We start from the raw sequence: 56992 nt of genomic DNA, 5'->3' as shown, positions 1-56992 counted from the left end.
CGGCGTCACCTCAGGAGTCGGAGCCCACCGCGGCGAGTCGGGCCTCTTCGTCGGCCTGGATCGCACTCTCGATGATCGGCTCGAGAGCGCCGTCCATCACCTGATCGAGGTTGTAGGCCTTGAATCCCGTGCGATGGTCGGCGATGCGATTCTCGGGGAAGTTGTAGGTGCGGATGCGCTCGGACCGATCCATGCCGCGGATCTGCGACTTGCGTGCATCGGATGCCGCGGCATCCAGCTCCTCCTGCTGCTTCGCCAGCAGTCGCGCCCGGAGCACGCGCATCGCGGCCTCACGGTTCTGCAGCTGCGACTTCTCGTTCTGCATCGACACGACGATTCCACTGGGCACGTGTGTGATGCGCACGGCCGAGTCGGTCGTGTTGACGGACTGTCCGCCCGGGCCCGAGGACCGGAAGACATCGATCTTCAGGTCGTTCTGATTGATCGCGATCTCGTCGGGCTCGTCGACCTCGGGGAACACCAGCACTCCGGTGGTCGAGGTGTGGATCCGCCCCTGCGACTCGGTCGCGGGCACGCGCTGCACGCGGTGCACGCCGCCTTCGTATTTCAGGTGCGCCCAGACGCCCTGGGCGGGGTCCGTGGACGATCCCTTGATCGCGACCTGGACGTCCTTGTAGCCGCCGAGATCGGATTCGTTGCGCTCGAGGAGCTCGGTCTTCCAGCCCTTGGAGGCTGCGTACTGGATGTACATGCGCAGCAGATCCGCGGCGAACAGCGCCGACTCGGCGCCGCCCTCCCCCGCCTTGATCTCCATGATGACGTCGCGCGCGTCATCGGGATCGCGTGGGATGAGCAGTCGGCGCAGCTTCTCCTGCGATGACTGCAGCCCCTCTTCGAGGGTCGGGATCTCAGCGGCGAACGCCTCGTCCTCGCGGGCGAGCTCCCTCGCGGCGTCGAGGTCATCGGATGCCGCCGCCCACGCCTCATAGGCGGCGACGATCCTCGACAGCTCGGCGTAGCGACGGTTGACGCGCTTCGCCCGAGCAGCATCGGCGTGCACCGCCGGGTCGGAGAGTTCCTCCTGCACCCGGCGATGCTCGTCGATCAGAGTCTGGACGGACTCGAACACCCCGGCTCCGCTCAGCGGATGTTGTTGTCGTGTCCGTGCGCACCCGAGGGGAGCGTCGGAATCGACTTCTGCATCTGCACGAGGAACTCGACGTTCGAGTGGGTCTCCCTGAGCTTGCCCAGGACGACCTCGAGCGCCTGCTGCTGGTCGAGGCCTGCAAGGGCGCGACGCAGCTTCCAGGTGATCTTGACCTCGTCGGTCGACAGCAGCATCTCTTCGCGGCGGGTGCTCGACGCGTTGACGTCGACGGCCGGGAAGATGCGCTTGTCGGCGAGCTGGCGCGACAGGCGCAGTTCGCTGTTGCCGGTGCCCTTGAACTCCTCGAAGATCACCTCGTCCATCTTGGAGCCGGTCTCGACCAGCGCCGTGGCGAGGATCGTCAGGGATCCGCCGTTCTCGATGTTGCGCGCAGCACCGAAGAAGCGCTTGGGCGGGTACAGCGCCGAGGCGTCGACGCCACCCGAGAGCACCCGTCCGGATGCCGGAGCAGCGAGGTTGTACGCACGGCCGAGGCGGGTGATCGAGTCGAGCAGCACGACGACGTCGCGGCCCAGCTCGACGAGACGCTTGGCGCGCTCGATGGCGAGCTCGGCGACCGTGGTGTGGTCTTCTGCCGGACGGTCGAAGGTCGAGGCGATGACCTCGCCCTTCACCGTGCGCTCCATGTCGGTGACCTCTTCGGGGCGCTCGTCGACGAGCACGACCATGAGGTGGACCTCGGGGTTGTTCTGCGCGATCGCGTTGGCGATCTGCTGCAGGACGATCGTCTTGCCGGCCTTGGGCGGCGCGACGATGAGGCCGCGCTGTCCCTTGCCGATCGGGGCCACGAGATCGATGATGCGCTGCGTGAGCTTCTCGGGCGCCGTCTCGAGACGCAGACGCTCCTGCGGGTAGAGCGGCGTGAGCTTGCCGAACTCCACACGGGTCGCGGCGTCGTCGATCGACAGGCCGTTGATCGAGTCGACCTTCACCAGCGCGTTGTACTTCTGGCGGCCCTGCTGCTCGCCCTCGCGGGGCTGCTTGATCGAGCCGACGATCGCGTCGCCCTTGCGGAGGTTGTACTTCTTGACCTGTCCGAGCGACACGTAGACGTCGCTGGGGCCGGCGAGGTATCCGGTCGTGCGGACGAAGGCGTAGTTGTCGAGCACGTCGAGGATTCCGGCGATCGGGACGAGGACGTCGTCCTCGCCGATCTCGGTGTCGAACTCGTCCGTCGGCGCGCCGCCGCGGCGCTTGTTGCGCTGACGGTTGCGGCCGTTGCCGCCCTCGTCTTCGGCGGGTGCCGTCTGCGGCTGCTGCTGCTGGGGCTGCTGCTCGCCGCCCTGGCCGTTGCCGTTCTGGCCGCGTCCGCGGTTACGGCTGCGGTTGCGGTTGCGGTTGCGACCGCCCTGCTCTTCGCCGTCGCCGGAATCAGAGGAGGAGTCCGCCGCAGGTGCTGCCTCGGCCGGTGCGGCGTCAGCGGGCTTCTCGGCTGCGGGAGTCTCGGCCTCGGCAGCAGGCTTCTTCGCCGTGCGGCGTCCGCGACCGGTGGTCTTCTTCGGCTCGTCGGCAGAACCCGCCTCTGCGGAACCGGCGTCCGCGGAGCCGTTGGACTCTGCGGTCTTCGCTGCGGGAGCCTCGGTGGATTCGGCGGGTGCCGGCGCGGAGGCTGCAGGAGCCTCGGCGGTCGTCGCAGGAGACTCAGCGTTCTCCGCGTCAGCCTTCTTCGCACGGCTGCGGCGAGGGGCCTTCGCCTTGGGTGCCGCGTCGGCGGCGGGTGCCTCGGCTGCGGGAGCCTCGGTGGCCGGTGCGCTGTCGGTGGATGCTGCGGCCTTCTCGGCCTTCTCAGCCTTCGCGGCGGCGGTCGCGGTGCTCGCACGGCGCGGAGCGCGCTTGCGGGCCGGTGCGACCTCGGTCGCGGCGGTCGTCGCGGCGTCGGAACTCGCGGCCTTCGCCGCAGGCTCCGCGGCGGGTGCCGCCTGGTCGTTCTGGGTCTCGGAGAAATTCTCCACGAGTACTCCCTCTTTGGTCTCGGGGACATGAGCGGCACGCGCACAACGGGTGCTGCGCGCGATCGCACGGGCTGACGCTCGGCGTCAGCCAGCCTCTGCACTGGGTTCTCGGAAAGAACGAGGTTCTCGGTGAGAGCAGTGCGACAGGGGTTTTGCGTGCGGGTCTTGCAGAGTTGCAATGGGGCCAGATTCACGCAGTTACGTGGAGCCCTCCGCTCGATTCCCCACTGTACCACCACGCACGTCGACCGCGAGCAGCAGCGCATCCCACGGGGTGTCGGTCGTCGATTCCGCCAGTTCCACGGCGTCCTGACGACTTCCGGGGCCGTCTGCGAGAACCAGCACGCTGGGTCCGGCGCCGGACACCACGGCGGCGAAACCTGCCGCACGGAGCGTCTGGACGAGCCGCTGCGTCTCGGGCATCGCCTCGGCGCGGTAGTCCTGATGCAGTCGGTCGGCGGTCGCGTCGAGCAGCAGCTCCGGGCTCTGCATCAGCGCGGCGATGAGCAGCGCCGAGCGCGAGACGTTGAAGACCGCATCGGCCGTCGACACCTGGGGCGGCTGCAGCGATCGCGCCTTCGACGTCGACATCGTGTACGACGGAACGAGCACGAGCGGCGAGACGCCGCGGTGCACGAGGAGCTTCTTGTGCTGGGGACCTCGTTCGCCGACCCAGGCGATCGTCAGACCGCCGAACAGCGCGGGAGCCACGTTGTCGGGGTGCCCTTCGATCTCGGTGGCGAGGCGCAGCATGTCGGCGTCGTCGATCTCGACGTCGCCCTCGAGCAGGCCCTTCGCCGCGAGGATCCCCGCCGCGACCGCCGCGCCGGAGGACCCGAGTCCGCGCCCGTGGGGCACCCCGTTCTCCGCGACGATGCGCAGGCCCGGGACGGCGCGATCGACGTCGGCGTACACGTGAGCGATCGTGCGGACGATCAGGTTCGAGTCGTCACGAGGGATCTCGCTCGCGCCGGAACCCGAGACCTCGATCTCGAGCTCGCCGGCGGCGAGCTCGGTCACGAGAAGCGTGTCGTAGACGCTGAGCGCGAGTCCGAGCGTGTCGAATCCGGGACCGAGGTTGGCGCTGGTCGCCGGCACGGTCACCTCGACCGTGCGCCCTGCCGCCATCGTCACTCGCCTTCCACGCGGAGCACCGAGACGACCCGCTCGACGACAGAGCTGGCGGCGAGTGCGTCGACCGTGGCGCTGAGCGCGGCGTCCGTGGCCCGGTGCGTGCCGATGACGAGACGAGCGGTGGGCTCGTCCTCTCCTTCGACCGTCTGCACCACGGTCGCGACGGAGACCGATCCGTCGCTGAGGATGCCGGCGACGGTCGCGAGCACACCGGGAGCGTCCGAGACCTCGAGGGTGATCTGGTAGCGGGTGGTGACATGACCGATCGGCACCACCGGGAGGTTGGCCCTGGTGGACTCCCCCACGCCGACGCCGCCGGCGATATGGCGTCGAGCCGCCGACACGACGTCTCCGAGCACGGCGGATGCGGTCTGCACGCCACCGGCGCCTGCGCCGTAGAACATGAGCGAGCCCGCAGCCTCGGCCTCGACGAACACGGCGTTGTTGGCGCCGTGCACCGACGCGAGAGGGTGCGACGTCGGCACGAGGGCCGGGTAGACGCGCACCGAGATCGACTCGGTGCCGTTGGCCTCGATGCGCTCGCACACGGCGAGCAGCTTGATGACGAAGCCGGCTGCGCGCGCCTCATCGATCATCGACGCGGTGATGGTCGTGATGCCCTCGCGGTACACGGCGTCGAGCGGAACAGCCGTGTGGAAGGCGAGGCTCGCGAGGATCGCGGCCTTCTGCGCGGCGTCGTATCCCTCGACGTCGGCGGTCGGGTCGGCCTCGGCGTATCCGAGACGCTGCGCGTCGGCGAGCACATCGGCGAAGTCGGCGCCCTCGGTGTCCATGCGGTCGAGGATGTAGTTGGTCGTGCCGTTCACGATCCCCATGATGCGCACCACGCGGTCACCGGCGAGAGAGTCGCGCAGCGGGCGGATGATCGGGATGGCACCGGCGGCGGCGGCCTCATAGTAGACGGATGCGCCCACGCGGTCGGCCGCTTCGAAGAGCTCGGGGCCGTGAGTGGCCAGCAGCGCCTTGTTGGCGGTCACGACGTCGGCACCGGAGCCGATCGCCTGCAGAATGCTCGTGCGGGCGGGCTCGATGCCGCCGATCAGCTCGATCACGATGTCGGAGCCGAGGATCAGCGATTCGGCATCGGTCGTGAACAGCTCTTTCGGCAGATCGGTCTCGCGCGGCGCATCGAGGTTGCGCACCGCGATGCCGGCCAGCTCCAGCGTGGCACCCGCCCGGTCGGCGAGCTCATCGCCGTGGCGCAGCAGCAGGGCGGCCACCTGGGAGCCGACCGCTCCGGCGCCGAGGAGCGCCACCCGAAGTCGTCGATACTCAGTCGTCATTGCATCTCTCCTTAGGAGGGTGGTTCAGTCGTGCTTCGTCGGGGACCGCGTCGTTCGTCGCGCGGATCACCCGTGGCTCTCGGGGGCCGCGACACCGACGTCGCGAGACAGCACGTCGGCGATCGTCTCACCGCGGACGATGACCGCCGATCGGCCGTCGCTCACAGCGACGATCGGAGGGCGAGGGACATGGTTGTAGTTGCTCGCGAGCGGCGCACAGTACGCACCGGTCGAGGGGACCGCGAGCAGATCGCCGGGAGAGACGTCGGCCGGAAGGTATTCATGGTCGACGACGATGTCGCCGGACTCGCAGTGCTTGCCCACGACCCTGCTGAGCTGCGGCGAGCCGATGCCGATCCGGGAGGCGAGTCGAGCCGAGAACTGCGCGTCGTACAGCGCCGTCCTGGCGTTGTCGCTCATTCCGCCGTCGACGCTGATGTAGCGCCGGGTCGCGCCCGAATCGAGCGCGACGTCCTTGGTCGTCCCGACCTCGTAGAGCGTCACTCCGGCGGTGCCGACGATGGCCCTGCCCGGCTCGAACGACAGCGCGGGCACGGCGATGCCTCGCGCGGCGCAGCCTTCGGCGACGGCGGCGACGATCTCGCCCGCGAGGGTCTCGATCGGCGTCGGGTCGTCGACACTCGTGTAGGCGATTCCGAACCCTCCGCCGAGGTTGAGCTGCGGAACCGGTCCGCCCTCGAGGAGAGTCGCATGGAGCTCGAGCACGCGCGACGCCGACTCGCGGAAGCCCGCGACGCCGAAGATCTGCGATCCGATGTGGCAGTGAAGGCCGGCGAACTCGATTCCCGGGATCTCCCTGATGCGGGCGACGGCCTGCTCGGCCTCGGGCAGCGGGAAGCCGAACTTCTGGTCTTCGTGGGCCGTCGCGAGGAAGTCGTGCGTCTCGGCGTGCACGCCGCTGATGACCCGCACCAGCACCCGCTGCACAGCGCCGGTCCTGGCGGTGATGGCCGCGAGACGCTCGATCTCGATCGCGCTGTCGACGATGATCGTGCCGATGCCTACCTCGACCGCACGCTCGAGCTCGGCGACCGACTTGTTGTTCCCGTGGAACCCCAGCGACGACGGAGAGACGCCGGCCGCGAGTGCGACCTCGAGTTCACCACCGGTGCACACGTCTACGTTGAGCCCCTCTTCGGTCACCCAGCGCGCGATCGTCGTGGTCAGCAGCGCCTTGCCTGCGTAATACACCCGCGCAGTCGTGCCGTGGGCGGCGGCGGCCGCGTCGAAGGACGAGCGGAAGGCGCGGGCCCGAGATCGCACCTCGTCCTCGTCGATCACGAGCAGCGGCGTGCCGTACGACTCCGCGAGATCGGTGGCGGAGATCCCCGCGAGCCGCAGCGCTCCGTCGTCACCGCGGACGGCGGACGCCGGCCACACGGCGGTGGGAAGATCATTCGCGTCGTCGGGCACGACGAGCCATTCCGGGGCGAGCGAGTCGGCAGGGGAAAGCAAGGAACACCAATCGTGGGACGGGTCTCGGGCGGATGCGCGCACTGCGAGGTTGCCCCCGATTCTAGGGCACCGTGCATGCCGCATCAGTCATGGTGACGCCCGGCGTCAACCCCCTGCGGACACATCCCACCGACTCCTAAGGTGGTGGAGATGAGCACCGAATCCGCAGCACCCGATGCCCGACGCCCCGGCTTGATCGCGCGCGTCAGCGCGTCGGCGATCCGCTGGGCTCTGACACGGCGCCCGGTCCGCGCGTTCCTGCTCTACTCCGAGCGGCGGGGCCCGATGCTCGCCGACAGCGTGACATACCGCGCTCTGTTCAGCGTCTTCGCCGCCGTGCTCCTGGGGTTCTCGATCGCCGCTCTCTGGCTCGCAGGCAATCCCGACGTCTGGAACGCGATCGTCTCCGCCGTGCAGTCCGTGGTGCCCGGTCTCATCGGCGAAGACGGCGTCGTCAATCCCGACGATCTCAAGGAGCCGATCTCGCTCTCCGTCGCGGGCGCCATCTCTACGGTCGCGCTGATCGGCTCGGCGCTCGGCGCCGTCGGATCGCTGCGCACCGCGGTGCGCGTCCTCGCCGGAACCGCGCATGCCGACGTGCTGTTCATCTGGGTCATGCTCCGCAACCTGCTGCTCGCGGCCGGCGTCGCCGTGCTGTTCGTCGCCGCAGCGGCCGTCACATTCGCCGGTCGGCTCGGGATCACGTGGATCAGCGGTCTGCTCGGCATTCCCGAGGATTCGCCCGCGGCATCCTGGAGCATCCGGATCGTCTCCCTGGTCGTCGTGCTGGCACTCGACACGGTGCTCATCGCCGGGGTGTTCCGTCTGCTCTCCGGGCTGCGCCCCGCAGCCCGCTCGCTCTGGATCGGGTCCCTCATCGGCGGAGTCGGGCTGCTCGTGCTGCAGGAGCTGTCCGGCCTGTTCATCGGCGGCGCGACGAGCAACCCTCTCCTCGCCTCCTTCGCCACCCTGCTGGCGCTGCTCATCTGGCTCAATCTGTCGACCCAGGTCATCCTGATCGCGTGCGCCTACATCGTCACGTCGGAGGAGGAACGCAAGGACCGGGTGCACGCGCGGTTCGGCGCGACGACCTTCCCCCAGCGACGTGTGCAGCGCGCCGAAGCGGAGGTCGCGCTGGCGACGTCCGAGCTTCGGGAGGCGCAGAAGGCCGAGCGCGAGGCCCGTCTCGGAACCGACCAGGACTGAGCCCGTCTCAGGGGCAGGTGCCCTTCCCGAGCAGGGTCTGATCGGTCGCGATCGCACCGTCGACGTCGACGTCGATCACAGCCTCCGATCCGTCGATCTGGAGGCCCGTGAGGGTGATGCCGGCGGGAAGCTGGTCCGCGATGCAGATGCGCTGCGTCTGAGTGAGCTGCTCCCCCAGAGCACCGAGACTCGAGCCGACCTGATCCGCGTCGACCTCGAGTCCGCCGACGGTGAGGCCGACAGGAGTGAGCTCGAGATCTCCCTCGGCCACCCCCGGGGTCACCGTGAGCGATACCGGGATGGCGAGGCCGAGAACGCTCACCGAACCCGCGACCGTCGCGTTCGGCGATTCGAGCGTGACCGTGTCGATCGGCAGCTCGGTGTTCGAGAGCAGGGACGTGAACTGGGACTCGTCGATGCGGATCGTGCCGGATGCGGATGCGAGGTCGCCGCCGCGCAGCGGCACGCCCGTGGCGGTGACGTCGACGGCGCCCGTGATCCCCTCCAGCGTGACCGAGTCGGTCGAGAGATGCAGGGTGTCCAGCGTTCCGCCGATCAGCTGCGGGATCAGGATGCCTTCGGCTTCGACGGCGAGCTTCTGGTCGGCCGGCAGGTCGAGCTGCTCGATCACCATGCCCCGCACGATGCCGGGCAGGACAGCGCGCGCGATGAGCTCCGCAGCGACGGCGAGAACAGCGAGAACGACCACGACGATCAGCAGCACCCAGGGCCAGCGCTTGCGCGCGCGCTTCGGCGGTGTGGCACCGGCATCCCCGCCATCCTTCCCACCCGGGATCACGAGCGTCGGATGCTCGGAATCCGCGGACGGGTAAGGAAGGGTGTGATTGTCGTCGCTCATGCTGCCATCCTGCCCTACGGCACGGACGACGGCAGAGGTCACATGCGCTCGGGAGCGGACACGCCGAGCAGGTCGAGGCCGTTGCGGAAGACCTGCCCTGCGGCGTCATTGAGCCACAGACGCGTGCGGTGCACGGTCTCGATGGGGTCGTCGCCCTGCGGGATCACGCGGCAGTTGTCGTACCAGCGGTGGTACAGGCCGGCGAGCTCCTCGAGGTAGCGCGCGACGCGGTGCGGCTCGCGCACCTCGGCCGCGAACGCCACGATGCGAGGGAACTCCTGCAGAGCGCCGAGCAGAGCGCTCTCGGTCTCATGCGTGAGCGTCTCGGGCGCGAACTCCGAGCGATCCACACCCGAATCGGCGGCATTGCGGGCCACGTTGTGCGTGCGGGCATGCGCGTACTGCACGTAGAACACCGGGTTGTCGTTCGTGCGCTTCTGCAGCAGCTCAGGATCGAGAGCGAGCGGCGAGTCAGCAGGCGAGCGCTCGAGCGAGTAGCGCAGCGCATCGGTGCCGAGCCATTCGCGCAGATCGTCCATCTCGATGATGTTGCCCGCACGCTTGCTCAGCCGCGCTCCCCCGACCGAGACCAGCTGACCGATCAGCACCTCGACGTTCTTCTCGGGGTCTTCCCCGGCGGCGCCGGCGATCGCCTTGAGGCGGTGGACGTAGCCGTGGTGGTCGGCTCCGAGAAGGTACAGCTTGTACTCGAAGCCGCGGTCACCCTTGTTCAGGTAGTACGCGGCGTCGGCGGCGAAGTACGTGTACTCGCCGTTGGAGCGACGGATCACGCGATCCTTGTCGTCACCGAAGTCGGTGGTGCGCACCCAGACTGCACCCTCGTCGTCGAACACGTGTCCCTGCTCGCGCAGGCGGTCGACGGCGCGATCGACGAAGCTGACGCCGTCCGCGTCCTTGGCGTGCAGCGTGCGCTCCGAGAACCACACGTCGAAGTCGACGTTGAACTTCGAGAGCGACTGCTTCTGCTCCTCCAGCTGGAAACCGTAGGCGAGCTCCCGCGTGACGACCACCTGCTCGTCACCGGAGAGCTCGAGCAGGTCCGGACGCGCCGCGAGAACACGAGCGGCCAGATCGCCGATGTAGCTGCCGGCGTACCCGCCCTCGGGAGTTGGTTCGCCCTTGACGGCGGCCAGCACCGAATTCGCGAAGCGCTCCATCTGCACTCCGGCATCGTTGATGTAGTACTCCCTCGCGACCTTCGCGCCGGAGGCCGCGAGCACCCGGGCGATCGCGTCGCCGAGCGCCGCCCAGCGAGTGTGGCCGATGTGCAGCGGCCCGGTCGGGTTCGCGCTCACGAACTCGATGTTGATGCTGTGACCGGCCTGCGTGTCGTTGTGCCCGTACTCGGCGCCGGCTTCGACGATGAGCTTCGCCAGCGCGCCGGCGGCAGCCGCGTCGAGGCGGATGTTGATGAAGCCCGGCCCTGCGACCTCGGCGGTCTGCACGCCATCCACCTGCGCGAGGCCGTCGGCGATCTGCTGCGCCAGCTCGCGCGGGTTCGTGCCGAACGGCTTCGCCAGGCGCATCGCGATGTTCGAGGCCCAGTCGCCGTGGTCGCGGTTGCGCGGACGCTCGAAGACGATGTCCGACGCGGACAGCGAGAACGGCTCGCCAGGACGTCGTTCCTCGGCGATCGGTGCGAGGACGGCGAGGAGGGCTGTGGCGAGCGATTCAGGGTTCATAGGCCTCCCAGTTTACGGCGCGTCACGCGCCCGAATTTGCGAGGGCGGATTCGTGATCTACAGTCATGCCATGAAGGCCGCATCCGCCCGCTATCGTCTGCCCGTCGCGGGCCTCGCCGTCGCAGTGATCCTGGCGGTCGCGGCAGTCATCCTCGGCGTGTGGCGGCCCTGGGTTCCGATGCCGTCTTCGGCACCCGTCGGTGCTGCGGCGGCCGCGGACGAATCAGTGGCGATCGCGCCGGTTCCCCTTCTTCTTCCGGAGCATCCGACCGTTCTCGTGTTCGGCGACTCCTGGACCCACGGCTCGGCCGCGACCGAGCCGACCCTCGGATACGCCTATCAGCTCGCAGACCTGATCGGCGGACGGACGATCGTCGACGGAGTCCGCGGCAGCGGTTACCTCAAGCCCGGACTCGATGGCCCGGCCTTCGGTGTGCGCATCGCCGCTCTGGACCCGACACTCACCCCCGACCTGATCATCCTCCAGGGGTCGATCAACGACCGGGCGCAGGGCGAGGCCGGATACCGCGAGGCGGTCACCGCCGCGTGGGATGCCATGGCGGCGAAGTATCCGGAGGCGTCGATCGTCATTCTGGGGCCGGCGCCGCACGAACTTCCCGTGGGCGCTGAGACCGCGCGCATCGACGCCGATCTCGGTGAACTCGCCGCCGCTCGCGGATGGTGGTACATCTCCCCCGTCGCACAGAACTGGATCACCGACCAGAACTACCTGTCGGTCATCGACGTCGAGATCGGCCGCAAGCATCCGTCGACCGATGGTCACCGCTACCTCGCCGAGAAGCTGGCCGCAGCGCTCGGCGAACTGGGCGACGCGCCGGTGACCGAGGCCGGTGGGTCGGAGACCACTCCCGAGCAGTGATATTGTCGATCGGTACGCCTCCGTAGCTCAGTGGATAGAGCGCCGGTTTCCGGTACCGTAGGTCGCAGGTTCGACTCCTGTCGGGGGCACACACGGGTCACGCGCCGCATGAATGGAATTCGCACGCGGAGTCCGAGATATCGAGAAAGGCCGCCTGGTTCCAGGCGGCCTTTCTCGTCGCGGTCACGGCCCACTTACTCCGGCGACTCGCTGCCGAGTTCACGACGGGCCAGTTCGAGCGAGCTCATCGCGGCAGCCTCGCTGGAGTGCCCCTCGCTGACGGCCAGGTAGTGGCCTCCCGTGCTCTTGAGGCGCCATCGGTAGTCTCCCGACACGTCGCGGTAGACCTCGAACCGACCCTTCGGCCCTGGCTCCACTCTGCCGAGCGCAGCGGCGACCGCCGGGTTCCTGACCTCCGCGAGGATCGTCGCGCGCAGCTGCGCCGCCGGCGCCTCAGCCACCCTCGTGAGAGACGAGAGGATGCTCACCGCGGTCGCCCGATCCTCGTCCGTGACCCACCGCTCGCGCGCGAGCGCCTCGATGAGCGTGAGGCCGCTCGCTGCCTCCTTGAGATCGGAGCTGAACGCGAGCGCGTGTGCGTGCTCGAATCGGCGCGACCACTCCTGACGAGCATCCGTGGCTCGCTGGGTCCGCCTCGTCAGCATGAAGCTGACGACAGACCAGATCAGTCCGACTCCTGCCACGCCGGCCGCGATGATCGCGGCGAGGAGTGTCGCGCCGGAGTCCGTCATGCCCACACGATAGCGCGCACCGACCGAGCCGGGACAAGGATTCCGTCCGCCTGACTCCTAGTCGTAGCTGTGGTGCACATGCCACCCGTCCTCACTCTGGAAGACGTCGAACACCAGGGAGTGGCCCTCGTCATCCGTGCCCTGGAACCGCCATCCGTACAACCCTCGCTCCGACTCCGGCGCCGCTGACCAGATCGAGTCCCGGAGTCGCGTGGGCGTGTCGGAGACCTTCCACCGACGCCCGGCGAAGACCATTCGCGACGGGATGTCGTCGACCATCCATATAGTCGCAGGCAGATGAGCAGGAGCTGGTCGCATGAGTCGAGAATAGAACAAATCTTCGAATCTTGCTACCGTTGTCACTGGGCCGGAGAAGGGAGCCGGCATGGGCACGAGCAAGCGCCTGGCAGCCCACTACGACATGCGCTCTCAGCATCAGACCATCCTCACCGCAGCGCGCGCCGGCGCGCTTCAATCCCTGACGGAGCGCGAGCTGGCGCTCCGGGAACAGCCCGTCACGATCTATCCGCAGCCGTATCGTGCGGTCCGCGCGTGGGTGCGCTTCGGGCCCGAAGCGGTGCGGGTCGATGCGAAGCTCGCGCGGTCGACACCGTTGGCCGCAGGCATCGAATTCCGGGCAGGCGACCGGACGTTCCGGTGCTGGGTGTGGGGCAATGCGGTGACCGTCGATGAGGGCTAGCGAGACCGACTTCGGAGCACAGGCTCTCGATGCCGGAACAGAAGTTCGTCGGGAGACCTCCTGCGCGCCATCGGCCAGCTATCGAGCCACTGGACTCTGACGGACGAGCAGCACGCCACTCTGATCGACATGCTCGTCGATGCGCGCGGGCTCACGGTGCTGGGTGAGTCGCACGACCGGCTCGGCCGAGACGTGGTCGGGCTCCGGGTGAGCGATGAGGGGACGTCCTACGAGAACACCCTCCTCATCTCCGAGGACACCGGCCGGATCACAGGCATCGAGAACGAGCTGACGAAGCCGATGGAGCTCATCCCGGCCGGCGTCGTCGGCTACACGATGTGGGACATCGAGTAGCCCCGGTACTTGACGGAATCAGGCGGCCGACGTCGCGTCGGGCTGGTCTTCACGTCGGGTCTTGGCGGTCGCTCCGAGGGAGATCGTCGACAGGAGACCGAGGGACAGGAACCCTGCCGCCGTCCACGCCGCGAAACGCGTGCCGTCGGAGAACGCGGCCTTGGCGTCGTCGGCGATGTCAGCCGTCTCGGGCTGCGCCTCCAGTCCGCTGATCGCTCCGCCCGCACTGTCGACGACGGCCGACACGATCTGATCACGCTGCTCGGCCGGGAGTCCCCGAGCGTCGAGTGATGACGCGAGTATCCCCGCCGTGCTCGTGAACAGCACGGTGCCGAGCACTGCGACCCCGAGCGCTGCACCGAGCTGTCGTGACGTCGACTGCGTGCCCGAAGCCGCGCCGCTGTCGTCGACCGGCACATCGGCGAGCACGACGCCGGTCAGCTGAGCGGTGGCGAGGCCGACACCGAGGCCGTAGACGAAGAGGAACGGGATCAGCGGCACCCACGACGCATCGGGGGCGATGACGAAGCCGACTCCGGCGACGCCGATGATCTCGGCGATGAGGCCCGCACGGACGACCCACACCGGAGCGATCTTTCCGCTGGCCGCCCCCGCGGCACCGCTCGCGACGAAGGATCCGAGGGCGAGCGCGAGCAGCAGGAGTCCGGTCTGCAGCGCATCGAAGCCGAGGACGAACTGCAGCCACAGGGGCAGAGCGAGGATGATGCCGAACTCTCCCAGCGACACGACTGTCGCCGCGATGTTGCCGTTGCGGAACGAGGGGATGGAGAACAGACGCAGAGCAAGCAGCGTGGACCTGCCCTGCCGCTCGCGATGCACACCCCATGCGATGAACGCGACGAGTGCCACGATCGCCAGCGCGAAGGCGAAGGGGATCGGAGAGACATCGAGCGGCCAGGCCCAGTCGCCGATCTGCGGACGTTGGTCGACGAGCCACCAGCCGTACGTGCGCCCCTCGATGAGGCCGAACACGAGGCTGGCCATGGTGATGACCGAGAGGATCGCCCCGACCACATCGATCTTCGACCTCCGGTCGCTGCGCGACTCCGCCACCGTGAGCAGCACGCCGATGACGATGATGATGCCCAGCGGGATGTTGATCCCGAACGCCCACCGCCAGGAGAAGGCAGTCGTCAGCCATCCGCCGAGCAGCGGTCCCACAGCGGCCATTCCGCCGATCGTCGACCCCCACACCGCGAAGGCGATCCCCCGCTCGCGCCCGCGGAAGGTGGCGTTGATGATCGACAGCGTGGTCGGCAGGATCATCGATCCGCCCACTCCCTGGGCAAGACGGGCGAGGATCAGCATCCCGCCGTCCGGAGCGAATGCAGCGAGCACCGAGGATGCTGCGAAGACCACGACTCCGATGATCATCACGCGCCGACGCCCGAACCGATCTGCGAGGCTGCCGAACACGAGCAGCAGCGCGGCGAACACCAGCGTGTACGCCTCCTGCACCCACTGCACTTCGGTGGAGGTGATGCCGAGATCGTCGACGATCGCCGGAATCGCCACATTCACGATCGTCGAGTCGACGATGATCAGCGAGACCGCGATGCTGATGAAGACCAAGCCCACCCAGCGCAGGCGAATGTAGCGTTCCATGACTACTAGCTTAGCTAGCAATAAGCGCGGCGTGCGGTTTTTTCAATCTCGAGGTGCACCCGGCTACAGCATCGCGGTGAGCACTCCCCCCTCCGCCCGCAGCGCCGCGCCGTTGGTAGCCGATGAGCGAGGACTGGCGATGTAGGTCACCAGACTCGCGATCTCATCGGGCTCGATGAACCGCTCGAGCAGCGTTGTGCGGTTCTGACCGATGATGGAGCCTTTCATCACCTCGGGCGGAAGGGACTGCGCCTCTGCCACGGCCGCAACGCTCGCCGCCACCCCGTCCGAATACGTCGGCCCTCCGAGGATCGTGTTCACGGTCACCGCGGTGCCTCTGGTGCGCTTGGCCAGCCCGCTGCCGAGAGCGGCCATCGCGGCCTTCGTCGTGCCGTAGTGCACCATGTCGGCGGGGATGTTCACCCCGGACTCGCTGCTGATGAAGACGACACGGCCCCACCCCCGCGCGAGCATGCCTGCGAGAAGGTGGCGGGACAGCCGGACTCCGCTCATGACGTTCACCTCGAAGTAGCGAGTCCAGTCGTCGTCCGTGATCGTCTCGAACTCGGCAAGGCCGAAGATTCCCACATTGTTGACGAGAATGTCGACGTCGCTCAGGGCCTTCGTCAGGCGCTCCACCTCTTCTCTCCTCGCGAAGTCCGCCGCCAGTCCCGAGACCGTCGAGCCGGGGTGCTCCGCACGCAGTCGCCGGACCGCCGCATCCACACGCTGCTCATCACGTCCGTTCACCGTCACGTCCACGCCTTCGCGGGCGAGCGCGGAGGCGATCGCGAACCCGATGCCCTGCGTCGAGCCGCTGATGAACGCCGTCTTCCCGTGCAGCTGCAGATCCATGGCGCTTCCTCTCCTCGACGCACACGCGTCTGTTTACTTGCTTGGGTAAGTTAACCGTAGATCCTGGGGCTTGCTCAGGCAAGTTCACCGATAACCATCTCCAAGGCACGATGACCTAGTCTGAGGTCATGTCAGAGCAGCCGGACGCCTCCCCCCTGACCACGGAACAGCTCGAGATCTGGGCATCCGTCGCCACGCTCATCGAACGACTGCCGACGGCACTCGACGCGCAGCTGCAACGCGACAGCGGTCTGACGCACTTCGAGCACGGCATACTGTTCGCTCTCGACTCGGCGCCCGAACGATCGCTGCGCCTGAGTGTGCTCGCCGGGTACGCGAGCTGCACCCTCTCGCGCCTCTCGCGGGCGATCACCCGTCTCGAATCGAGAGACTGGGTGCGTCGCGTCGCGGACCCCGATGACGGGCGCTTCACGCTCGGAGTGCTGACGGCGGCGGGACACGAGAAGGTCACACGGTCGACGCCCGGCCACCACGCTCTCGTGCAGCAGCTCGTCTTCGATGCGATCACCGCCGCGCAAGCTCGACAGCTCGCGACGATCAGTCGACGGATCTCGTCGGCTGTCGGGCCGGACTCCGGCTGGAGCCCCACGGCAGCAGCCGGCTGAGGCCCGAGCACGGCTGCGCTCCCTCGCCCGAAGCGGGTGACGGGGTCTCCACCGCGCGCTCGGCCGGTGTCAGGATGGGCCGACGAACGGCCTGCACGACGCACCAGTATCGAGAGAATCGAGAGCGCGATGGACGACCCGGCACAGCTGCGATCCTGGAACCAGGGCGCGACGCGCGACGCGATCGAGCGCTTCGTCCTGTCGGTCACGGAAGGTGCGGACGCGGTTCCCGTCGAAGACCGCATCGCCGTGTTCGACAACGACGGCACCCTCTGGTCGGAGAAGCCCATGCCGACGCAGCTCCACTACGTCGTCGAGCAGTGGCGTGTGGCCGCCGAGCTCGACCCGGAGCTCGCGCAGAAGCAGCCGTACCGCGCCGCCGTGAGCGGTGATCTCGCGTGGCTGGGCGCGGCCATCGACAAGCACTATTCGGGTGACGACTCGGATCTGGGCGTGATCCTCCAAGCCCTCGGCGGACTCACCGATGGCGTCAGCGTGGAGAAGTACGCCGAGTCGGTGGCGGAGTTCTTCGCGACCGCGACACATCCCGTGCTGCAGCGACGCTACGCCGACGCGGTCTATCAGCCGATGGTGGAGCTGCTCCGGTATCTCGAGCAGCACGGCTTCACCTGCTACATCGTGTCAGGCGGCGAGCGCGATTTCATGCGACCCATGACGCAGAGCAACTACGGCATACCGCCGGAACGCGTCATCGGCTCGGCGTTCGGGCTCGGCTACGACGCGGAGAAGGCGGTGGTGCGCTACGCGCCGTCCTTGGCGTTCTTCGATGACGGGCCGGAGAAGCCCGTGCGGATCTGGAGCAGGATCGGACGCCGACCGCTCTTCGCGGCCGGGAACTCCAACGGCGACATGCCGATGCTCGATTTCGCTCGCCGTGGCCCCCGTCCGGGCCTGGCCCTGCTGATCCACCATGACGACGACTCCCGCGAGGACACTCCGTACGATGCGGGTGCCGAGACGGCTCTCGCGAGCGCCGTCGACGCCGGTTACATCGTCGTGAGCGTGCGAGACGACTGGGAGACGGTGTTCCCGGGCGTTTCCGGATCACCCGCAGACGTGCCGTGAGCACCCCCCGCGGCGCCGGCACCCACGTCCTCGTGGTACTGGCGTGCGCGACGATCGCACTGGCGGGAGCATGGCTCCTCCGCGACGTGATCGCGCCGCTCGCGGTCGCTCTGGTGGTCGTCGTGATCTGCAGCCCGGCGAGCAGCGCTCTCGTCCGGCGCGGGTGGCCGCGGGGACTCGGCGTGACGGCGATCATCATCCTCGCCTACTCTGTGCTGCTCACGATGGGCGCACTGGTGTGGATCGCCGGAGTGCAGTTCGTCGATCTCCTCGGCGACCTCTCCCCCGGCGGCGATCTCACGCATGTCGCATCGCAGCTCGACAGCTGGGCCGCTCTGGGCACCGGAGCCCCGAGCTCGGACTCCGGTGACGCCGCGCGCATCGTCGTGCCCGCTCTCGTCGCCGTCGCCCAGGGCGTGAGCAGCGCCGTCCTCGGCATCGCCGTCGCTCTCTTCCTGGTCTGCGCCTACGTGGTGGTGATGGCGGTGGATGCCGGACGCTACCAGCATGCGTCGACCGTGTTCGGCGCTCACAAGGCAGAGACGATCGCGCGCATATCGAGGCTGAACACGAACATCCGGCGCTACTACGTGGTGAACACCGTGTTCGGCGCCATCGTCGCGACGCTGGACGGCCTCGCGCTCTGGTGGCTGGGAGTGCCGGCCCCCGTCCTCTGGGCCGTCCTGGCCTTCGTGACGAACTTCATCCCCAACATCGGATTCGTCATCGGACTCGTGCCCCCGGCGATCCTGGCCCTCGCGGTGGGTGGGTGGCCGCTGCTTCTCGGCGTGGTGATCGTGTACTGCGTCGTCAACGTCGTTCTGCAGGTGTTCGTTCAGCCGGCTTTCGTCAGTGATGCCGTCGGGCTCAGCGTCACGCTGAGCTTCTTCGCCGTCGTTTTCTGGACCGTGATCATCGGACCGGTCGGTGCTCTGCTGGCTGTGCCGCTGACTCTCCTGGCGCGCACTCTGCTTCTCGAAGGCAGTGACGACACCCTCTGGCTGCGCTGGGTATCGGGAGACCGCGGCGCTCGCCCGTCACCGGCGACCAGGGATGGGCGCGTCGTTCGTCGCATCCCCTGGGATTCACGCCGAGTCCGACGGTGGTCGCGGTGACCGACGACATGACCGGCACCGCCCGAGACGAGCCGCAGGGTGCGCGGGAGACGCTGCAGCGCTGGGAGTCCGCTGCGACCGTTCCCCTCACGGTGCTCGGCCTCGGCTTCATCGTCGCGTACTCGGTGATCGTGCTCGTGCCTGGCCTTCCAGACTGGGTACGCCTCGTGCTCGTGGTCGAGATCGCGATCACCTGGCTCGCATTGGTCATCGACCTCATCGTGCGAGTGGCGCTCACCTCGGCCGGGAGCCGCGTCGCATTCCTGGTGCACCATCCCGTCGAAGTCCTGTCCGTTGTCGTCCCCCTGTTCCGAGCGTTCCGCGTCGTCGAGCTCGCACGCGGCCTCCCCTATTTCCATCGCCGCACCGGCGACGCGGTCCGGGCGCAGATCATCACCTTCGCCCTCGCGTACACGGTGCTCTTCGTCTACTTCATCTCGCTCGCCACCCTGCAGGTGGAGCGCGGCGCCCCTGAGGCGACGATCATCGACTTCGGCACGGCGATCTGGTGGGCGTGCGTCACCATCGCGACAGTCGGCTACGGCGACACCTACCCGGTGACGACTCTCGGACGGGTGTACGCGGTGTGTCTGATGATCGGCGGCATCGCGATTGTGGGCACCACCTCGGCGCTCGTCATCTCGTACATCGGAGACCGGGTGCGACGGATAACCCACCGCGACGAGACCCGTGAGCAGCTGTGACCGACACGACGCTCCTCGCCCTCGACGGGTGACATGCCGGCGACCGGTCTCCGTCTCGATGCCAGCATGAGCACATGAGCGACCACGCCACGCGACGCGCCCCGCGAGTCCTCCTGCCGAGCATGGCGGGGTACCGTCGCGAATGGCTGATGCGCGATGTCGTCGCCGGCCTCGCAGCCGGTGCCGTCGTGGTGCCGCAGGCGATGGCATACGCCACCATCGCGAACCTGCCCGTGCAGGTGGGGCTCTACACGTGCATCATCCCGATGCTGGTGTACGCGCTGCTCGGCGGGTCCCGCGCGATGAGCGTGTCGACGACGTCGACCATCGCCACTCTCACGGCCACGACGCTGGTGACGGCATCCGTCGCGTCGAGCGTCGAGGACCCGGCCGGAAGCCTGATGACCCTGGCGATGCTGGTCGGTCTGCTGCTCATCGGTGCGCGCCTGCTGCGGTGGGGATCGCTGGTCGAGAACATCAGTGCGGCGACGATCCTGGGGGTCAAGATCGGTGTCGGCGGCACAGTCGCCGTGGGGCAGCTCCCGAAGCTCCTGGGCGAGACATCGGAAGTCTCGGGAGAGGGGTTCTTCCGAACCATCGAGGCCGCGATCGCGGCCGCTGCGAGCATCAACCTGCCCACGGTCGCGCTCTCGGTCGGGAGCCTGATCGTCCTCCTCGTGCTGAAGCGGTTCGCCCCTCGGATCCCCGGAACCCTCGTCGTCGTGGTCGGCGGAATCGTCCTCGTCGCACTCGCGAACCTCGACGAGAGAGGTGTGGCGCTCATCGATCCCGTGCCCTCGGGACTCCCGACCCCCGGCATTCCCGACCTCACGCAGATCGGAGCGTTGCTTCCCGGCGCCCTCGCGATCGCGGTGATGGTCTTCCTCGAGACCGCGGCAGTCGCGCGCAGCATGCGCCGCATGACCGAGCCCGCCATCGACGCCGACCAGGAGCTCGTCGCCGTGGGAGCCGCCAACCTCGCCGGCACCTTCTTCACCGTGCTCCCCGCCGCCGGCGGGTTCTCGCAGAGCGCGGTCAATCGGGACGCCGGTGCCAGGACCCAGCTCGCGACGCTCGTCACCGTCGCGCTCGCGATCGTGGTCGCCGTCTTCCTCGGCCCGGTGGTCTCGCTGCTTCCCCAGGCGACTCTCGCGGCGATGGTCTTCCTCGCCGTGGCCGGGCTCATCGACATCCCCCTGCTGGTCCGGTGGGCGCGGATCAGTCCGACGGACTTCTGGATCGCGCTCATCGTCGCCGTGCTCGGCTTGACCGTCGGGCTGCTGGCCGCGGTCGCCGCCGGAGTGGCGTTGACGCTGATCCTGGTACTGCGAGAGCTCAACATCCCGCGGCTCGAGATCATCGGAGAGCGCGACGGACGCCTCGCGATCCACACTGTCCGCGGGCTCTACACGGCCAACGCTCTCGCATGCGAGAGGGCGATCATCGACATCGTCGCCGAACGGCCCGAACCGGTGCGCATCGTGATCCTCGACGCCCTGCGGCTCGACATCGTCACGATCACGGTCCTGGACATGCTGGAGGACCTCGACCGTGAGCTGACCGCGATGGGCAGCACGCTGCACATCGCCGCGCTGCCGGAACGTGCCACGGCGATCGCGGTGAAGACGGAGTGGTATCAGCGCATGATCGCCGAGGGCCGGGTGCACGCGAACGTCGACGAGGCGTTCATCGCGACCGACTAGAGGCCGGGCCCGCGGTCTACTCCCGGGAGAGCATCGCGGCGGCCTCCAGTTCGAGATCGAGGTACTGCTCGCCGCTGACGTCGACACCGACCCCGAGCAGCTTGCCCCCGGTGAACGGGAACGGCACCCCGTACTGGCTGCTCACCGGATCCGCGCTGTCCCATCCGATGCAAAGCCCATCTCCGCACAGCGTGAACTTGCCGATCTGGGCACGCATCGGTCCAGAGGCGACCGGCTGGTCGTCGACGTAGAGCGTGGCTGTGCCGAGCGACTCTCCGTGCTCCCCCGCCCCCTCCCGCACGAACTCCACGCCGAGGGTGTGCGGACCGGGAGTCAGCTCCTCGGAAGTGAAGGTCTGCTCCGGCGGGATGCCGAGGAAGTTGTACACGTAGGTGAGGCGGTTGTCCTTGATGAACAGCGAGTGCCCGCCGAACCTCGATCCGTGGGCGAACAGCACCCCCTGTGCGCCCTCGTCGAGCACGACGTCGGCGATGATCTTGTACGAGCGCCCTCGCACGTTGACCGCGACGCTCTCGGGCACCGCTGCGGTGTCGGGATAGTAGACGTAGCGCTCCCGGGGCTTCTCGGCCTGGGGCCTATCGATGGTGAGCTGCTCTCTCGCGGAGCGGTCGTCCAGAGGAAGGACGAAGTTGGCATCGGCCTCCTCGAACCACGCGGCGATGAGCTCCTTCAGCTTCTCGGGCTCGCTGGCCGCGAGGTCGTTCGACTCCGAACGGTCGACCTCGACGTTGTAGAGCTCCCACACGTCGTCCTCGAAGTGTCCTTTGCCGGTCAGCGGCGCGTGCACGGCAGCCGCCTTCCAGCCGTCCTTCCAGATCCCTCTCGTGCCGAGCATCGCGTAGTACTGCGTCTTCTTCTCGGTCGCCGCATCCGGCGCCGCGTCGAAGCTGTACTTCATCGAGACCCCGTCGAGCGGATGCTGCTCCACGCCACGGAAGACCTCAGGCATGTCGATGCCGACCACGTCGAGCACCGTGGCGACCACGTCGACCGAGTGGTGGTACTGGTGACGCAGCTCTCCCTGCGCGCGGATGCCCTTCGGCCAGTGGATGACCATCGGGTCGCACGTGCCGCCGGCGAACTGCGAGTAGCGCTTGAACATCTGGAACGGTGTCGAGAACGCCACCGCCCAACCCGTCGGATAGTGGTTGTAGGTGTCAGCAGACCCCAGGCGATCGAGCATCGCCAGGTTCTCGGCGAGGTCGTCCGGGTATCCGTTGAAGAACTTGTTCTCGTTGACGGAGCCGTTGGGGCTGCCCTCGCCCGACGCACCGTTGTCGGCGCAGTAGAAGACCAGCGTGTTGTCCAGCTGGCCGCTCTCCTCGAGATAGTCGATGATGCGCCCGACCTGCGCGTCGGTGTACTCGGAGAATCCGGCGAACACCTCCGCGAACCTCGCGAACAGACGCTTCTCGTCGTCGTTCAGCTCGTCCCAGGGGCGCACCTCGTCAGCGGGGTTCGCGACGTCGTCCGGCAGCGGGTTGATCGGCGTCATCGCAGTCCCCTCCGGGACGATGCCCTTCTCGACCATGCGGGCGAGCACCCACTCGCGATAGGCGTCATAGCCATCGTCGAACGCGCCCCTGTACTTGTCGATGTACTCCTGCGGCGCGTGGTGGGGCGCGTGGTTGGCACCCGGGCAGAACCACATGTACCAGGGCTTCGACGGGTTCGAGGACTGCTGGTTGCGGATCATCCGCAGAGCCTGATCCGCGAGGTCCTTCGAGAGGTGGTATCCCTCCTCCGGCGTCGCGGGGGCGTCGATGAAGTGGTTGTCCTCGACGAGATCGGGATACCAGTTGTTCGTCTCGCCGCCGAGGAAGCCGTAGAAGCGGTCGAAGCCGAGCTGAAGCGGCCACATCGAGCGGTTGCCGCCCGGGGCGACGTCCTCCTCGGGGACGTTGTGGTTCTTGCCGACCCAGAACGTCGAGTATCCGTTCTGCTGCAGGATCTGACCGACCGTGGCGCATTCGGCAGGGAGCCGCCCCGCGAACCCCGGGAAGCCGTTCGTACCCTCCATGATCACGCCCGCACGGTTGACGTGATGGTTGCGGCCGGTGAGCATGGTCGACCGGGTCGGCGAGCACAGCGACGTGGTGTGCCACTGCGTGTACGTGAGACCCGCTTGCGCGAGGCGATCCATGGTCGGCATGTTGATGCGTCCACCGTACGGGGACCAGGAGGCGAGGCCGGTGTCGTCGTAGAGGACCACCAGCACGTTCGGCGCCCCCTCGGGTGCCACCGACAGCTCGTACGGCGACCAGTCGGGCACCGAGTCTCGGACGTCCAGCTCGATCCTGCCCGAGAAGTCCGCGTTGAATTCCGACATCGTCTCTCCTTCGCCGTATGAGAAATGGTCCGTCCCGAGGAGGCTAGTCATGCCGCGATCCACCCACCCTCACGCGTCACCCGTGAAGGGTGAGGGACATCGATCACCCGGCGTCGAGTCGGCGACGCGACACCTCGGCGAGCGCGTCCTGCAGCGCGTCTCCGAGTCGGGGCTGCTCGACGAAGATGTTCTCCTCGCCGACGACGGCGCGCACGCCCGTCGAGGCCAGCTGCGCCTGCACCCGGGGGCCGACGCCCGCGACCATCAGAGTGGCCCCCACCGCCGCAAGCTCCTGGGCGTAGGTGCGGATCATCGTGAGGAAGGTCACTCCCAGCTCGTCCGTGCCGCGGAGGCGGATGATCACGAATGCTCCGGGGCTGCTGTGCTCGGCGTCGGGCAGCTGCTGACGGAACGAGGGCGCGGAGGCGAAGAACAGACTGCCGTAGGGGGTCAGCACGACCGTCTCCCCCGGTTCGAGGGTCGGGGGCGGATCCTGCTCGATCGGGCGCCCGTTCGGCTCGTCGAACACCCACCGACGCACCCGCACCCGATTCGACTGGCGTGCGATCTGCAGCACCACGGCGAGACCGACACCGGCGAGCACCGCGTACTGCAGCGGGATGAGGAGCGTGAGCGCGAAGGTGACGAGGAACACGGCGATCTGCACGGCGCCCGTCTTGAACACCATGACGATCTGCCGCGGCTTGACCGTGCGGACTCCGACCAGGATCAGGAGGCCGGCGAGCGCGGGCATGGCGATGTATCCGATGAGCGGCCCGAACACGAGCACGCTGAGCACCATCACGACGGCGGCGATGAGATTGCCGGCCGCACTGCGGGCCCCTGCTGCCCGGGACAGCGCCGTCGCCGACATGGATCCTCCGACGGGGATGCCCTGCAGCATCCCGGTGGCGATGTTGGCGATGCCCTGCCCGCGGAAGTCGGCGGAGGCATCGGGGTAGCGACCGTCGGGGTTCGGGATGGACCCGGAGATCGCGGCTCCCTGCACGAGACCGACCAGTGCGAGCGACAGCGCGGGGACGATGAGCACGAAGATCATCGACAGGTCGGGCAAGGAGATCGAGGGAAGACTCCGACCCGCCTCTGCCACGTCGGAGATCGTCGCGACCGCGCCGTCGGGCAGCACCACGGCGAGCGCGGATCCGACGATGATCGCGACGACCATCGAGAGCGCGCCGAGCGGGGTGCGCTCGAGCAGAAGAATCAGTCCGATCGTGACGGTGCCCACGATCACGGACCACCAGCTGATCTGCAGCAGGTTCGCGGCGATGTCGACGACCCTCAGCAGACGAGCGTCGGCATCGCTGTCGAACCCCGTGAAGTTCTCGAGCTGACTGAGCACGATGTTGACGGCGACGGCGTTGACGAATCCGATCAGCACCGCCGTCGGGATGAAGCGCACGAGGCTGCCCAGCCGTGCGACGCCGAGCACCAGCATCACGATGCCTGCCATCACGGTCAGCATCGCCATCGCGCCCATGCCGTCGTCTCCGTGGACCTCGGGCACATCGGCGATGATCACCGCCATCGCGCCTGTCGCCTGCACGGACATGAAGACCGATCCGGTGGCCAGCGCGCCGGCGAACGTCCCGACGATGTAGGCGTTCAACCCCATCACGGGGTTCACCCCGGCGAGCAGACCCGACGCGAGCCCGTCGGGGACGCTCTCGACCCCCAGCACGATTCCGGCCTTCAGATCGCTGAGGATGGTGCGGCGCGAGCCGAACCGACGCCGATAGCGCAACCAGCGCCGCCGCACCTCGTCCCCGGTCATCTGCATCGGAGCGGAGTCAGATCTTGATCGGGAACGTCAGCAGGATCACGAGCCCCACGAGGGCGATCACACCGCTGAGTGCGAGGAATGTCCTGCGCCGCCAGACCGCGCTCTGGTGCTGCGACAGTGCGGCGAAGAACAGCACCAGGGCGAACAGCACCGTCAGCAGCGAATAGTCGTCGCCACGCTGGTTGTTGGCGAGGGCCTCGTCGAATTTCGCATCGGCTCGCGCGTTGAGCTCCTCGGCCTCCCTCGTGCCCGGGGGCACGTACTCCTCCATCACGAACGGTCCCTGCGATTCGCGGTCTTCAGCGATCCAGGCGTCGAACGCGACCGTGAACTCGGGGGTGAACCGCTGCTCGATGAACTGCACCAGCTCCTGCCTGCCGTCCGCCTCCGCCAGCACCCACTCGGTGTAGATGGTGAGGTCGTACTGACGCGCGGCCTGGGCTGTCGACTGGGCCGACGCCGCCTGCACTCGGGCACTGGATGCCTGGCTGAAGGCGATCGACATCTCGCCGCCCCACTTCGACGCCTCGAATCCGCACCAGGCCGTGACGACCGCGGTGATCGAGAGCAGGACGACCGTGACGATGTCGAGGATCCGCGTGGCTCTCGTGCGTTCGGGTGTCGAGTCGTCCGTCATGCGCCCATCTTCTGCGTTGATCCGTGTCGAATGCAGCGGCGCTCACCCGTCGAGGGTGAGCGCCGCCGGGGCCGGGCTAGCTCACGGCATCCGGAGCACGCTCCGTCAGAGTCTCCGACACCGGTTCGGCTCGCGGATCACGTGCCACTGGCGCGATGTCCGCGTCCCCCTCCGGCCGACGCAGCAGCTCGATGAGGATCGCGAGGACCAGCAGGCCCGCTCCGACTCCGATGACCACCCCGAACGACACCGGTCGCGTGACGATCAGCAGCGTCATCGCCGCGAGCGCACCGACGAGGAAGATCGGACCTCGGAAGCGGTCCACCCCTCGACCGAAGGCACCGGTCGTGAGGCCTCGCTTCTCGGCCGCACCGCGTACGGCCGAGAACCCGCTCTCGAGGAGTCCCCTGAACGCGACCGCCGTTCGACCCGAGCCTGCGAGCCACGCCCAGATCGCGATCAGCACACCGACGAGTGCGAGCGCGGCGATCGTTCCCGCAAGGAGCGACGTGAGCTGTTCGAACAGCGCCGTCGCCGCCGCGGCCGACATGATCGACGGGCTCACCGCGCGGATGAACACACCTCGCCCGATGCCCATGCCCGCCGTGAGCAGCAGGAACACGAGAGCGAAACCTGCGCTCGACCAGAAGAGCGCTCGAGGTCGATCGCGCATCAGCAGCACGCCGGCGACGAAGAGGCCGAGCACGAGCCACGGCAGCCAGAAGCCGCCGATGTCCGCGACCTGGTACACCGTGCGCACCAGTGCGAGGGCATCCGCCTGGGCGATGGGAATCGACCTGTCGATGTCGGGGATCACGTCGGCGAGGCCGATCCCGCGCTCCGACATCGCCTCTTTGACCCGGTCGATCACCACTCCGAGTTCGATCGTGACCGCGCCGTCGTCGCCGAGCTGCACCGCCGTGCCCGGTGCGTTCTGGATGATCGCCGTGGCCCGCTCATGGGTGAAGCGCAGCGACTGCGTCCAGATGTCGGCGAACTGGTCTGACCGCACCACATCGCGCACCACTCCGTCGATCAGCGAGATCGCGCCGTTCGCGGCGGGGCCCTCGAGCAGCGAGATCGCCGTGTCGGCGCGCGGTGGAAGCCCGAGCGACCGGATGCCGTCGAACACCTCGCCGACGACCGCCGAGATGTCGACCTGCTCGTCTATCGCGGTGGTCACCTGATCGGCGACGAAATCCTGCACATCCGGATCGGACGCGAGCGGGGCGAATGTGGCGACGAAGCGCTCGGTGTCGACCAACTGCAGACGGGCCCAGGTTCCCATCGCGGCGACGGGCGCGAGCACCACAGCCAGCACGAGCAGGATCGCACCGACGACGCTCTTCGCTCGGAATCGTCGCTTCTTCGGCGTGCGGAGTTCGTCGTTCTCCCGTTCGAGCGCGACGACGCGCTCGCGGAGCTCATCCAGTTCACTCATCCGAGTCCCCTCCGTTCTGCGTCGCTCACCCGAAGGCGGCGATGCCCTTGCCGATGATCACCACACCCAGCACGAGAAGCAGCACCGTCATGATGACGGCGTTCTCCGCCTGCAGCCAGTCGCGCAATCTGCCCAGCGGCGCGCGCAGGCGCTCCGACGCGAGCAGGAATCCGACGACCGGGATCAACACCGTCGACGACGCGAGGATCGTGTAGATCACCACCACGACGACCATGTCTCCGACACCGAGCCCTGCGCCACCCAGAGTCACGCCGGCACTGGCTCCGAGCAGCAGGTTCTTGGGGTTCAGCGCCGCGAGCAGCAGTCCGAGCCCGAGTGCCGCGAAGAACGTCATCCCGTCGATCTGCGCCATCCACTTCGGCATCTCGGGCTGTGCGCCCGGCTTCGGCCGACCCCGCCATTGGCGCACCGCCATGAGCAGCATCAGCACACCGAGGACGAGCTGCACCACCCCGAGAATCGGAGTGGCTCCGTCGCCGGACTGGTCCGGGAGGACCGACGAGAGGGCGGCGAACAGCACAGCCACGATCACGATCCCCCCGAGCCATCCGACGAGGAAGCCGACCCCTGTGGAGCGGGCGCGGGGAGACATCAGCATCAGGATGCCGGCGATCACCGGCAGCGGGCTGATCGCGATGCCCACCGCGAGCGGCAGCAGCTGACCGATCACCGAACCCATGACGTCTCCCTCTCCTCGCCCGCTCGGCCGCTCAGCTCAGCAGCTTCTGCTTCGCCGCGGAGAACTCCTCCTCCGACAGCACGCCGGAGTCTCGCAGCGATGCCAGCTGCTGGAGCTTGGCGATCATGTCGTCTGCGCCGCCCGCAGCCGGAGGCGCAGGGGGAGCTGCGGGAGCGGCTGCGTACTGCGCCGCCGCGTTCTGGGCTGCGGCATCTATCTGCGCCTGCTGCTGGGCGGCCTCGTACTGCTGCTGCTCGTACTGTCCTTCCGCCCGCTGCTGCTGGTGACGCATCGACGCCCCCGACACCGCCGACGCGGTTCCTGCGACGACTGCTGTTCTCGCGGCGAGTCCGATCAGTCCCGGACGGCCGAATCTCCTCAGAGGCATGTCACTCTCCTTCCTGCTCGAGGATGTCCATCATGGCGTTGACGACCGGGGCGGGGATGCGGTCGGTCCGCAGCACCTCTCCCCCGGCACGTGCGAGGTTCTCGGCGAGCGCCCTCGCGAAGGCGAGCTCGAGCACGACGATCGCGGCCGAGCTGCCGGCGGGCACGAGCTCGGCGAGCATCTCGATGTCCTCGTCGCCGGCGAGGCCTGCGGCCAGCGGGTCGAGCTCGCTGACGCCTGGCACCTCGCCCGCTTCGAGGTCGAAGACCTCGATCTCCCCGTCGTCCGATTTCGCGAGGACGACGACGTCGAGCAGTCGCACCGTCCCCGCGCCTATGAGGTCGTCCAGCGCTCCGAAGATGCTCGGATCCGGATGCCTCCCCTCGAACCCGACGAGGTAGTACTCCACGGGTCCGTAGCGGAAATCATTCATCTCGTGTTCCTCTCTCTGACGGTGCGCGCGCGCTGAGCTCTTCGATCGCCGCACGATTGGTGTCGAAGACCCTCTGATCGTCGAGGATCCCCAGCTTCTTCAGTCGGTCTTCCGCCGATGCGCGCAGACGGCTGAACGACACCGTCACGCCCTGGGATCGCATCGACTCCATGAGGCTCTCGAACGATTCCGCCGCGGTGACATCCGCATCGGTGACCGCCTCCATGTCGATGACGAGGTGGCGCACGGCACCCGGCCCCGGCGCCTCGACCGCCGAGCGCACCGCCGTCGCGAACGCATCCGCGTTCGCGAAGAACAGCGGCGCAGCCATCCGCACCACGACGATCCCGGGCGCGGTCATGGCGCCCGGTTGCGCGGCGTCGAGCAGCGATGCCGTCGGCCGATCATCGTCGGCGAGCACGTCGATCGCCGGGCTCGACGCGCGACGCGCCAGGTTGATGAGAGCGAGCACGAAGGCGATCAGGATGCCGGGGATGGAACCGACGAACAGCGTCACCAGGAAGCACACGGCGCCGATGGCGAACTCGAACCGATCGATCCGCCACAGTGCGGCGAATTCCCTGATGCCCAGCAGCGGGAGGATCGCGACCCCCACGATCGCGCCGATCGCCGGCGAGGGGATGTCCTCGAGCAGTCCGGTGCCGAACAGCAGCAGCAGCAGGGTCCCGGCGGCGAGCACGAGCGAGGGCAGCTGGGTGCGCGAGCCCGACTGGTCCATCGCCGCTGTGCGGCTGGTCGACGACCCGACGGCGAAGCTGCCCTGGGCCCCGGCGGCGATGTTCGCGACGCCGAACGCGAGCAGGTCTCGGTTCGGAGACGTGCGGTAATGCCGCTTCTCGCCGTACGAGCGGGAGACGAGCAGCCCCTCGGCCGTGGTCACGAGGGTCAGAGCCATGGCCGACGGCACGAGCAGCAGCCACGTCTGCCAGTCGAGCACGGGCCAGGTGAGGGTCGGTGCGCCCGCAGGCACCTCGCCGAGCACGGCCACGCCACGATCCGCGAGGCCGGTGCCGAGCACCACCACGGTGGCGAGCACCATCACGACGAGCGCCCAGGGCACCGCGCTCAGCATCCGCCGACCCAGCACGAGGATCGCGACCGACGCGATGGAGATCGCAAGCGACCACGGGTTCGTGGTGCCGAGACCCCCGACGAGACCCGCCAGCTTGTCGACGAACTCGCCGCCTGAATCGATCGAGACGCCCAGCATCTTGGCGATCTGCGAGACGAGGATGTCGAGGGCCAGGCCCCCGACGAATCCGACCAGGATCGGCTTCGAGAGGAAGTTCGCGAGGAATCCCAGTTTGAAGACCGCGAGCAGCACGAACATGACGCCGCAGATGATCGCCTGCGCGAGTGCCATGGTGATGTAGTCGTCTGAGCCGGCCGCGGCGAGGCCTCCGATCGAGGAGGCGACCAGCGCCGCCGCCGCCGCGTCCGGCGAGGCGACGAGCTGTCTCGACGAGACGACCAGCACGTAGACGATCGTCGGCACGACGAGTGCGTAGAGCCCTGCGGTCGGGGGAAGTCCTGCGATCTGCGCATACCCGATGTTCAGGGGGATCGCGATCGCGAGGAGCGTGACGCCGGCAAGCAGCTCGCGCACGAGGTTGTGACGGGTGACGCCGGCCAGCGGTCTCTGCACCTCGTCACCTCCGCGCTCGCGCCCTCGATGCGGGACGATGTGCCCATGCTGACATCGGTGCGTCAGCGGAGACGCCGCCGCTCACCCGAAGCGGGTGAAGGACGCCGGTCACTCGATCGGCGGCGTCGTCTCGCTGTCCTGGCGCGGGATCCACACCTGGCGGATGACGATCAGGATCGATGCGGTGATCGGGATCGCGACGAGCGCCCCGAGCAGACCGAGAAGCGTGGCGCCGATCATCGCGCCGATGATCACGAGCACGCTCGGCACGGCGGCAGCGCGACCCATCACCCGCGGCGTGACGACGTAGGCCTCGATCTGGATGTAGGCGAAGTACGCGATCATGAAGATCAGCGCAGCCGTCGGGCTCACGAACAGCGTGGCGATGCCGCCGATCACGAGGAAGACCAGTGACCCGATCATCGGCACGAGGGTGACGAAGAACGCGGCGATCGCCAGCACCGCGGGCGCGGGCGACCCCACGAGCAGCTGGAGGACGAGCACCACGGCCGCATTGATGGACGACAGCGTGACTCCCCCGGCGACCACCCCGCCCACCGACGACGTCACCTCGTCGAGCAGTCGTGAGAAGCTCGCTCGCCGATAGGCGGGGACGAGCCGAGCGGCTGACTGCTTGATGCTCTCCAGCGACGCGACGAAGTAGAGCGTCAGCACCGAGACCATCACGAAGCTCGACACCGCCCCGACCACTCCGAATCCCGCTTTCAGGACCCCGCCCGAGATCGTCAGGAACGATGACAGGGTCGTGAGCGACTGCACCCCCTCCGCGACCACTGCCGAGAGGTCGACGCCGAGGTTGCGTTCGAGATCGAGGTACCACTGGCTCTGCTGCATCGACTCGATCGTCTCGGGCGCGCCGACGACCACCGCTGCGAGCTGACGCACGATGGCCGGAACGACGACGAGCAGGATCGCGACGACGAGCAGCAGGAAAGCGACCGCGACGATCGCGACGCCGATGGGGCGGCGCACGCCGCGGCGTTCCAGCGCCCGCACCGCCGGATCGAGCCCGAGGGCGAGGAAGACGCCGAGGAAGATCGACATCAGCACGGTGGAGATGCCCGCGATGGTGGCGGCGAGCGCCATCGCGAGAAGCACTCCGAGGGCGACCGCGAAACCCGAGCGCAGCGGATGCGCGGGGAGCACTCGCTGCAGACGACCCCACCGCGACGGGGTCGCCGGCGTGGCCACAGGATCCTGCGGGTCGGTCACATCCACACGAGGACTGTATCGAGGCGTCCGGACGGGTCCGGGCGGCCGCTCGCCCGCTCCGGGTGAGGGGGCGGCGATTTCGATGATGCTCGGTGCCACTATCACCACAGACAGAAACTCAACGAGAGGAGTCTGCAATGTCCATATGGGATAGCTTCTGGGCCATCATCTGGTGGTTCTTCTGGGCTTTCGTATTCATCTCCTACCTGATGGTGCTCTTCAACATCGTCGCCGACCTGTTCCGTGACCATGCGCTGAACGGATGGCTCAAAGCGCTGTGGATCATCTTCCTGGTCTTCGTGCCCTTCCTCACCGCACTGGTGTACCTGATCGCCCGCGGCCCCGGCATGGCAGAGCGCAACGTCTCGTCCATGCAGGCGCAGCAGCACGCGGCCGACAGCTACATCCGCAGCGTCGCAGGCAGCAGCCCGAGCGACGAGATCGACAAGGCGGCCAAGCTCCTGGCCTCCGGAACCATCACCGAGGCGGAGTTCGCCTCCATCAAGGCCCGGGCCCTGGCCTGACAGCCGAGACTGGGGCGGGCGGACAGATGCCTCGCGAACTCGGGGATGTGCAGATCCTCGTCGTGAGGATCGGATCCGACCGTCCCAGTCCTGCACTGCTCGAGTCGCTGCTGCGCCAGGTCGAGAGCAGCACGGTGCAGCTGCTCGACTTCTTCCTCCTGCATCGACGGAGCGAAGGGGGCTACGACCTCACCGAGATCGACGAAGCCGAGTTCTCGCTCGCCGGCCTGTCACTGCAGATCGCAGGCCTGGTCGGCAGCGACGACGCCCGGCGCATCGCGATGGAGCTCCCTGTCGGCGCCTGGGCAGCCGTGGTTCTCGTGGAGCCGATGTGGTTCGCACAGCTCTCCTCCGACCTCGCCCGTCTCGGCCACCCGCTCATCGGAATCTATTCCGTGTCCGCGGCGACGGCCAACGCCGTCTGGGAGCGCGCGCGTCGCCGCACCTGAGGTGGGATATCACCCGGGTGCGGAGCCTGCGCCTCACAGCGTGGTCCGCACGGCCTCCCGTCGCGACGACACCGCCAGTTTGCGATAGATCGACCGCTGATGGGTCTTCACCGTGTTGATGGACAGGCCCAGCTCGCTCGCGATCTCCGGGAGGGTGCGAGAGGTCTGCAGCTGCCGGAAGACGTCTCTCTCACGGTCGGACAGCGAGCCGGTCACGGGACTCGCTGCATCCGATGCCAGGCATCGGCCGATGAAGTCCTCGAATTCGGAGCCATGGTGCACGTGCTCGCTGAGGAGTCGCCGGACAGCCGTCTCCCGGCGCCCGAACGGCAGACGCACGTTCTCGCCTGACGCGACCGCGATCGCCGCCTCGCACAGGTCATGCGCCTTGTCGTGATCGCCCACGTGACGGCGCATGACCGCGGCCGTGATCAGCGTCGATGACTTGACGTACGAGACCTCCGCGAAGATGCGCATGGATCGCAGCATCTCCAACGCCGCGGCGTAGTCTCCACCCCGGCGGAGCACCCCGGCGAGCGCGACGCCGATGAGGGGGAGGTCGGGGATCGCCAGGTGTCGGCGAGCGATCCGCAGGGCTCGCTCCTCGTTTCCGACGGCCTCCTCGAGGAGTGCGATGGCCGACTCTCGGAACACGGGCCACGAGACGCCGTGGAGCAGTTCGAGGGGGATGTCCTGGACGCCGATCGCAGCCCGTCGGCATGCTGCGGCGTCGCCTCCCTCTGCGGCCGCGTACGCCAGCATCATCCGGGCGACCGCCGTGAATGACGGGTCATGCCCGCTGGTCAGAAGCACCGCCTCGAAGTGCCGCACCGCATCGCCGGTCTCACCCGCCCAGTAGGCGACCAGACCGGCTGCTGCTGAGGTGCTGCCGCCGGCATAGCCGATCGCGGCCGACAGCGCGGTGCCGGGTGCCTGGATCTCGGCGAGGGTTCTCTCCGCATCCGTGAACCGGCCCTCCCAGGTCTGGCCGAATGCGAGGTGGCCGAGCGCCCGCTTCCACAGCCCCACCTCGCCCGAGCCCTCGATCTCTCTGGCTGCGGCGCCGAAGTACTCGGCCGGAAGCGTGGGGTTGGTGGGATGCCGGATCTCCGACCATCCGATGAGGTAGTTGACGGCGGCGCGGTCGACCATGAGCTCTTTCGAGCTGGCGAGCAGCGAACGCAACGTGGAACCCGCCGACATCGCGTGCTCGCGGTCATCGGCGACGAACAGCTGTGCGATCGCGAGGGTCGTCGAGCATCCTCCCCCGGCGCGCTGGTGTGCGGCCTCGGCACGATCCAGCAGCTCGCGGGCGAGATGATGCTCGCCCAGCACATCCGTCGCGCAGGCTCGGACGGCGAAGATCTCGGCGTCGTCCGGGTGATAGCCCAGCAGGACGGTGGCGAGGCGCTCGACCTCGGCCGCGCACACTCCCATGACCAGACGCATCCAGTGGCGCATGAAGGTGGCTCTGGCCCCCGTCGGATCGTTCGCCCGCAGCGAGTGCGCGACCGACATCAGGGGATCGGTGGCCTCGCAGAACTGCGCCACGCGTCTATGACGCTCGGCGCTGCGCTCGGGATCCTTGCGAGCGATCTCGATGCACTGCCGAGCGAACGAGCCATGCCAGCGGTAGACGACACCGTGCGGCGCCTCGAACCGGTCGAGGAAGAGCCCGAGCCTCACGCAGTCGTCGAGCAGCGACGCCGCATCAGCACGCCCGGTCACAGCGCTCGCGAGCTCTGGCGTGAGCTCATGGCAGATGGCGGCATCGAGCACGAACTCTCTGGTCTCGTCAGGCAGCGCGCTGAGCACGTGGTCGCGCACGTAGTCGCCGAGGAACGCGGATGCCGTGGCGGCGTCGGATGAGGGGCGCGCCCCGCCGATCGCCACGAGCTTCACGGCGATCGGCCATCCGTGCGTCTCGCGCAGGATGGTCTCTGCGTCCAGCCCCGTCGCCCCCACGCCCTCGATCCGCTCGATCTCGGACCGCGTGAAGCGCAGTGTGTCGGATCCGACGAAGGCGCCGGGGTCCATCAGATGCTCCCGCGACAGCGTGATGTCCAGGAGAGTCGTTCCCACGAGCACCAGGTGGAGATTGTCCGGCGGCTGTTCGGCCAGCAGTCCGAGCAGTCCGTCTCGCCAGTGCTCACCGGCTCGCTGCGCGTCGTCGATCACGAGGTGCACGATGTCGTCGACCGTCTCGAGGACCTCGCAGATCTCGGCGTAGGCACGCATCGGGTCGAGGAGACCGCGTGTGAGGGCGAGGGAGCGGCCCGCTCTCTCACTGCCGACGATCAGCGCATCGACCACTCCCTGCGCGAGGAATCCGGCTTCCGCATCCGACGGAGTCAGAGCGAGCCAGGCCAGTTCGTCGGTGCCGGATGCCCATTCGGCGACCGCCGTCGTCTTGCCGTACCCGCTCGGAGCGCTGACGACGCTGAGATGCCGCCCTCTCGCCGCCTCGATCAGCGCATCGTTCACCCGCGCTCGCCGCACGCCTCCCGGTTGTCGTTCCGGAGGGCGGAAGCGCACAGCGGGTACAGGACGAGACAGGCGCGTGGGGGAGGCCATGCCCTCAAAGTAGCGACGGGCGGTATATCGGACAAGAGCATGTCTCCCTGACGATCACCAGTCGGTGGGAGCGATTCCACGTCGCCACGTCACCGACGACACCGTCCCGCGAGCCCTCACCCGCATCGGGTGAGGGACACGCCATCCGCGCCGTCCTCGGTGCACTCTGAGATCAGCGCGCCGGATCGTGCGCGGGGAGGTTCGCGATGACGGATGAGGCCGGCCATGGGTGAGCTGCTGGTCACACTCATCCCCGTCGCGCTCGGAGTCGTCCTGAGCCCCTTGGCGATCATGGCTCTGGTGGCCGTGCTGCTCTCCCGACGGGCGAGTGCGAACGGCATCGCGTTCCTGATCGGGTGGGTCGTGGGGCTCGCCGGCCTTCTGGCGCTGGCTCTCTGGCTCTTCGGCGTCTTCGAGGTGCACGGGCTTCGCGAACCGCCGCTCTGGGTACCGATCCTCCGCCTGGTGATCGGACTGTTCCTCGCGGGCGCCGCCGTCTGGGTCTACCGCAAGGGCTCTGCGCGCATCCGTCAGATGGCCGCCGCATCCTCGCCGCAGCAGGTGGTCGCGGCCGCTCCGCAGCTGCCGGGGTGGCTGCATGCCGTCGAGACGTTCCGACCCGTGCGCACCGGATTCCTCGGGCTGGCGCTCTTCGTGCTGAACCCCGTCGACGCGTCCTGCGCCATCATCGCGGCGCTCGACATCTCGCTCGCGCAGGTCGGCGACGACGCGGTCTGGGTCGCGCTGGCGTTCGTGGTCGTCGGGACGTTGCCCATCGCGGTGCCGGTGTTCTACGTCGCGATCCGAGGCGAGCGCTCGCAGCCGCTGCTCGACTCCGCCCGACGATGGGTTGCCGGAAACACCCACGTGATGAACGCCGCTCTGCTGCTCGTGATCGGCGCCCTCCAGCTGCAGAAGGGCATCTCAGGGCTCCTCTGAGCGAACGACGTCGTCCGGTCGACGAGCTCAGATCGGTTGTGCACAATTTAATCGCGTGCAATACTCGAGGTATGGCCGTGACCGATGAGATGGTGTGCTTCTCGCTGTATTCCGCCGCCCGAGCGACGACGCAGGCGTACCGTGCCCTCTTGGCGCCGTGGGGTCTGACCTACCCGCAGTACCTCGTGCTCGCGATCCTCTGGATGGAGGGCGAGCAGACGATCGGCTCGCTGGGCGACGCCATGCAGCTCGACTCCGGCACCCTCTCCCCCCTGGTCCGCCGCCTCGAGCAGGCGGGCTACGTCGCGCGGGCCCGCAGCACGGCCGATGAGCGCGTCGTCACCGTGCGACTGACCGACACCGGCATGGCTCTGCGCACTGAAGTCGCTCCGGTTCACACCAAGATCGCCGCCCTCGCCGGAATGCAGGACGACGACCAGCGTCACCGCCTGATCACCGAGCTGCAGGAGCTCACCGCACGCCTGCAGCTCGCCGACTGACCCCAACCCGGAAGGAGTCCACACGATGGACGCTCTCTACACCGCCGAAGCACTCGCCACCGGAGCCGGACGAAACGGCCGCGTCACCACAGGCGAGGGCCGACTCGACCTCGACCTCGCCATCCCGAAGGAGATGGGCGGCAGCGGCGACGGCGCCAACCCCGAGCAGCTGTTCGCGGCCGGTTACGCCGCCTGCTTCCACTCCGCGCTGCAGACCGTCGCGCGTGCGCAGAAGGTGAAGATCACCGATTCGTCGGTCGGGGCCCGCGTGCAGATCGGGTCGAACGGCGAGGGCGGATTCGGCCTCGCCGTGCAGCTCGAGGTCGTCATCCCCGACCTTCCGCACGAGCAGGCTCAGGCGCTCGCAGACGCCGCCCACCAGGTCTGCCCGTACTCCAACGCGACGCGCGGCAACATCGACGTCGCGATCACCGTCTCCGACGACTGATCCCGCTCGACCTCCACCACGACCGATCCCACAAGGAGAACATCATGCGCGCCCTCACCCACGAGACCTTCGGAGAACCCGAAGAGGTCCTCACCGTCACCGAGCGTCCGACGCCGGAGCCCGGCCCCGGCCAGGTCCGACTGAAGATCGTCCTCTCCCCCATCCACAACCACGACCTGTGGACGATCCGCGGCACCTACGGCTTCAAGCCGGAGCTCCCGGCAGCATCGGGCACCGAGGCTCTGGGAATCGTGGATGCTCTCGGCGAGGGCGTCGACGATCTCTCCGTCGGTCAGCGCGTCGCGACGGGCGGCACCTTCGGCGCCTGGGCGGAGTACGTCGTCGCGAACGCCGCGGGCCTCATCCCCGTGCCGGAGTCGCTCAGCGACGAGAGCGCCGCGCAGCTCGTGTCGATGCCGTTCAGCACCATCAGCCTGCTGCACTTCCTGGGCGCCGAGAAGGGCGACTGGATCGTCCAGAACGCGGCGAACGGCGCGGTCGGTCGCATGCTGGCACAGCTCGGCGCCGCTCGTGGCATCAACGTCATCGGGCTCGTCCGGCGCTCGGCCGGGGTCGATGAACTGCGCGAGCAGGGCATCGAGAACGTGGTCTCCACGGATGCGGACGACTGGCGCGAGCAGGTCGCCGCGATCACCGGTGGCGCGCACGTCGCCTTCGGCATCGACTCGGTGGGCGGCTCGTCGGCCGGCGACGTCCTGTCGCTCCTCGGCGAGGGTGGCACTCTCGTCGCGTTCGGTGCCATGAACTCCCCCACGATGGAGATCGCCTCGGGCGACGTCATCTTCAAGCAGGCGACCGTCAAGGGCTTCTGGGGCAGCAAGGTGATCCAGACCATGGATGCCGGCACGCGCGGCGCCCTGTTCGGCGAACTGATCCAGCGCGTCAGCGACGGCACGCTGACCCTGCCCGTCGCCGGCGTCTTCGATGCGGCGGATGCCGCAGAGGCAGTCCGCGCAAGCAACACCGCGGGCCGGGTGGGCAAGGTCCTCCTGCAGTTCTGACCTGGTCAGGCGCAGGGCGGTCGGATTACTTGACAGCGGCAATTAATGCCACCTACGCTGACGGTGACATCGAGATCGATCGAACACACCGGAGTGCGATGACCGACACCCTGCGCCTCACCTGGGACGCCCCCGCCACCCGCTGGGAGGAGGCGACGCCCCTCGGCAACGGCCGCATCGGCGCGATGGCGTTCGGCGGCTCCGACGGCCACTATCAGCTGAACGACTCGACGATCTGGTCGGGAACGCCCGACGGCCCCGCGCGCGCATTGCAGAAGGTGCGTGACGGGGGTGCCGGTCCCGAACGGCTCGCGGCCGTCCGTGAGGCCCTCGCTGCCGCCGACGTGCGCCGGGCGGAGGAGCTGCTGATGGCGTTCGAGGGCCCCTACTCGCAGGAGTTCCTCCCTCTCGCCGATCTGCTCGTGCGCGTGGCGGACGCTCGATCGGATGAGACCGTCCCCGCTCGCATCCTCGATCTCGACAGGGCGACCCTCGTCGAGTCACTGCGCACCCCCGCCGGCCGAGTGACGCGACGGTCCTGGGTCTCGGCTCCGGCTCACGCCCTGATCATCGAGCTCACCTCGGACCACGAGTTCGAGACCACCGTCGAGCTGTCCACCCCGCTCCGCGGTCGCGTCGTCGACGCGTCCGACGCGCTCGTGCTGGATGTGCAGGTTCCGATCGACGGCGCCCCGCTGCACGAGGACTCCGTCGACCCCCTGCGCTACGCCGACGACGATGCCGAGTTCGACGCCTACGCGGCCGTCGCCGTCTCCCTCGACTCGGATGGCGAGGTGGGTCGCCACGACGATCGCATCGTCGTCCGCCATGCCCGCCGCCTGCTGATCGCCCTGTCCACTTCGTCGCGCGCCGGGTCGTGGTGGGCCGACGCCGACGGGGACTGGCGGATCGCCTCACGCGAGGCGATCCGGGATCGCGCACGAGAGAGGGCGGAGGCCGCGGCTCAGCGCGACGCCTCGTCTCTCCTCGCCGAGCACGTCGCCGACCGGCGCCGCATGACTCGGGCGCGATTCGCGATCGGCAGTCGGCGTGAGGGCGAGTGGAGCGTCGATCGCGACGTTCTCCGAGGCTCCGACCCCCTGCTCCGCGCGACGATCGCCGCCGAATTCGGGATGTACCTCCTCGCGTCGAGCTCTCGTGCCGGCAGCCCTGCGGCCAACCTCCAGGGCATCTGGAACGACCAGCTGCAACCGGCCTGGTCGTCGAACTACACGATCAACATCAACACCGAGATGAACTACTGGGCGGCGCCGATGCTGCTCGATCCTGATGTCCTCGAGCCGTTGATCTCCCTCGTCGAGCGCCTCGCCCGCACGGGCACCGACACCGCCAGGGAGCTGTACGGAACACGCGGATGGGTGGCGCATCACAACAGCGACGTCTGGGGGTGGAGCCTGCCGGTCGGCGACGGGCACGGGGCGGCGAGCTGGGCGATCTGGATGATGGGCGGAGTCTGGCTCACCCACAACCTCTGGGACGCGTACGAGTTCGGTGGCGACGATGAGCTGCTCCGCGCTCGCATCTGGCCGCTGATGCGGGGCGCGGTGGAGTTCTGCCTCGACTGGCTGACTCCGGGCCCCGACGGGCACCTGCACACCTCGCCGTCGACGGCCCCCGAGAACTCCTATGTGGCCGCCGACGGTCTGCCGACGCCGCTCGGCCTGACCGCGACGTCGGATCTCAGCCTCATCGGCTCGCTCTTCGAGCGCGCGCTCGTCGCGATCCGCCGACTCGGCATCGACGACGCACTGGAAGCCGAGGTGCGCGAGGCGCTGGCAGCCCTCGCTCCGTTGCGCGTCGGCTCCGACGGCCGACTGCTCGAATGGTCCGAAGAGGTCGACGAGCATGAACCGCTGCACCGGCACCTCTCCCCCGTGGTCGGACTCTTCCCGCTCGACCAGGTGACGCCCGAGCGGACTCCGGAGCTGTTCGACGCGTCTGTGGCGCTCATCGACGCACGCGGGCCGGGAGCCATGGGCTGGTCCTGGGCGTGGAAGGTGGCACTGCGTGCCAGGGCACGGCAGGGTGACATCGCCGCATCGCTGCTCGAGGAGGCACTGACGCCGTTCGACGGCGACGCCACGCGGCACGGGCCCGTCGACGGCTCGGAGTGGGGAGGCCTGCTCCCCAACCTCTTCAGCACGCATCCGCCCTTCCAGATCGACGGCAACCTCGGATTCCCCGCCGCGATCACCGAGATGCTCGTGCAGAGCCACGGCCGCACAGTGCGTCTGCTTCCCGCGCTCCCCGCATCCTGGACCCACGGAGACGTCCAGGGCATCGCCGTGCGACCGGGCCTCGTGCTCGACCTCGCCTGGGCGGACGGGCGGGTGATCTCGGGTGCTCTCCGCAACCCCGGCGAGCGCGACAGGGAGGTCTCCGTCTCGAACGGCGAGCGGGAGGCGATCATCGCTGTGCCGCCGGGCGCTCGGATCGACCTCGCCGATCATGATCTTCTCTTCTCCGCGTCGGCCGACCAGGAGGAGTCCCGTGCGCGGTGAGGTGCGTGATGTCGTCGCCCCCACCACGCAGACCGAGCCTGATGACTTCGATGCCTTCTGGGCGGACACGATCGCTCGCACTCGGAGCTTTCCGCTCGACCTCTCCGTGACCCCGCTGCCCACGCGTCTCACCCAGATAGACGTGTACGACGTGTCGTTCCGCGGGTACGGCGGAACACCGATCCATGCCTGGCTGCGCGTGCCGCACGGTGCCGCGGAGCCGCTCCCCGGGCTCGTGCAGTTCTTCGGCTTCGGCAACGGCCGAGGTCATGCCCTGCGCGATCTGCGGTGGGCTGCCGCGGGCTACGCGCACTTGGTGGTGGACGCGCGGGGGCAGGGACACGGCGACACCGACGACGATCATGCCGACGGCGGTCCGTCCGCCGGCGGATTCCTCACCCGCGGCATCCGCTCGCCTCAGGAGTACTACTACCGCAGGGTGTATGCGGATGCCGTGCGAGCCGTCGACGCGCTCCGTGCCGTCGACGTCGTCGACGCGGATCGCGTGGGCGCGGTGGGCGCGAGCCAGGGAGGTGGAATCGCGCTGGCGATCGCCGGCCTGGTCCCCGACCTCGCCGTCGCGATCGTGCAGGCACCTTTCCTCTGCGAACTCGACCGGGCCGCCACGCTGAGCACCGAGCACCCGTACACCTTGCTCACCCAGTACTTCGCGGATCGGCGCGGCGACGCCGCAGCGGCTCTCGAGACGCTCCGATATTTCGACGGGATCAACCACGCGAAGCGTGCGACGGCCCCGGCTCTGCTGAGCACGGGACTCCTCGACGGCATCGCGCCGCCCGAGACCGTGCTGCCCGCATTCGCCGCGTACGGCGGCCAGAAGACCGTGGTCCTGTGGCCGTACAACGGGCACGAGGCCGGCGGAGACCTCGACGAGGAGAACGCCCTGGAGTTCGCGGCCGAGCACCTGGGCCTGCACAGCCGACCGCCTCACGGCGGATTCGCTACGATAGCCGACACGACACGAAGGACCTGATGGACCACGACACCGCAGCGCGAACCACCCTGATCCGCTCGGCGTCCGACGCGGGATCACGGGTCTTCGAGACGATCCTGACGCGCAGTCCCATCAGCCGGATCGACATCGCCCGCCAGACGGGGCTCTCCCAGGCCGCCGTCACGAAGGCGGTGGCCCCGCTCGTCGCGGCCGGCCTCGTCGACGCGCCGCCCGCCTCGCATCGCGACGGCACCCCCGGACGCCCGGTGAGCCCTGTCTCCATCGTCCTCGAGTCGATGGTCATGATCGGCGTCAAGGTCAACGTCGACGAGATCATCGCCGTCGCGACCGATCTCGCCACGACAGTGCTCGCCAGCACCCGTCGTGCGCTTCCCGCCGACGATCCGCACACCGTCATCGACGCCATCTCCGACGTCGTCGCCGCGCTCGCGGCCGAGCTCGGCGAGAGCGCGTCGGCCATCGCGGGAGTCGGAGTGTCGGTGTCGGGTGACGTCGACAGCATCGCCGGGATCGTGCGCGAGTCGAACATCATGGGGTGGGCGGACGTGCCGCTCGGCGACCTGCTCCAGGAGCGCCTCCCCTGGCCCGTCACGCTCGAGAACGACGTGCACGCGCTGACGATCGGAGAGCACTGGTTCGGTGTCGGGCTCGGCACCGCCTCGTTCGCGATCGTCACCATCGGACGCGGGATCGGCAGCGGACTGCACCTCAACGGAGAGGTCGTGAGCGGGGCGTTCGGTGTCGCGGGCGAGATCGGGCACCTGCCGCTCGCCGATCCGGCACTCGTCTGCCCGTGCGGGCGTCGCGGCTGCGTCGAGGCCGCCGCCTCGACCGGAGCGATCGAGGCGGCGGTCTCCGGTGCCCTCGGCCGGCCGGTCGCGATCGACGAAGCCGTGGCTCTCGCCCACGCCGGAGACGCCGACGCCGACGCCGCATTCCGCGAAGCGGCCCGCCTCATCGGCACGGCCATCGCCACCCTCGTGAACCTCACCGGTCCCGAGGTCGTCATCATCGGCGGCGAGGGCGTCTCGGACTTCGACCTGTTCGAGAAGACCCTGCACGACGCGTTCGAGGCGCACGCGTTCGGCGCTGCGGCGCGCTGCCGCATCCTGACCCGTCCGCACACCTTCGAGGACTGGGCGCGAGGCGCATCCGCCGCCGCCATCCAGTCGCTCGTGCGCTGACCGTTCGGGACGAGCGGAAGAGAAGGGGACGGATGCCATCGGCATCCGTCCCCTTCTCGCGCCCAGCCCGCCACGGTCCGCAATGCAGAGATGCGCGGGACGGATGACCCGTCCCGCGCATCCCGTGTCGATCAGAGTGCGTCGTACGCGGTCTGCAGCAGCTCCAGGTAGCGTGCGAGCCCGAGGCCCTCGATGTCGGCGACGTACGCGTCCCACGCGCCGTCGTCCGTGATGTCGCGCTGCCCCGTGACGAACTCCGCCTGGGCCTGCGTGATGTAGGTGGCGATGTTCGTCTGCAGCTCCGCGAGCTCGGCCGAGGTCTCGAGGTCGGGCCACAGCTTCTCGATCGGGAAGATCACGCTCTCGTCGGGCTGGAAGGGCTCGTACTCCTGCGTCGCGTAGAGCAGACGTCGCTCGTATCCGTCGGGCGTGTAGATGTCCTCCGGCACGACCTGGGCGTTGCGGAACTCCAGCGAGTCCCAGTACTGCGACATCGAACGCCACGCGGCGTTGGAGGTCTCGTCATACGTGATGGGACGGAATGTCGGCTCGAGCTCGGGATCGAGCGCGAGGTCGCCGTCGACCGCGGGCACCCACGCCTCCCCCTCCGGTCCCATCGACGCGCGGATCTGGCCCTCGTCCGTCGCGAGGTAGTCGAGCAGCTTGATGGCCTCGATGCGCTCGTCCTCGGTCGACTTGTTGGTCAGCGCGAACGTGCCCACCGGATTCACCGGCGACCGCCACGTGGCGAACTGAGTGCCGTCCGGACCCGCGATCGGCGCGACCGCGTCGTAGTTCTTGTCACGTCCGTCAGGAGAGTCCGCCGAGACGAACACGTACGGGTGCAGCGTGACGGCGGAGCCGAGGATCTGCGCGTCCCCGCTGTCTCCGAGCGCCTTGAGGGCGTCGCCGTTCTGCGTGAACGCCCCGGTGTCGAGCAGCCCTTCCTGCGCCAGCGACGTGATGTACTCCAGCCCCGCCCGCCAGCTGTCCGAGGTGGCGTTGAGCGCGACCTCATCGCCGTCGAGCACGAGAGGCGGCGGGCTCGAGGGTCCGCCGACCGGCGCATAGGTGAAGGCGTTCATCAGATAGTTGATGATCGGCTCCGACGCCGAGCCGCTCAGCGGCACCTCGTCGGCGGCGCCGTTGCCGTTCGGGTCGCCGTCCTTGAAGGCGCGCAGCACCGTGCGCAGCTCCTCGGTGGTGGTCGGCTGCTCGAGTCCCAGGGCGTCGAGCCAGGTCGTGTTCATCCAGAGCTTCGACGGGTAGCTGCAGTGGAAGCACTCGCTCCACTGGGTGATCGCGTAGATGTGGCCGTCAGGCGCGGTGACCGACTGCTTCCAATCGGGCTTCTCCTCGAATCGCTCGGCGAGGTTGGGGGCGTATTCGTCGATGAGGTCTTCGAGGGGCACGAGCACCCCCTGCTGCCCGTACTTGAGGATCTCATTGCGCGAGAATCCGTCGACCCACGGTACGAGGAAGTACGCGTCGGGGTAGTCGCCGCTGGCGAGCGAGATCTGTCGCTTCTCCCCCGCGACGCTGCCGTCGTAGGTCGTGGTCTGCCAGTCGAAGTCGATGTCGAACTTCTTCTCGACCTCCTGGGTGAACAGATTGTCCTTGAGCGAGCCGTTCTCGCCCTGCGGGCCGAATGCGACGAGCTGGCCGTTGTCGTCGCTCGCCGGGGTGCAGGCGGCGAGCGCCAGTCCCGTCGCGACGACGGTGACCGCCGCGATCGCGCCTCGTGTGATGCGGTGTGTCATTGCCGGAATCTCCTTTGACCGGTTCAGGTGTGCGGGTGTGTGTGGTGGGTCTGTGAGAGGAGTGGTCAGCCCTTGACGGCGCCGACCATGATCCCCTTGCTGAAGTGCTTCGCGACGAACGGGTACACGATCAGCATCGGCACGGTGGCGATGATGACGGTCGAGTACTTGAGCAGGTCGGCGAGCTCTCGACGTTCGAGCTGGGCGGCCAGGTCACCGCCGCCTCCGCCGTCATTGAGGATGAGGATGCCTCGCAGCACGAGCTGCAGCGGCTGCAGGTCGGCGTCGCGCAGATAGAGCAGCGCGTCGAAGTACGAGTTCCACTGCATGATCGCGTACATCAGCGCGATGACCGCGAGCAGCGGCTTGGCGAGCGGCAGCACGATGGTCCAGAGGATGCGGAGTTCGCTCGCACCGTCGAGCTGTGCCGCCTCGTAGACCTCGTCGGGGATCGACGAACGGAAGTAGACCATCGCGATGATCACCTGCCAGACGCCGATCGCGTTCGGGAGGAGCATCGACCATCGGGTGTCGAGCAGGCCGAGCGACTGGACGACGATGTACATCGGGATCACTCCGCCGGAGAACAGCATCGTGAAGACGACGCCGCCGGTGAGGGTCTTGCGCCCGAACAGGTTCGCCCGGGACAGCGGATACGCGATGGCGACCGTCCCGGCGACGCTGATGATCGTGCCGACCACGGTGTAGAACACCGAGTTGCCGAATCCGCGGAGGATCGCGGGGTTGTTGAGAGCTTCGGTGTACCCGCGAAGGGTGAAGTCGACGGGCCAGAACAGCACCCGGCCGGATGACACCGCCTGAGGGCTGGAGAACGAGCTGGCGACGATGTTCAGCAGCGGCAGGAGCACGACGAGCAGGAAGACCGTCAGCAGCAGGTAGGCGGCGATCACGAAGACGCGATCCGCTCTGGTCTCCTTCACCTTCACCCCGGAGGCCAGCGGGTCCCGTCGGCGGCGGCCACGCCCTGAGCCCGATCCGACGACGATCTCCTCGGTGAGCAGGGGCTGCTCTCTGATCACGGTGCTCACCACAGCCCACTTCCTGTCACTCGCTTGGATATGCCGTTGACGACGAGCAGGAGCACGAGGCTGATGACGGCGTTGAAGAGTCCGATGGTGGCTCCGAGGCTGAAGTTGGCGTTCAGGATGCCGGTCTTGTAGACGTACGTCGGGATGATCTCCGACGTCGAGAGGTTCAGCGCGTTCTGCAGGAGGAACGCCTTCTCGAACCCGATCGCCATGATGTTGCCGACCCCGAGGATCAGGATGATCGTCGCTGTCGGCAGCAGGGACGGCAGGTCGACGTACCAGATCTTCTGCAGCCGTGATGCGCCGTCGATCTTGGCGGCCTCGTAGAGGGAGGTGTCCACGGACGCGAGGGCGGCGAGGTAGATGACCGCGGAGTACCCGGTGGTCGTCCAGATGTCGGTCGCCACATAGATGTGCCGGAAGAAGTCGGCGCTCGCCAGCAGATCGACCTGACCTGCGCCGAAGAAGCTCAGCGTGCGGCCCAGGATGCCCACGCGTGGAGACAGCAGCAGGATCGTCATCGACACGATCACGACGGTGGAGATGAAGTACGGCGCGTACGTGACGAGCTGGACCGTGCGGGTGAAGAACCGCAGTCGGACCTCGTTGAGCAGGATCGCGAGGATGATCGGCAGCGGAAAGCTTGCGATGAGGGTGTAGACCGCGAGGATGAACGTGTTGCCGATGAGCTTGGGGAACACCGGGTTGCGGAAGAGTGCGGTGAAGTTGTCGAATCCCACCCAGGGACTCCCCCACACGCCGTCGATGGGGTTGTAGTTCTTGAACGCGATGACCGCGTTGGCCATCGGCACGTATCGGAACACGATGAACCAGATGACGGGCAGGAGCAGCAGCAGGTACAGCTGCCAGTAGCGGCGCAGGCTGCGGACGAATCGCGAACGTGCGTCGGTGCGTCGAGGACTCGGCGGCGAGATCTCGACCGGTGGTGCGTGCTCAGCACTGAGCTTCATGATCGCCCTCCCAGGGCAGGATTACTTTACGTCGTAATAAAATCACGCCGAGCCGAAAAAGTAAACGCTCGATTTCCGGTCGGCGATTTCGAGGGATCGCTTGCACGTCCATCTCAAACGTGATTTATTGACGTTGTCAAGTAACTACCGGAGGGTCTCATCCCATGACTTCCCGTGCAGACACCGTCGTCGCACTCCGCGCCGCTGGTGCCGCCTTCATCGTCCAGATCTCCGACCCGATCCCCCGTGTGCTGCACTGGGGCGCGGACCTCGGAGACCTCGATCCCGCAGCCGTCTCGGCGCTCGCCCTCACCGCCGGGCCCGCCCAGCTGAACAACTCCCCCGACATCCCGCGTGCCTTCTCCGCACTGCCCACCGAGTACGAGGGCTGGTCGGGAACCGCAGCTCTCTCCGGTCACGCGAGCGGACGCGCCACGACCCCCCGACCTCGACTCGTGGGACACGATGTCGAGATCCCGTCCGACGGCGTCGGCGGGCGCATCGTCCTCCGGTTCGACGACACGATCAGTGGCATCCGCACCGAACTCGCATATCACCTCGACCCGCACGGAGTTCTCGCGGTCGACACGTCCCTCGCACGCGACGCCGCCCTCAGTCCGCGCATCGGTCGGACCCCCTACACGGTGGGCGCCGTGCTGTCGCTGCTTCCGCTCCCCGAGCGCGCGACCGAGATCCTCGACTTCACCGGGAAGTGGTGCCGTGAGCGCTCCCCGCAGCGTTCGCCCTTCGGCTTCGGCACCCACCGTCGCGCCGCGCACCGCGGCAAGCCGGGACACGACTCGCCCTTCCTGCTCGCGGCCGGAACCGCCGGATTCGGCTTCCGGCACGGAGAGATCTGGGCCGTGCACCTCGCGTGGAGCGGTGAACAGCAGTACCTCGCCGAGCGCCTTCCCGAGGGCGCTGGCGTGTTCAGTTCGGTCATCGGAGCCGGTGAGGAGCTCCACCCGGGCGAGATCATCCTCGAAGACGGCGACCGCTACGACGCACCGACCGCGCTGTTCCTCTGGTCCGACAGCGGACTCGACGCCATCAGCGACCGACTCCACCGGCGCCTGCGCGCGCGTCCGACGCATCCGCGCTCGCCGCGACCCCTGGTGCTCAACACCTGGGAGGCGGTCTACTTCGACCACGACCTCGAGCGCCTCACCGCGCTGATCGAGCGTGCGGCGGAGGTGGGGGTCGAGCGCATCGTGCTCGACGACGGCTGGTTCCGCGGACGCCGCGAAGCGGATGCCGGCCTGGGCGACTGGTTCGTCGACGATGAGGTGTGGCCGGACGGACTCGGGCCCCTCGTCGATGTCGTGCGTGCTCAGGGGATGCAGTTCGGTCTCTGGTTCGAGCCCGAGATGATCAATCTCGACTCCGATCTCGCGCGCGCCCACCCGGACTGGGTACTTGGTCCGGCCGAGGGCCTCGGCCCGGAATCCCGGTCGCAGCACGTTCTCGACATCGCGCGCCCCGAGGCGTACGACTACCTTCTCGCGCGTCTCGACGCTCTCGTGAGCGAGCACTCGATCGACTACCTGAAATGGGATCACAACCGCGATCTTCTCGAAGCGGTCAGTCGCGGCGGCGATGGGGACAGGCCCAGCGTGCACCGGCAGACGGCCGCGCTCTACCGCCTGCTCGACGAGCTGCGGTCGCGGCACCCGGGGCTCGAGATCGAGACCTGCTCGGGCGGCGGCGGACGCATCGACCTCGGGATCCTCGACCGCACCGATCGTGTCTGGGCCTCGGACTGCAACGATCCGGTCGAACGCGTTCAGATCGAGCGGTGGACGCGCAGCCTCGTCCCTCCCGAACTCATCGGCTCCCACCTCGGCTCCGCGCGATCGCACACCACCGCCCGCACCACCGATCTGTCGTTCCGTCTGGCGACGTCGCTGACCGCGCACGCCGGCATCGAGCAGGACCTCACCGTCGTCGACGACGGCGAGCTGGCGGCGATCGCCCGCTGGACCGCGATGTACCGCGAATTCCGCGACCTGCTGCACAGCGGTCGCGTCGTCAACGCGGACCTCGCGGATCCCGCGACATCACTCTCGGGAATCGTGGCCCGAGACGCATCCGAAGCGCTGTTCACCTGGAGCCGGTTCACGACATCGGCATCGGGCCAGTCCGGTCGGGTGCGTTTTCCCGGACTGGATGCCGCTGCGCCGTACACGGTCCGGATCCGCGAAGATCTCGGCGCGTCGAGCAGACACGGCGGAGACCCCGAGTGGGTGACGGCCGCCGTCGCCGTCCCGGTCGAGATGCCGGGGTCCGTCCTCGTCACCGCCGGCGTCCCCCTGCCGACGCTCAATCCGCAGCAGGCGATGCTCATCGAGATCAGGCGCGCAGACGGCTGACGGTCACACCTCCTTCCCATCCCCCGACAGAGCAGTCGAACGAGAGGAAAGCAATGAACGCACACCGACAGAGAAGGAGAGCGGCCTCGTTGACCGCGGCACTCGCCGCGACAGCGATCGTCCTCGCTCTGGCACCTGGCGCGAGCTGGGCCACCGAGGCGACACCGGAACCGACTCCGGCGCCGGAGACGACGCCGACGGCGGCTCCCGCGCCGACGGACGACCCGGCCCCGACTGAAGAGCCGGCGCCGACTGAAGAGCCGGCACCGGAACCTGCTCCCTCGAGCACCCCGGAGCAGGAGCCACCGGCGGATGCGACGCGCACGCCTGCGGACGAGACCGAAGACGGCATCTCGAACCGATCGACCGCCCCCTACATGGGCTGGAGCAGCTACAGCATGCAGGTGTACGAAGGAGGCCAGTGGATCACCGCCGATCAGATCATGGCTCAGTCGGATGCCATGCATGACAAGCTCCAGGATTTCGGCTACGACTACATCAACATCGACGCCGGCTGGAACGGAGGCCAGGACGAGTACGGACGCCCCATTCCCAGCACGACGCTGTTCCCCGACGGGCTCGACGCGGTGATCGACCACGTGCACGACAACGGCCAGAAGGTGGGTCTGTATCTGATTCCCGGGATGAGCCTCGAGACGGCGCAGAAGGCGCTCCCGATCTACGGCGCTCCCGGCTGCACGACCGAGAATCTGCTCAAGCAGCCTCTCCAGCAGGGCGACTACTGGGGCTTCGGGTACCGACTCGACTTCGACAACCCCTGCACCGAGAAGTACATCGACTCGATCGCCGATCTGCTCGGCGAATGGGGAGTCGACTTCATCAAGTTCGACAGCGTCACCCCCGGCTCCGGAATCAGCGACCTGTCGATGGACGCCCGCGAGGAGGTCGCCGCCTGGTCGCGGGCGCTCGACCGCAACGACATCTGGTTCGAGCTCTCTTGGGCCGTCGACATCGACTACGCGGACTACTGGAAGCAGTATGCAGACGGCTGGCGCATCGACTGGGACGTCGAATGCTACTGCGGGGATGAGGCCCTGACCACCTGGGAGAACGTCGCTCGCTTGTTCCCGAGGCTCTCGGACTGGTGGCGCCACGCCGGGCCCGCAGGCTGGAACGACCTCGACTCCCTCAACGTGGGCAACGGGAAGATGGACGGCCTCACGCGCGACGAACGCCGCACCGCGACGACGCTCTGGGCCACCTCCGCGGCGCCGATGTACCTGGGCAACGATCTGACGAACCTCGACGAGTACGGGCTCGAGCTGATCACCAACCGCGAGGTCATCGCCGTGAACCAGGCAGGCGTGCCCGCTCGCCCCGTCTCGACGGCGACGAAGCAGCAGGTCTGGTACGCACTGAACCCGGATGGCACCTACACCGTGGCGCTGTACAACCTGGGCCGTGCAGACGCCGACATCACGGTCGACTGGTCCGACATCGGACTCGACGGCTCCGCGAAGGTCCGCGATCTCTGGGCCGGCAAGAACCTGGGATCGGAAGCGGAGGGCTTCACCGCCGAGAGCGTGCCGATCCACGGCGTGCGCCTTCTGAAGGTGACGCCCGCGAAGCAGGCGGCACTCACCGTCAACGACGACTCGCTGCGGGTCGGCTACGACGGGGCGTGGGTGCGCAACGACGGCAACGAGGTGCCTGCGACATCGCAGCCCTTCACCGTCGCGGTGTCCGACACCCCGGGTGGAGGCACGCCCGAACCGCCCGCCACCGGGCTGACAGTGACCCTGAACGACGACGATTCACGCATCGGCTACAGCGGGTCCTGGGGCGACAGCAACAACCGCGGGCTGGGCGACCACGGCGACGACGTCCACTACGTCGAGACGAACGGAGCGGCCTTCGAGTACACGTTCCAGGGAACCGGGATCCAGTACGTCACCGAGAAGCACGAATCGCAGGGCGAGGTCGAGGTCTACCTCGACGGACAGCTGGTCGAGACCGTCGACACCTCGCTGCCCGCGGCCGACGGGCGCCTCTCCCAGCAGGTGGTCTACGCCGTCGCCGATCTCGCGAGCGGAAGTCACACCCTGCGGGTGGTCAAGAAGTCCGGATCCTTCATGCTGCTCGACAAGCTCGTCGTCACTCTCGACAGCCAGCTGAGCACGACCTCGGGTGCGTTCAACAAGGCCGCTCCCGCCGACGTGACGGTCGATGTGCTGCGCGACCCGAGCGAGCTCTCCTCGATCAGCCTCGGCGGTGAGCCGCTCGAGCGCGACGCCGACTACACGCTGTCCGGATCGACGGTCACACTGAAGTCGTCGTACCTCGCCGCGCTCCCGGTGGGAGACGCGACGCTGGACTTCGCGTTCACCGGAGACCATCTCGACGATGTCCACGCCACCACGGCCGACGGCGACTCCGTGTCGTTCACGTTCCGCGGGACGGGCGTCGCGTGGCTCGGCCCGAAGGCACCCGACCAGGGAGCCGTCGATGTGTACATCGACGGCAAGAAGGTGAAGAGCGTCGACACCCACGCCGAGTCGCGCGTCTCGAATCAGACCCTGTTCGAGGCGACCGGGCTGAAGGACGGCGAGCACACGATCGAGGTCGTGAAGACGTCAGGAGACGTGCTCCGCACGGACGTGTTCCGATACACGGTCAAGAAGGTCGGCTGACCCCCGTCGGGGCGGGCCCCGTGCCCGCCCCGACGCACCGCCGACGAACCCTCTCGTGGATGTCCGCCCCCGCATGCACACTCTGCAGATGGAGATCACACTCGCACAGCCGGCGGGACTCGTCGTGAGCCCCGCCTTCAGTCATGTCGCCGTCGTCCCGCCCGGGGCCACGACGATCCACGTCGGCGGCCAGAACGGCGTCGATGAGACGGGCGCGCTCGTCTCGACGGATGCCGCCGAGCAGTCGCTCCGCGCGGTCGAGAACGCTCGGATCGCGCTCGAGTCGGCGGGCGCAGGCCTCGACGATGTCATCAGCTGGACGATCTACATCCACCAGGATGCCGATCTTCGTGCCGCCTACGGTGCCGTCGCAGCGACGCTCGCCCGTGATGGCGCCCCTCCGCTGGTGACCGCAGCCCTCGTGGCCGGGCTCGGCGTCCCGGGCGCAGTGATCGAGGTGAGCGCGATCGCCGCCGTCATCCGTGAATGACCGCGGCACGCCGACTCAGATCCTTCCGCGCACCGGCGTCCTCTCGGCCGAGTCACCACCCTCGGGCATCGCCATCTCCGCGCGAACGCCGAGCAGTCTGATCTCCCGGTCGTGATCGAGCGTGGCACCGAGCGCCAGTGCCGCCTCGATGACCGTCGCGCGCCGGGTGGTCGGCTCCGGCAGCTTGCGGCCGAAGGTCTTGGTCTCGAACGGCGCATAGCGCACCTTCAGATGCACGCGGACGACCGGGCGCCCCTCGGCGGCGCAGTCGTCGAAGGCCTGCCCCGCCAGTTCGGTCAGCGCCGCCTGAACCTCTGCAGTCGTCGTGAGGTTCTGCTGGTACGTCATCTCGCGACTGTGGCTGCGGGCCACCCATGGGGTGCTGTCGACCACGGTCGGACCGAGACCCGAGCCCAGCCCGTGGTACCAGACGCCCATCCGCGGTCCGAACTCCGCGATGAGCTCTGCCTCGTCCGCGTCAGCGAGTTCCCGGACCGTCGTGATGCCGCGGGTGGCGAGCCGCTTCTGAACCTTCGGGCCGACTCCCCACAGGTCCCGAGTAGGCCGGTCTCCCATCACGTCGAACCAGTTCTCGGCGGTGAGCCGGAAGACACCCCGGGGCTTGCCGAACTCCGTGGCGATCTTGGCCCGCACCTTGTTGTCGCCGATGCCGACCGAGCAGTGCAGTGCCGTCGACTCGAGCACCGCGTTCTGCGCGCTGCGCGCCGTCTGCTCGGGGTCGTCCGTGGTCACGCCGAGAAAGCATTCGTCCCAGCCGATGACCTCGAGCACCACCCCGGGCAGTGCACGCAGTGTCGACATCACCTCGGTGGAGGCCGATTCATACGCGTCGTGGTCCACCGGCAGGAAGACCGCGTTCTCAGGCGCCTTGCGCGCCGCGATCTTCAGCGGCATCCCGGATCCGATGCCGAACTTCCGCGCCTCGTACGACGCCGTCGACACGACGGCGCGCTCCGTCGGGTCACCCCGGCCGCCGACGATCACGGGAAGCCCTGCGAGCTCCGGTCGGCGCAGCACCTCGACCGCAGCGATGAACTGATCCATGTCGACGTGCAGCACCCAGTCGGTCATGCACCGAGTGTGGCCCGTGCCGAGCGAGTTGTCACCCCTCGGAGACGATCAGCGCATCACCGAGATCAGCCGATCGAGACGGCGATCGCGGTCGCGATCACGGCGAGGAGCGGCAGCGTGCCCTGCATCACCGCGGCACGCGCCTTCGTGCGATCGGAGAGGATCAGCACCAGTGCGGCGGCGAGCATCATCCCCGTTCCGGCGAACACCAGAGTCAGTCCCACCGTTGTGAAGCCGATGATCACGAAGCCGACGCCGAGCAGCGCGGTCAGCGCGAGGAACAGGTTGTAGAAGCCCTGGTTGAAGGCGAGCGCCTTCGTCGTGAGGGCGTCCGCCTCGCTCGCGACGCCGAAGATCTTCCTCGTCTCGGGCTCTGTCCATCTCAGCGACTCGAGCGCGAAGATGAAGACGTGGAAGGCGGCAGCGGCCGCGGCGAGGACGAGTCCGACGATGAGCATGACTCGATCGTATCGATGTCCGCTCGCGCTAGATCAGGAAGATCGGCAGAAGCCCGGGGTTGTGGGCGTGTACGAGCACCCCGAACACCACCGCATCGAACAGCAGGTGCACCGTGACGACATAGGCCAGCGAGTGCGTCCGCATGAAGATGAACCCCTGCAGCAGCGCGAACGGGATGGTCAGCAGCGGTCCCCACTCGCGATAGCCCAGCTCCCACAGGAATGAGACGAACACGATCATCTGCAGCACGTTGGCGAGGGCGTCGGGGAAATGCCTGCGCAGCAGGGCGAAGACGGTGCAGATGAAGAACAGCTCGTCCCAGATGCCGACCGCTCCGACGCCGACGAACAGCCGGGCGATGAGGTCGGGCGAGTCCACGACCGGCCAGTTCTGATAGACGCCGCTGGTGATGAAGTAGAACGGCAGGATCAGCCAGCCGAGCACCAGGACGGCGACGAGCCAGCCCCACTGCAGGCGCCCCCACCGGCGGTGCGCCCGCCAGGGGAAGCCGATCGCCCGGTCGCGGAACACGAAGCGGGAGACGACGTACGGAACCGCCACCGCGCCGCCGAGGGCGAGCGTGAACCGCAGCATCGCGAGGTTGTCGAGCTCTGCCGCGAGCGGGATCACGCTGACGATGAGCATGCCGAGGGCGATCAGGGACAGGTCCCTGGTGAGTGAGGGCTGACGGCTGGTCCCCACGACTCGGGCGCTCTCGCGACGCGTGCCCACGCGCACCGTCTGATCCGCCGTCACCGGCAGACGGCGCTCGACGAGCCACGCGCTCCCGACGCCGAGTGCGAGCAGCGCCCAGCCGAGCCACGGGATCTGCACCACGAAGAATGCCGGCGCCGCAGCGCACACGAAGAGCGCGGAGACGACCGCCGGCCACGTCGCCGAGATGCGCTGCGCGGTGATCACGCGCGCGACTTCCGCCGATACACGAGATCGCGGATGTCTCGCCCCTTGGCGATCCCCTTGCGTTCGAATGCGGTCATGACGCGTCCATCGAATCGCTCGGCCCAGTCGCCGTCGAAGGCGCGCTCGAACAGAGGCTCCGCGTCGAGCACCTCGCGCATCTGCAGCGCGTAGTCCTCCCAGTCGGTCGCGAGGCGGAGCAGACCGCCGTCACGGAGTGCGCGAGCGGCGGTGTCGGCGAACCCCTGGCGGACGAGACGGCGCTTCGTGTGCTTCTTCTTGTGCCACGGATCAGGGAAGAAGATCCAGACCTCTGCCACCGCCGCTTCGGGGAGGTACGACGAGAGCACCTCCGGCGCATTCGCCTCGACCACGCGGACGTTGCGAGCACCTTCGCGGTCGGCGTCGAGCATGGTCCTGGCGAGGCCCGCGCGGAAGACCTCGACCGCGAGGAAGTCGTCGTCGGGGCGGGACGATGCGGCGGCGACGATGGCGTGCCCCTGACCGGAGCCGATCTCGACGTACAGGTCCGCATCCCGCCCGTACTCGGAGGCGGGATCCAGACGCGCCTCCGGGTGCACCGAGGTCCAGGCGACATCGCGGGGCACGTCGAGGAGGTAGTGCGGTCCGAGCTCTTCGAACGCGCGCTCCTGAGCATCGGACATCCGGCCGCTGCGGCGCACGAAGGAGACCGGTTCGTCGCGGAAGGTGCGGGGTTCGGGCATGCTTCCAGGGTAGTCGGCGGCGCTGAACGCCACCGACCGCGGGTCAGGAGGCGGGTGCCGTCACGAAGTCGATCAGCTCCTCCACCCGACCGAGGAGCGCGGGCTCGAGGTCGCGGTAGGTGTGCACCTTCGACAGGATGTGCTGCCAGGCGCGACCGGTGTCCGCCTGCGTCTCGTACGGCCACCCGAATGCGCGGCAGATCCCGGTCTTCCAGTCCGTGCCCCGGGGGATCTCCGGCCATCTCGCGATACCGAGAGCCCGAGGGGTGACGCACTGCCAGACATCCACGAACGGGTGGCCGACGATCTTCACATGCCTGCCGTGCGGACCCCGGGCGACGGCGTCGGCGATGCGCGATTCCTTCGACCCGGGCACGAGGTGATCCACGAGGACCCCGTAGCGGCGCGATGCGCTGGGAGGCTCTGCGGCGAGCAGCTCGTCGAGCAGGTCGACTCCCTGCAGGAACTCGACGACGACGCCCTCGACCCGCAGGTCCGCTCCCCATACCTTCTCGACCAGCTCGGCGTCGTGCTTGCCCTCGACCAGGATCCGGCTGGGAAGCGCGACCCTGGCTCGTTGATCGGCGGCGACGAACGAGCCGGATGCCGTGCGTCGGAGGCCCTGCTCCTTCGCGGCCGGGACCGTGAGCCGCACCGGTGATCCGTCGATCAGGAACCCGCCTCCGAGCGGGAAGAGGCGCTTGCGCCCCACCCGGTCCTCGAGTTCGACGTTGCCGCCCTGCACCCGTGTGACCGCTCCGCAGAATCCGTCCTGCGCCACCTCGACGACGAGATCGAGCTCGGCGGGAACCTGCGGCACCGGCTTGGCTGCTCGTTCCCTCCAGCCGGCAGCGAGTACATCGGATCCGTACCTGTCGTCCATGCCATCCAGCGTATGTGTCTCCGCTGAGGGCGAACGGCTATCCCCCTCGGAAGGTGTCGCGTGTCGGCCTCTGTGCATAGACTCGTGCCATGGGGCTCGGCTGCCGGTCGGAGGGAACACGATGAAGACACGGTGGCTGGCGCTGGCCGCACTGACTGCGGCGGCTGCAGCAGCCGCGTTCTCCGCATCTGCTGCCTCCGCGACCGACCCCGTGACGCTCGACTCGGGATACGTGACGGACGACGCCGACGTCCTCAGCCCGAGCCAAGAGGACGCCGTCGAGGCTCGACTCCAGACGCTCAGCGACAATTCCTCGTCCGATCTCTTCGTCGTCCTCGTCGATGACTTCACCTCGCCGACCGACAACGTCGCCTGGGCCGATACCGTCGCAGAGAACAACAACCTCGGCTCCGAGCAGTACCTGCTCGCGATCGCGGTAGAGGGACGCAGCTACTACATCTCGGCAGCACCCGACGGCCCGCTCAGCGACAGCAAGCTCGACGACGTGGAAGACAAGATCCAGGGTCTGGCCGCACAGGAGGACTGGGAGGGCATGATCGTCCTCGCCGCCGACGAGATCGAGGGCGACGGCGGTGCGGGCGCTCTACGGGCCACACTGATCGTGGTCGCCGTCATCGCGGTCGGCCTGATCATCTGGCTGATCATCGCCC

At 68.2% G+C, this 56992-nt stretch carries 51 protein-coding genes and 1 tRNA gene (1 of these 52 cut by a window edge); 23 read left to right on the top strand and 29 right to left on the bottom strand.

What is annotated here, in order from left to right; genetic code table 11:
- Positions 1–10: 10 nt before the first annotated feature.
- The 5 genes from prfA to lysA form a co-directional block, all read right to left on the bottom strand.
- Entirely contained in the window at positions 11–1090 is a 1080-nt protein-coding gene (gene prfA, locus SOM10_RS01035; RefSeq protein ID WP_320488016.1) for a peptide chain release factor 1, read from the bottom strand.
- Between the two features lie 11 nt (positions 1091–1101).
- On the bottom strand, positions 1102–3081 hold the full coding sequence (rho, locus tag SOM10_RS01030; protein ID WP_320488015.1) for a transcription termination factor Rho: 1980 nt from the start codon (positions 3079–3081) through the stop codon (positions 1102–1104).
- A gap of 198 nt (positions 3082–3279) precedes the next feature.
- Positions 3280–4209 (bottom strand): homoserine kinase, encoded by a 930-nt coding sequence (thrB, locus tag SOM10_RS01025; RefSeq protein WP_072591107.1) that lies wholly within the window; start codon positions 4207–4209, stop codon positions 3280–3282.
- Between the two features lie 2 nt (positions 4210–4211).
- Positions 4212–5519 (bottom strand): homoserine dehydrogenase, encoded by a 1308-nt coding sequence (locus SOM10_RS01020; RefSeq protein WP_053095745.1) that lies wholly within the window; start codon positions 5517–5519, stop codon positions 4212–4214.
- 66 nt (positions 5520–5585) lie between these two features.
- Positions 5586–6995 (bottom strand): diaminopimelate decarboxylase, encoded by a 1410-nt coding sequence (lysA, locus tag SOM10_RS01015; RefSeq protein WP_320488014.1) that lies wholly within the window; start codon positions 6993–6995, stop codon positions 5586–5588.
- 150 nt (positions 6996–7145) lie between these two features.
- Between lysA and SOM10_RS01010 the strand changes: the two genes are divergently transcribed.
- A complete protein-coding gene (locus tag SOM10_RS01010; RefSeq protein ID WP_320488013.1) occupies positions 7146–8201 on the top strand; it encodes a YihY/virulence factor BrkB family protein in 1056 nt (351 codons plus the stop codon).
- Between the two features lie 7 nt (positions 8202–8208).
- Here the strand turns inward: SOM10_RS01010 and SOM10_RS01005 are convergent, their stop codons facing one another.
- Positions 8209–9060: a DUF2993 domain-containing protein gene (locus tag SOM10_RS01005; RefSeq protein ID WP_320488012.1), complete on the bottom strand. Its 852-nt coding sequence runs from the start codon at positions 9058–9060 to the stop codon at positions 8209–8211.
- 38 nt (positions 9061–9098) lie between these two features.
- Entirely contained in the window at positions 9099–10763 is a 1665-nt protein-coding gene (argS, locus tag SOM10_RS01000) for an arginine--tRNA ligase (protein WP_230100616.1), read from the bottom strand.
- A 70-nt stretch (positions 10764–10833) separates the two neighbouring features.
- On the opposite strand from argS, the gene SOM10_RS00995 reads away from it, so the two are divergent.
- On the top strand, positions 10834–11643 hold the full coding sequence (locus SOM10_RS00995) for an SGNH/GDSL hydrolase family protein (RefSeq protein ID WP_320488011.1): 810 nt from the start codon (positions 10834–10836) through the stop codon (positions 11641–11643).
- Between the two features lie 16 nt (positions 11644–11659).
- A tRNA-Arg gene (locus tag SOM10_RS00990) sits at positions 11660–11732 on the top strand.
- Between the two features lie 105 nt (positions 11733–11837).
- On the opposite strand, the gene SOM10_RS00985 is transcribed toward SOM10_RS00990, so the two are convergent.
- Positions 11838–12395 (bottom strand): YegP family protein, encoded by a 558-nt coding sequence (locus tag SOM10_RS00985; RefSeq protein WP_320488010.1) that lies wholly within the window; start codon positions 12393–12395, stop codon positions 11838–11840.
- Between the two features lie 57 nt (positions 12396–12452).
- Positions 12453–12674 (bottom strand): hypothetical protein, encoded by a 222-nt coding sequence (locus tag SOM10_RS00980; RefSeq protein WP_320488009.1) that lies wholly within the window; start codon positions 12672–12674, stop codon positions 12453–12455.
- A 106-nt stretch (positions 12675–12780) separates the two neighbouring features.
- On the opposite strand from SOM10_RS00980, the gene SOM10_RS00975 reads away from it, so the two are divergent.
- Both SOM10_RS00975 and SOM10_RS00970 read left to right on the top strand, forming a co-directional pair.
- Entirely contained in the window at positions 12781–13095 is a 315-nt protein-coding gene (locus tag SOM10_RS00975) for a hypothetical protein (protein WP_072591100.1), read from the top strand.
- A 129-nt stretch (positions 13096–13224) separates the two neighbouring features.
- Positions 13225–13449, top strand: coding sequence for a hypothetical protein (locus tag SOM10_RS00970; RefSeq protein WP_320488008.1), 225 nt, complete (start codon positions 13225–13227; stop codon positions 13447–13449).
- 18 nt (positions 13450–13467) lie between these two features.
- On the opposite strand, the gene SOM10_RS00965 is transcribed toward SOM10_RS00970, so the two are convergent.
- Both SOM10_RS00965 and SOM10_RS00960 read right to left on the bottom strand, forming a co-directional pair.
- Positions 13468–15075, bottom strand: coding sequence for a DHA2 family efflux MFS transporter permease subunit (locus tag SOM10_RS00965; RefSeq protein ID WP_320488007.1), 1608 nt, complete (start codon positions 15073–15075; stop codon positions 13468–13470).
- A 63-nt stretch (positions 15076–15138) separates the two neighbouring features.
- A complete protein-coding gene (locus tag SOM10_RS00960) occupies positions 15139–15930 on the bottom strand; it encodes an SDR family oxidoreductase (protein ID WP_320488006.1) in 792 nt (263 codons plus the stop codon).
- A gap of 128 nt (positions 15931–16058) precedes the next feature.
- On the opposite strand from SOM10_RS00960, the gene SOM10_RS00955 reads away from it, so the two are divergent.
- From SOM10_RS00955 to SOM10_RS00935, 5 genes are all read left to right on the top strand, one after another.
- On the top strand, positions 16059–16556 hold the full coding sequence (locus SOM10_RS00955; protein WP_320488005.1) for a MarR family winged helix-turn-helix transcriptional regulator: 498 nt from the start codon (positions 16059–16061) through the stop codon (positions 16554–16556).
- Positions 16557–16685: 129 nt separating this feature from the next.
- Positions 16686–17642 carry an HAD family hydrolase gene (locus SOM10_RS00950; protein WP_295101624.1) on the top strand — a complete coding sequence of 319 codons (957 nt, stop codon included), beginning with the start codon at positions 16686–16688 and terminating at the stop codon, positions 17640–17642.
- Entirely contained in the window at positions 17639–18757 is a 1119-nt protein-coding gene (locus SOM10_RS00945) for an AI-2E family transporter (RefSeq protein WP_320488004.1), read from the top strand. Before SOM10_RS00950 ends, SOM10_RS00945 begins: the two co-directional genes overlap by 4 nt.
- Entirely contained in the window at positions 18754–19461 is a 708-nt protein-coding gene (locus SOM10_RS00940; RefSeq protein WP_320488003.1) for a potassium channel family protein, read from the top strand. The genes SOM10_RS00945 and SOM10_RS00940 overlap by 4 nt, the downstream gene beginning before the upstream one ends.
- 74 nt (positions 19462–19535) lie before the next feature.
- Positions 19536–21164 (top strand): SulP family inorganic anion transporter, encoded by a 1629-nt coding sequence (locus tag SOM10_RS00935; RefSeq protein ID WP_320488002.1) that lies wholly within the window; start codon positions 19536–19538, stop codon positions 21162–21164.
- A 16-nt stretch (positions 21165–21180) separates the two neighbouring features.
- Here SOM10_RS00935 and SOM10_RS00930 read toward each other — a convergent pair whose 3' ends face one another.
- From SOM10_RS00930 to SOM10_RS00890, 9 genes are all read right to left on the bottom strand, one after another.
- Positions 21181–23514 (bottom strand): arylsulfatase, encoded by a 2334-nt coding sequence (locus tag SOM10_RS00930; RefSeq protein ID WP_320488001.1) that lies wholly within the window; start codon positions 23512–23514, stop codon positions 21181–21183.
- Positions 23515–23617: 103 nt separating this feature from the next.
- Entirely contained in the window at positions 23618–25309 is a 1692-nt protein-coding gene (locus SOM10_RS00925; RefSeq protein ID WP_320488000.1) for a SulP family inorganic anion transporter, read from the bottom strand.
- Positions 25310–25325: 16 nt separating this feature from the next.
- Positions 25326–25955, bottom strand: coding sequence for a hypothetical protein (locus SOM10_RS00920; RefSeq protein WP_053095729.1), 630 nt, complete (start codon positions 25953–25955; stop codon positions 25326–25328).
- Positions 25956–26031: 76 nt separating this feature from the next.
- Positions 26032–27396 carry a hypothetical protein gene (locus tag SOM10_RS00915; RefSeq protein ID WP_320487999.1) on the bottom strand — a complete coding sequence of 455 codons (1365 nt, stop codon included), beginning with the start codon at positions 27394–27396 and terminating at the stop codon, positions 26032–26034.
- A 25-nt stretch (positions 27397–27421) separates the two neighbouring features.
- Positions 27422–28096, bottom strand: a complete 675-nt coding sequence (locus SOM10_RS00910) for a GAP family protein (RefSeq protein ID WP_320487998.1) — start codon at positions 28094–28096, stop codon at positions 27422–27424.
- 31 nt (positions 28097–28127) lie between these two features.
- The gene (locus SOM10_RS00905) at positions 28128–28484 is read right to left on the bottom strand and encodes an SHOCT domain-containing protein (RefSeq protein ID WP_053095727.1); all 357 of its coding nucleotides are present in this window, start codon (positions 28482–28484) and stop codon (positions 28128–28130) included.
- Between the two features lies 1 nt (position 28485).
- Positions 28486–28917, bottom strand: a complete 432-nt coding sequence (locus tag SOM10_RS00900) for a DUF6325 family protein (protein ID WP_320487997.1) — start codon at positions 28915–28917, stop codon at positions 28486–28488.
- Positions 28910–30583, bottom strand: coding sequence for a SulP family inorganic anion transporter (locus tag SOM10_RS00895; RefSeq protein ID WP_320487996.1), 1674 nt, complete (start codon positions 30581–30583; stop codon positions 28910–28912). The genes SOM10_RS00900 and SOM10_RS00895 overlap by 8 nt, the downstream gene beginning before the upstream one ends.
- A 108-nt stretch (positions 30584–30691) precedes the next feature.
- Positions 30692–31822 (bottom strand): AI-2E family transporter, encoded by a 1131-nt coding sequence (locus tag SOM10_RS00890; RefSeq protein ID WP_320487995.1) that lies wholly within the window; start codon positions 31820–31822, stop codon positions 30692–30694.
- Between the two features lie 131 nt (positions 31823–31953).
- Here SOM10_RS00890 and SOM10_RS00885 point away from each other — a divergent pair, with 131 nt between their 5' ends.
- Together SOM10_RS00885 and SOM10_RS00880 are read left to right on the top strand one after the other, a co-directional pair.
- A complete protein-coding gene (locus SOM10_RS00885; protein ID WP_053095723.1) occupies positions 31954–32340 on the top strand; it encodes an SHOCT domain-containing protein in 387 nt (128 codons plus the stop codon).
- A 26-nt stretch (positions 32341–32366) separates the two neighbouring features.
- On the top strand, positions 32367–32789 hold the full coding sequence (locus SOM10_RS00880; RefSeq protein ID WP_320487994.1) for a DUF6325 family protein: 423 nt from the start codon (positions 32367–32369) through the stop codon (positions 32787–32789).
- A 33-nt stretch (positions 32790–32822) separates the two neighbouring features.
- Here SOM10_RS00880 and SOM10_RS00875 read toward each other — a convergent pair whose 3' ends face one another.
- Positions 32823–35273, bottom strand: a complete 2451-nt coding sequence (locus tag SOM10_RS00875) for a LuxR C-terminal-related transcriptional regulator (RefSeq protein WP_320487993.1) — start codon at positions 35271–35273, stop codon at positions 32823–32825.
- A 315-nt stretch (positions 35274–35588) separates the two neighbouring features.
- Here SOM10_RS00875 and SOM10_RS00870 point away from each other — a divergent pair, with 315 nt between their 5' ends.
- From SOM10_RS00870 to SOM10_RS00840, 7 genes are all read left to right on the top strand, one after another.
- Positions 35589–36302 carry a GAP family protein gene (locus tag SOM10_RS00870; RefSeq protein ID WP_072591087.1) on the top strand — a complete coding sequence of 238 codons (714 nt, stop codon included), beginning with the start codon at positions 35589–35591 and terminating at the stop codon, positions 36300–36302.
- 71 nt (positions 36303–36373) lie between these two features.
- Positions 36374–36802 carry a MarR family winged helix-turn-helix transcriptional regulator gene (locus SOM10_RS00865; RefSeq protein WP_056278348.1) on the top strand — a complete coding sequence of 143 codons (429 nt, stop codon included), beginning with the start codon at positions 36374–36376 and terminating at the stop codon, positions 36800–36802.
- Between the two features lie 25 nt (positions 36803–36827).
- Positions 36828–37250: an organic hydroperoxide resistance protein gene (locus SOM10_RS00860; RefSeq protein WP_053095718.1), complete on the top strand. Its 423-nt coding sequence runs from the start codon at positions 36828–36830 to the stop codon at positions 37248–37250.
- Between the two features lie 44 nt (positions 37251–37294).
- On the top strand, positions 37295–38272 hold the full coding sequence (locus tag SOM10_RS00855) for a zinc-binding dehydrogenase (RefSeq protein WP_230100624.1): 978 nt from the start codon (positions 37295–37297) through the stop codon (positions 38270–38272).
- 98 nt (positions 38273–38370) lie between these two features.
- Entirely contained in the window at positions 38371–40794 is a 2424-nt protein-coding gene (locus SOM10_RS00850) for a glycosyl hydrolase family 95 catalytic domain-containing protein (RefSeq protein WP_320487992.1), read from the top strand.
- Positions 40784–41788: an acetylxylan esterase gene (locus SOM10_RS00845; RefSeq protein WP_320487991.1), complete on the top strand. Its 1005-nt coding sequence runs from the start codon at positions 40784–40786 to the stop codon at positions 41786–41788. The genes SOM10_RS00850 and SOM10_RS00845 overlap by 11 nt, the downstream gene beginning before the upstream one ends.
- Complete coding sequence (locus SOM10_RS00840; RefSeq protein ID WP_056278338.1) at positions 41788–42954, top strand: ROK family transcriptional regulator; 1167 nt, start codon at positions 41788–41790, stop codon at positions 42952–42954. Before SOM10_RS00845 ends, SOM10_RS00840 begins: the two co-directional genes overlap by 1 nt.
- A gap of 131 nt (positions 42955–43085) precedes the next feature.
- Here SOM10_RS00840 and SOM10_RS00835 read toward each other — a convergent pair whose 3' ends face one another.
- The 3 genes from SOM10_RS00835 to SOM10_RS00825 all read right to left on the bottom strand — a co-directional run bounded on the left by SOM10_RS00835 (position 43086) and on the right by SOM10_RS00825 (position 46734).
- Positions 43086–44714 (bottom strand): extracellular solute-binding protein, encoded by a 1629-nt coding sequence (locus SOM10_RS00835; RefSeq protein ID WP_320487990.1) that lies wholly within the window; start codon positions 44712–44714, stop codon positions 43086–43088.
- Between the two features lie 65 nt (positions 44715–44779).
- Positions 44780–45763, bottom strand: a complete 984-nt coding sequence (locus tag SOM10_RS00830; protein ID WP_233277305.1) for a carbohydrate ABC transporter permease — start codon at positions 45761–45763, stop codon at positions 44780–44782.
- Positions 45760–46734 (bottom strand): ABC transporter permease, encoded by a 975-nt coding sequence (locus tag SOM10_RS00825; protein WP_082297779.1) that lies wholly within the window; start codon positions 46732–46734, stop codon positions 45760–45762. Before SOM10_RS00825 ends, SOM10_RS00830 begins: the two co-directional genes overlap by 4 nt.
- 164 nt (positions 46735–46898) lie before the next feature.
- Between SOM10_RS00825 and SOM10_RS00820 the strand changes: the two genes are divergently transcribed.
- The 3 genes from SOM10_RS00820 to SOM10_RS00810 all read left to right on the top strand — a co-directional run bounded on the left by SOM10_RS00820 (position 46899) and on the right by SOM10_RS00810 (position 52244).
- The gene (locus SOM10_RS00820; protein ID WP_320487989.1) at positions 46899–49103 is read left to right on the top strand and encodes an alpha-galactosidase; all 2205 of its coding nucleotides are present in this window, start codon (positions 46899–46901) and stop codon (positions 49101–49103) included.
- Between the two features lie 89 nt (positions 49104–49192).
- Positions 49193–51754: a X2-like carbohydrate binding domain-containing protein gene (locus SOM10_RS00815; protein WP_320487988.1), complete on the top strand. Its 2562-nt coding sequence runs from the start codon at positions 49193–49195 to the stop codon at positions 51752–51754.
- Between the two features lie 88 nt (positions 51755–51842).
- Complete coding sequence (locus SOM10_RS00810) at positions 51843–52244, top strand: RidA family protein (RefSeq protein ID WP_056279023.1); 402 nt, start codon at positions 51843–51845, stop codon at positions 52242–52244.
- Between the two features lie 15 nt (positions 52245–52259).
- On the opposite strand, the gene SOM10_RS00805 is transcribed toward SOM10_RS00810, so the two are convergent.
- The 5 genes from SOM10_RS00805 to SOM10_RS00785 form a co-directional block, all read right to left on the bottom strand.
- The gene (locus tag SOM10_RS00805) at positions 52260–53336 is read right to left on the bottom strand and encodes a DNA polymerase IV (RefSeq protein WP_320487987.1); all 1077 of its coding nucleotides are present in this window, start codon (positions 53334–53336) and stop codon (positions 52260–52262) included.
- 65 nt (positions 53337–53401) lie between these two features.
- Positions 53402–53794 (bottom strand): DUF1304 domain-containing protein, encoded by a 393-nt coding sequence (locus tag SOM10_RS00800; RefSeq protein ID WP_053095709.1) that lies wholly within the window; start codon positions 53792–53794, stop codon positions 53402–53404.
- Positions 53795–53822: 28 nt separating this feature from the next.
- Positions 53823–54716 (bottom strand): CPBP family intramembrane glutamic endopeptidase, encoded by an 894-nt coding sequence (locus SOM10_RS00795; protein ID WP_056278327.1) that lies wholly within the window; start codon positions 54714–54716, stop codon positions 53823–53825.
- Positions 54713–55438, bottom strand: coding sequence for a tRNA (guanosine(46)-N7)-methyltransferase TrmB (gene trmB, locus SOM10_RS00790; RefSeq protein ID WP_320487986.1), 726 nt, complete (start codon positions 55436–55438; stop codon positions 54713–54715). Before trmB ends, SOM10_RS00795 begins: the two co-directional genes overlap by 4 nt.
- Before the next feature lie 43 nt (positions 55439–55481).
- Positions 55482–56321 (bottom strand): DUF3097 domain-containing protein, encoded by an 840-nt coding sequence (locus SOM10_RS00785; protein ID WP_056278323.1) that lies wholly within the window; start codon positions 56319–56321, stop codon positions 55482–55484.
- A gap of 121 nt (positions 56322–56442) precedes the next feature.
- Here SOM10_RS00785 and SOM10_RS00780 point away from each other — a divergent pair, with 121 nt between their 5' ends.
- Positions 56443–56992, top strand: partial view of a TPM domain-containing protein gene (locus SOM10_RS00780; RefSeq protein ID WP_320487985.1) — the 5' end (the start) only. Its footprint extends 1505 nt past the window's final position; 550 of the gene's 2055 nt are visible here — the first part of the coding sequence; it begins with the start codon at positions 56443–56445; its stop codon lies beyond the right edge, outside the window.

The sequence above is a fragment of the Microbacterium sp. CFBP9023 genome, assembly GCF_034045055.1.
GTDB lineage: Bacteria > Actinomycetota > Actinomycetes > Actinomycetales > Microbacteriaceae > Microbacterium.
Note: the sequence above shows the minus strand (reverse complement) of the source record. Positions and strands in the feature narration are given on the sequence as shown.

Excerpts from the sequence above, each read along its gene's own strand:
- SOM10_RS00995 (WP_320488011.1), top strand. The coding sequence starts at position 10,834 with ATGAAGGCCGCATCCGCCCGCTATCGTCTGCCCGTCGCGGGCCTCGCC.
- SOM10_RS00950 (WP_295101624.1), top strand. The coding sequence starts at position 16,686 with ATGGACGACCCGGCACAGCTGCGATCCTGGAACCAGGGCGCGACGCGC.
- trmB (WP_320487986.1), bottom strand. The coding sequence starts at position 55,438 with ATGCCCGAACCCCGCACCTTCCGCGACGAACCGGTCTCCTTCGTGCGC.
- SOM10_RS00860 (WP_053095718.1), top strand. The coding sequence starts at position 36,828 with ATGGACGCTCTCTACACCGCCGAAGCACTCGCCACCGGAGCCGGACGA.
- SOM10_RS00900 (WP_320487997.1), bottom strand. The coding sequence starts at position 28,917 with ATGAATGATTTCCGCTACGGACCCGTGGAGTACTACCTCGTCGGGTTC.
- SOM10_RS00970 (WP_320488008.1), top strand. The coding sequence starts at position 13,225 with ATGCTCGTCGATGCGCGCGGGCTCACGGTGCTGGGTGAGTCGCACGAC.
- SOM10_RS00975 (WP_072591100.1), top strand. The coding sequence starts at position 12,781 with ATGGGCACGAGCAAGCGCCTGGCAGCCCACTACGACATGCGCTCTCAG.
- SOM10_RS00850 (WP_320487992.1), top strand. The coding sequence starts at position 38,371 with ATGACCGACACCCTGCGCCTCACCTGGGACGCCCCCGCCACCCGCTGG.
- SOM10_RS00935 (WP_320488002.1), top strand. The coding sequence starts at position 19,536 with ATGAGCGACCACGCCACGCGACGCGCCCCGCGAGTCCTCCTGCCGAGC.
- SOM10_RS00805 (WP_320487987.1), bottom strand. The coding sequence starts at position 53,336 with ATGACCGACTGGGTGCTGCACGTCGACATGGATCAGTTCATCGCTGCG.
- SOM10_RS00920 (WP_053095729.1), bottom strand. The coding sequence starts at position 25,955 with ATGACGGACGACTCGACACCCGAACGCACGAGAGCCACGCGGATCCTC.
- SOM10_RS00910 (WP_320487998.1), bottom strand. The coding sequence starts at position 28,096 with ATGGGTTCGGTGATCGGTCAGCTGCTGCCGCTCGCGGTGGGCATCGCG.
- SOM10_RS00925 (WP_320488000.1), bottom strand. The coding sequence starts at position 25,309 with ATGACCGGGGACGAGGTGCGGCGGCGCTGGTTGCGCTATCGGCGTCGG.
- SOM10_RS00905 (WP_053095727.1), bottom strand. The coding sequence starts at position 28,484 with ATGCCTCTGAGGAGATTCGGCCGTCCGGGACTGATCGGACTCGCCGCG.
- SOM10_RS00865 (WP_056278348.1), top strand. The coding sequence starts at position 36,374 with ATGGCCGTGACCGATGAGATGGTGTGCTTCTCGCTGTATTCCGCCGCC.
- SOM10_RS00915 (WP_320487999.1), bottom strand. The coding sequence starts at position 27,396 with ATGAGTGAACTGGATGAGCTCCGCGAGCGCGTCGTCGCGCTCGAACGG.
- argS (WP_230100616.1), bottom strand. The coding sequence starts at position 10,763 with ATGAACCCTGAATCGCTCGCCACAGCCCTCCTCGCCGTCCTCGCACCG.
- thrB (WP_072591107.1), bottom strand. The coding sequence starts at position 4,209 with ATGGCGGCAGGGCGCACGGTCGAGGTGACCGTGCCGGCGACCAGCGCC.
- SOM10_RS00835 (WP_320487990.1), bottom strand. The coding sequence starts at position 44,714 with ATGACACACCGCATCACACGAGGCGCGATCGCGGCGGTCACCGTCGTC.
- SOM10_RS01005 (WP_320488012.1), bottom strand. The coding sequence starts at position 9,060 with ATGAGCGACGACAATCACACCCTTCCTTACCCGTCCGCGGATTCCGAG.
- SOM10_RS00930 (WP_320488001.1), bottom strand. The coding sequence starts at position 23,514 with ATGTCGGAATTCAACGCGGACTTCTCGGGCAGGATCGAGCTGGACGTC.
- SOM10_RS01010 (WP_320488013.1), top strand. The coding sequence starts at position 7,146 with ATGAGCACCGAATCCGCAGCACCCGATGCCCGACGCCCCGGCTTGATC.
- SOM10_RS00965 (WP_320488007.1), bottom strand. The coding sequence starts at position 15,075 with ATGGAACGCTACATTCGCCTGCGCTGGGTGGGCTTGGTCTTCATCAGC.
- SOM10_RS00800 (WP_053095709.1), bottom strand. The coding sequence starts at position 53,794 with ATGCTCATCGTCGGACTCGTCCTCGCCGCGGCCGCTGCCGCCTTCCAC.
- SOM10_RS00840 (WP_056278338.1), top strand. The coding sequence starts at position 41,788 with ATGGACCACGACACCGCAGCGCGAACCACCCTGATCCGCTCGGCGTCC.
- SOM10_RS00785 (WP_056278323.1), bottom strand. The coding sequence starts at position 56,321 with ATGGACGACAGGTACGGATCCGATGTACTCGCTGCCGGCTGGAGGGAA.
- SOM10_RS00855 (WP_230100624.1), top strand. The coding sequence starts at position 37,295 with ATGCGCGCCCTCACCCACGAGACCTTCGGAGAACCCGAAGAGGTCCTC.
- SOM10_RS00810 (WP_056279023.1), top strand. The coding sequence starts at position 51,843 with ATGGAGATCACACTCGCACAGCCGGCGGGACTCGTCGTGAGCCCCGCC.
- SOM10_RS00880 (WP_320487994.1), top strand. The coding sequence starts at position 32,367 with ATGCCTCGCGAACTCGGGGATGTGCAGATCCTCGTCGTGAGGATCGGA.
- SOM10_RS00955 (WP_320488005.1), top strand. The coding sequence starts at position 16,059 with ATGTCAGAGCAGCCGGACGCCTCCCCCCTGACCACGGAACAGCTCGAG.
- SOM10_RS00820 (WP_320487989.1), top strand. The coding sequence starts at position 46,899 with ATGACTTCCCGTGCAGACACCGTCGTCGCACTCCGCGCCGCTGGTGCC.
- SOM10_RS00960 (WP_320488006.1), bottom strand. The coding sequence starts at position 15,930 with ATGGATCTGCAGCTGCACGGGAAGACGGCGTTCATCAGCGGCTCGACG.
- SOM10_RS00885 (WP_053095723.1), top strand. The coding sequence starts at position 31,954 with ATGTCCATATGGGATAGCTTCTGGGCCATCATCTGGTGGTTCTTCTGG.
- SOM10_RS00870 (WP_072591087.1), top strand. The coding sequence starts at position 35,589 with ATGGGTGAGCTGCTGGTCACACTCATCCCCGTCGCGCTCGGAGTCGTC.
- SOM10_RS00825 (WP_082297779.1), bottom strand. The coding sequence starts at position 46,734 with ATGAAGCTCAGTGCTGAGCACGCACCACCGGTCGAGATCTCGCCGCCG.
- SOM10_RS00980 (WP_320488009.1), bottom strand. The coding sequence starts at position 12,674 with ATGGTCGACGACATCCCGTCGCGAATGGTCTTCGCCGGGCGTCGGTGG.
- SOM10_RS01020 (WP_053095745.1), bottom strand. The coding sequence starts at position 5,519 with ATGACGACTGAGTATCGACGACTTCGGGTGGCGCTCCTCGGCGCCGGA.
- SOM10_RS00985 (WP_320488010.1), bottom strand. The coding sequence starts at position 12,395 with ATGACGGACTCCGGCGCGACACTCCTCGCCGCGATCATCGCGGCCGGC.